48 protein-coding genes (1 of these 48 running past the window's edge) are annotated in these 57,671 nt (G+C 70.2%); 30 read left to right on the forward strand and 18 right to left on the reverse strand.

The features are described from left to right. The 4 genes from HHX37_RS34535 to HHX37_RS34550 form a co-directional block, all read right to left on the reverse strand. On the reverse strand, positions 1-541 hold a 541-nt coding region (locus tag HHX37_RS34535; RefSeq protein WP_182888090.1), incomplete at its 3' end, for a substrate-binding domain-containing protein. A 94-nt stretch (positions 542-635) separates the two neighbouring features. Next, positions 636-1,646, reverse strand: a complete 1,011-nt coding sequence (locus HHX37_RS34540; RefSeq protein ID WP_182888091.1) for an ABC transporter permease — start codon at positions 1,644-1,646, stop codon at positions 636-638. Further along, positions 1,639-3,210 carry a sugar ABC transporter ATP-binding protein gene (locus tag HHX37_RS34545; protein WP_182888092.1) on the reverse strand — a complete coding sequence of 524 codons (1,572 nt, stop codon included), beginning with the start codon at positions 3,208-3,210 and terminating at the stop codon, positions 1,639-1,641. Before HHX37_RS34545 ends, HHX37_RS34540 begins: the two co-directional genes overlap by 8 nt. 17 nt (positions 3,211-3,227) lie before the next feature. Further along, complete coding sequence (locus HHX37_RS34550) at positions 3,228-4,415, reverse strand: ROK family transcriptional regulator (protein ID WP_111701052.1); 1,188 nt, start codon at positions 4,413-4,415, stop codon at positions 3,228-3,230. Positions 4,416-4,576: 161 nt separating this feature from the next. Between HHX37_RS34550 and HHX37_RS34555 the strand changes: the two genes are divergently transcribed. The 3 genes from HHX37_RS34555 to HHX37_RS34565 all read left to right on the forward strand — a co-directional run bounded on the left by HHX37_RS34555 (position 4,577) and on the right by HHX37_RS34565 (position 8,890). Beyond that, positions 4,577-5,320, forward strand: coding sequence for a beta-phosphoglucomutase family hydrolase (locus tag HHX37_RS34555; RefSeq protein WP_182888093.1), 744 nt, complete (start codon positions 4,577-4,579; stop codon positions 5,318-5,320). Next, positions 5,317-7,677, forward strand: a complete 2,361-nt coding sequence (locus HHX37_RS34560; RefSeq protein ID WP_182888094.1) for a glycoside hydrolase family 65 protein — start codon at positions 5,317-5,319, stop codon at positions 7,675-7,677. Before HHX37_RS34555 ends, HHX37_RS34560 begins: the two co-directional genes overlap by 4 nt. Before the next feature lie 154 nt (positions 7,678-7,831). Then, positions 7,832-8,890, forward strand: coding sequence for a dihydrodipicolinate reductase (locus tag HHX37_RS34565; protein ID WP_182877728.1), 1,059 nt, complete (start codon positions 7,832-7,834; stop codon positions 8,888-8,890). A gap of 49 nt (positions 8,891-8,939) precedes the next feature. Here HHX37_RS34565 and HHX37_RS34570 read toward each other — a convergent pair whose 3' ends face one another. Continuing rightward, positions 8,940-10,001, reverse strand: a complete 1,062-nt coding sequence (locus HHX37_RS34570; protein ID WP_310740669.1) for an MBL fold metallo-hydrolase — start codon at positions 9,999-10,001, stop codon at positions 8,940-8,942. Positions 10,002-10,103: 102 nt separating this feature from the next. Further along, on the reverse strand, positions 10,104-10,688 hold the full coding sequence (locus HHX37_RS34575; protein WP_182877730.1) for a winged helix-turn-helix domain-containing protein: 585 nt from the start codon (positions 10,686-10,688) through the stop codon (positions 10,104-10,106). Between the two features lie 243 nt (positions 10,689-10,931). Between HHX37_RS34575 and HHX37_RS34580 the strand changes: the two genes are divergently transcribed. The 6 genes from HHX37_RS34580 to HHX37_RS34605 all read left to right on the forward strand — a co-directional run bounded on the left by HHX37_RS34580 (position 10,932) and on the right by HHX37_RS34605 (position 20,278). Then, on the forward strand, positions 10,932-13,472 hold the full coding sequence (locus HHX37_RS34580) for a glycoside hydrolase family 9 protein (RefSeq protein ID WP_310740670.1): 2,541 nt from the start codon (positions 10,932-10,934) through the stop codon (positions 13,470-13,472). Positions 13,473-13,612: 140 nt separating this feature from the next. Beyond that, a complete protein-coding gene (locus HHX37_RS34585) occupies positions 13,613-14,254 on the forward strand; it encodes a B3/4 domain-containing protein (RefSeq protein ID WP_182877732.1) in 642 nt (213 codons plus the stop codon). 197 nt (positions 14,255-14,451) lie between these two features. Beyond that, the gene (locus HHX37_RS34590) at positions 14,452-18,162 is read left to right on the forward strand and encodes a multifunctional oxoglutarate decarboxylase/oxoglutarate dehydrogenase thiamine pyrophosphate-binding subunit/dihydrolipoyllysine-residue succinyltransferase subunit (RefSeq protein ID WP_182877733.1); all 3,711 of its coding nucleotides are present in this window, start codon (positions 14,452-14,454) and stop codon (positions 18,160-18,162) included. Positions 18,163-18,247: 85 nt separating this feature from the next. Continuing rightward, positions 18,248-18,424: a DUF6104 family protein gene (locus HHX37_RS34595; RefSeq protein ID WP_165900678.1), complete on the forward strand. Its 177-nt coding sequence runs from the start codon at positions 18,248-18,250 to the stop codon at positions 18,422-18,424. A gap of 93 nt (positions 18,425-18,517) precedes the next feature. Continuing rightward, the gene (locus HHX37_RS34600) at positions 18,518-19,345 is read left to right on the forward strand and encodes a DUF4097 family beta strand repeat-containing protein (RefSeq protein ID WP_182877734.1); all 828 of its coding nucleotides are present in this window, start codon (positions 18,518-18,520) and stop codon (positions 19,343-19,345) included. A 141-nt stretch (positions 19,346-19,486) separates the two neighbouring features. After that, positions 19,487-20,278, forward strand: coding sequence for a PadR family transcriptional regulator (locus tag HHX37_RS34605; protein ID WP_182877735.1), 792 nt, complete (start codon positions 19,487-19,489; stop codon positions 20,276-20,278). A 39-nt stretch (positions 20,279-20,317) separates the two neighbouring features. Here the strand turns inward: HHX37_RS34605 and HHX37_RS34610 are convergent, their stop codons facing one another. Then, complete coding sequence (locus tag HHX37_RS34610; protein ID WP_182877736.1) at positions 20,318-21,280, reverse strand: zinc-binding dehydrogenase; 963 nt, start codon at positions 21,278-21,280, stop codon at positions 20,318-20,320. 317 nt (positions 21,281-21,597) lie between these two features. On the opposite strand from HHX37_RS34610, the gene HHX37_RS34615 reads away from it, so the two are divergent. Then, complete coding sequence (locus HHX37_RS34615) at positions 21,598-22,722, forward strand: trypsin-like serine peptidase (protein WP_111700789.1); 1,125 nt, start codon at positions 21,598-21,600, stop codon at positions 22,720-22,722. Positions 22,723-22,909: 187 nt separating this feature from the next. Here the strand turns inward: HHX37_RS34615 and HHX37_RS34620 are convergent, their stop codons facing one another. Further along, complete coding sequence (locus HHX37_RS34620) at positions 22,910-23,365, reverse strand: SSI family serine proteinase inhibitor (protein WP_165900679.1); 456 nt, start codon at positions 23,363-23,365, stop codon at positions 22,910-22,912. 209 nt (positions 23,366-23,574) lie between these two features. Here HHX37_RS34620 and HHX37_RS38045 point away from each other — a divergent pair, with 209 nt between their 5' ends. The 8 genes from HHX37_RS38045 to HHX37_RS34660 all read left to right on the forward strand — a co-directional run bounded on the left by HHX37_RS38045 (position 23,575) and on the right by HHX37_RS34660 (position 35,521). Next, positions 23,575-24,732: a trypsin-like serine peptidase gene (locus tag HHX37_RS38045; protein WP_182888095.1), complete on the forward strand. Its 1,158-nt coding sequence runs from the start codon at positions 23,575-23,577 to the stop codon at positions 24,730-24,732. Between the two features lie 285 nt (positions 24,733-25,017). Continuing rightward, the gene (locus HHX37_RS34630) at positions 25,018-26,202 is read left to right on the forward strand and encodes a trypsin-like serine peptidase (protein ID WP_182888096.1); all 1,185 of its coding nucleotides are present in this window, start codon (positions 25,018-25,020) and stop codon (positions 26,200-26,202) included. A 472-nt stretch (positions 26,203-26,674) separates the two neighbouring features. Continuing rightward, positions 26,675-27,895: a trypsin-like serine peptidase gene (locus tag HHX37_RS34635; RefSeq protein ID WP_182877741.1), complete on the forward strand. Its 1,221-nt coding sequence runs from the start codon at positions 26,675-26,677 to the stop codon at positions 27,893-27,895. Between the two features lie 519 nt (positions 27,896-28,414). Next, complete coding sequence (locus HHX37_RS34640; protein ID WP_111700794.1) at positions 28,415-29,674, forward strand: trypsin-like serine peptidase; 1,260 nt, start codon at positions 28,415-28,417, stop codon at positions 29,672-29,674. A gap of 467 nt (positions 29,675-30,141) precedes the next feature. Then, positions 30,142-31,224: a trypsin-like serine peptidase gene (locus tag HHX37_RS34645; RefSeq protein WP_182888097.1), complete on the forward strand. Its 1,083-nt coding sequence runs from the start codon at positions 30,142-30,144 to the stop codon at positions 31,222-31,224. A 507-nt stretch (positions 31,225-31,731) separates the two neighbouring features. Continuing rightward, entirely contained in the window at positions 31,732-32,952 is a 1,221-nt protein-coding gene (locus HHX37_RS34650; protein WP_182888098.1) for a trypsin-like serine peptidase, read from the forward strand. Between the two features lie 166 nt (positions 32,953-33,118). Next, a complete protein-coding gene (locus HHX37_RS34655; protein WP_182888099.1) occupies positions 33,119-34,231 on the forward strand; it encodes a trypsin-like serine peptidase in 1,113 nt (370 codons plus the stop codon). A 183-nt stretch (positions 34,232-34,414) separates the two neighbouring features. Next, positions 34,415-35,521 (forward strand): trypsin-like serine peptidase, encoded by a 1,107-nt coding sequence (locus HHX37_RS34660; RefSeq protein WP_182883773.1) that lies wholly within the window; start codon positions 34,415-34,417, stop codon positions 35,519-35,521. Positions 35,522-35,597: 76 nt separating this feature from the next. Here the strand turns inward: HHX37_RS34660 and HHX37_RS34665 are convergent, their stop codons facing one another. Then, positions 35,598-36,755, reverse strand: coding sequence for a hypothetical protein (locus tag HHX37_RS34665; protein ID WP_182888100.1), 1,158 nt, complete (start codon positions 36,753-36,755; stop codon positions 35,598-35,600). Positions 36,756-36,914: 159 nt separating this feature from the next. Then, a complete protein-coding gene (locus HHX37_RS34670; RefSeq protein ID WP_244302494.1) occupies positions 36,915-38,078 on the reverse strand; it encodes an NAD(P)-dependent malic enzyme in 1,164 nt (387 codons plus the stop codon). Positions 38,079-38,370: 292 nt separating this feature from the next. Here HHX37_RS34670 and HHX37_RS34675 point away from each other — a divergent pair, with 292 nt between their 5' ends. Then, positions 38,371-38,898: a CGNR zinc finger domain-containing protein gene (locus HHX37_RS34675; RefSeq protein WP_310740671.1), complete on the forward strand. Its 528-nt coding sequence runs from the start codon at positions 38,371-38,373 to the stop codon at positions 38,896-38,898. Between the two features lie 21 nt (positions 38,899-38,919). On the opposite strand, the gene HHX37_RS34680 is transcribed toward HHX37_RS34675, so the two are convergent. After that, positions 38,920-39,234, reverse strand: coding sequence for a S24 family peptidase (locus tag HHX37_RS34680; protein WP_244302491.1), 315 nt, complete (start codon positions 39,232-39,234; stop codon positions 38,920-38,922). A gap of 84 nt (positions 39,235-39,318) precedes the next feature. On the opposite strand from HHX37_RS34680, the gene sodN reads away from it, so the two are divergent. The 3 genes from sodN to HHX37_RS34695 all read left to right on the forward strand — a co-directional run bounded on the left by sodN (position 39,319) and on the right by HHX37_RS34695 (position 41,218). Beyond that, positions 39,319-39,720: a superoxide dismutase, Ni gene (sodN, locus tag HHX37_RS34685; protein ID WP_111700802.1), complete on the forward strand. Its 402-nt coding sequence runs from the start codon at positions 39,319-39,321 to the stop codon at positions 39,718-39,720. Between the two features lie 272 nt (positions 39,721-39,992). Beyond that, complete coding sequence (locus HHX37_RS34690; protein ID WP_111700803.1) at positions 39,993-40,418, forward strand: anti-sigma factor; 426 nt, start codon at positions 39,993-39,995, stop codon at positions 40,416-40,418. 17 nt (positions 40,419-40,435) lie between these two features. After that, complete coding sequence (locus HHX37_RS34695) at positions 40,436-41,218, forward strand: RNA polymerase sigma factor SigF (RefSeq protein ID WP_220499890.1); 783 nt, start codon at positions 40,436-40,438, stop codon at positions 41,216-41,218. Positions 41,219-41,341: 123 nt separating this feature from the next. Here the strand turns inward: HHX37_RS34695 and HHX37_RS34700 are convergent, their stop codons facing one another. Beyond that, a complete protein-coding gene (locus HHX37_RS34700; protein ID WP_310738392.1) occupies positions 41,342-41,740 on the reverse strand; it encodes a hypothetical protein in 399 nt (132 codons plus the stop codon). Between the two features lie 88 nt (positions 41,741-41,828). Between HHX37_RS34700 and HHX37_RS34705 the strand changes: the two genes are divergently transcribed. Continuing rightward, a complete protein-coding gene (locus HHX37_RS34705; protein WP_111700804.1) occupies positions 41,829-42,821 on the forward strand; it encodes a diacylglycerol/lipid kinase family protein in 993 nt (330 codons plus the stop codon). A 288-nt stretch (positions 42,822-43,109) separates the two neighbouring features. Further along, positions 43,110-43,364, forward strand: a complete 255-nt coding sequence (locus tag HHX37_RS34710; protein ID WP_111700805.1) for a WhiB family transcriptional regulator — start codon at positions 43,110-43,112, stop codon at positions 43,362-43,364. A gap of 255 nt (positions 43,365-43,619) precedes the next feature. Here the strand turns inward: HHX37_RS34710 and HHX37_RS34715 are convergent, their stop codons facing one another. After that, the gene (locus tag HHX37_RS34715) at positions 43,620-45,083 is read right to left on the reverse strand and encodes a PAS domain-containing sensor histidine kinase (protein WP_111700806.1); all 1,464 of its coding nucleotides are present in this window, start codon (positions 45,081-45,083) and stop codon (positions 43,620-43,622) included. A gap of 107 nt (positions 45,084-45,190) precedes the next feature. Here HHX37_RS34715 and HHX37_RS34720 point away from each other — a divergent pair, with 107 nt between their 5' ends. From HHX37_RS34720 to HHX37_RS34740, 5 genes are all read left to right on the forward strand, one after another. Continuing rightward, on the forward strand, positions 45,191-46,348 hold the full coding sequence (locus HHX37_RS34720; RefSeq protein WP_259406972.1) for an 8-amino-7-oxononanoate synthase: 1,158 nt from the start codon (positions 45,191-45,193) through the stop codon (positions 46,346-46,348). Continuing rightward, positions 46,345-47,073, forward strand: coding sequence for a GntR family transcriptional regulator (locus HHX37_RS34725; RefSeq protein ID WP_208759319.1), 729 nt, complete (start codon positions 46,345-46,347; stop codon positions 47,071-47,073). The genes HHX37_RS34720 and HHX37_RS34725 overlap by 4 nt, the downstream gene beginning before the upstream one ends. A 128-nt stretch (positions 47,074-47,201) precedes the next feature. Beyond that, positions 47,202-47,924 (forward strand): dethiobiotin synthase, encoded by a 723-nt coding sequence (gene bioD, locus HHX37_RS34730; RefSeq protein ID WP_182888103.1) that lies wholly within the window; start codon positions 47,202-47,204, stop codon positions 47,922-47,924. A 34-nt stretch (positions 47,925-47,958) separates the two neighbouring features. Next, the gene (bioB, locus tag HHX37_RS34735; RefSeq protein WP_182883777.1) at positions 47,959-48,957 is read left to right on the forward strand and encodes a biotin synthase BioB; all 999 of its coding nucleotides are present in this window, start codon (positions 47,959-47,961) and stop codon (positions 48,955-48,957) included. A gap of 116 nt (positions 48,958-49,073) precedes the next feature. Beyond that, positions 49,074-50,720, forward strand: coding sequence for an acetolactate synthase (locus HHX37_RS34740; RefSeq protein ID WP_182888104.1), 1,647 nt, complete (start codon positions 49,074-49,076; stop codon positions 50,718-50,720). 57 nt (positions 50,721-50,777) lie between these two features. On the opposite strand, the gene HHX37_RS34745 is transcribed toward HHX37_RS34740, so the two are convergent. Continuing rightward, positions 50,778-52,457 (reverse strand): serine/threonine protein kinase, encoded by a 1,680-nt coding sequence (locus tag HHX37_RS34745; protein WP_182888105.1) that lies wholly within the window; start codon positions 52,455-52,457, stop codon positions 50,778-50,780. Positions 52,458-52,957: 500 nt separating this feature from the next. On the opposite strand from HHX37_RS34745, the gene HHX37_RS34750 reads away from it, so the two are divergent. Continuing rightward, entirely contained in the window at positions 52,958-53,335 is a 378-nt protein-coding gene (locus HHX37_RS34750; protein ID WP_117408811.1) for a thioesterase family protein, read from the forward strand. Here HHX37_RS34750 and HHX37_RS34755 read toward each other — a convergent pair. The 4 genes from HHX37_RS34755 to HHX37_RS34770 form a co-directional block, all read right to left on the reverse strand. Then, entirely contained in the window at positions 53,332-53,544 is a 213-nt protein-coding gene (locus HHX37_RS34755; RefSeq protein ID WP_117408812.1) for a biotin/lipoyl-binding carrier protein, read from the reverse strand. The two genes, HHX37_RS34750 and HHX37_RS34755, sit on opposite strands and share 4 nt — an antisense overlap. A 32-nt stretch (positions 53,545-53,576) precedes the next feature. Beyond that, positions 53,577-54,911 (reverse strand): acetyl-CoA carboxylase biotin carboxylase subunit, encoded by a 1,335-nt coding sequence (locus HHX37_RS34760; RefSeq protein WP_182888106.1) that lies wholly within the window; start codon positions 54,909-54,911, stop codon positions 53,577-53,579. Positions 54,912-55,044: 133 nt separating this feature from the next. Then, positions 55,045-56,334 carry an HD-GYP domain-containing protein gene (locus HHX37_RS34765; RefSeq protein ID WP_182883781.1) on the reverse strand — a complete coding sequence of 430 codons (1,290 nt, stop codon included), beginning with the start codon at positions 56,332-56,334 and terminating at the stop codon, positions 55,045-55,047. Next, positions 56,331-57,671 carry the 3' portion of an HD-GYP domain-containing protein gene (locus HHX37_RS34770; protein WP_182877757.1) on the reverse strand. It continues 15 nt past the right edge of the window, so 1,341 of the gene's 1,356 nt are visible here — the last part of the coding sequence; its start codon lies off the right edge, out of view; it ends in the stop codon at positions 56,331-56,333. The genes HHX37_RS34765 and HHX37_RS34770 overlap by 4 nt, the downstream gene beginning before the upstream one ends.

Consider the following 57,671-nt stretch of genomic DNA (forward strand, 5'->3'; position numbering starts at 1 on the left):
CCTTGTCCTTCAGCGTCTTGCCGATGAAGTGACCCGCGGCCACGCCCATGCCGTAGTTGTCGCCGCCGATCCAGGTCCGGTACGACAGCTTGTCGGGGAACACCCGGTCCAGGTTGATCACCGGGATACCGGCGTCCATCGCCTGACGGGCGACCTGGTTGAGCTGCTCACCGTCGTTGGGCAGGATCACCAGCGCGTTGACCTTGGCCTGGATCAGCGACTCCACCGCCGAGATCTGCTGGTTGATGTCGTTGGTCGGCTCGACCGCCTTGAGCTCCACGTCGGAGTACTGCTTGGCGGCGTCCGCGGCGTTCTTGCTGATCGCGGCGATCCAGCCGTGGTCGGCCGCCGGGGCCGAGAAGCCGATGACGACCTTGTCGCCGGGGGCGTCGTTGCCGCCGCTGGCCGCCGCCGCCGGCGCCGCGGCCGGAGCGCTGGCCTGCGCGGCCGGCTCGTTGCTGGTGCAGGCGGTGATGAGGGCGCCTGCGCCGATGACGGCTCCGCCGAAGAGGAAGCCCCGGCGGCCGGGGTTCTGCGTCATTTCTTTCTCCTTGCAGTGGGGATGGACGTGCTGACAAAGGGCGTGAGAGGCCGGGACCACGGCCGTGGGGCGGTGGCCAGGCGGAGTTCGGGGGTCAGGTCGCTGATTTGAGGCTTTGCCGCTGCAGCAGCACGGCGGCGACGATGATGACGCCCTTGGCGACAAGCTGGTCGGCGGTGTTCAGCCCGTTGAGGATGAACAGGTTGGTGATCACCGTGAAGATCAGCAGACCCAGGATCGAGCCGATGATCGTGCCCCGGCCACCGGTCAGCAGCGTGCCACCGATGATCACCGCGGCGATCGCGTCCAGCTCGTACAGATCGCCGTGCGTGGAGGAACCCGTCGTGGTCCGCGCCATGATCAAAACCGCCGCGATCCCGCAGCACAGCCCCGACAGCGCGTACAGCATCAGCGTGTGCTTCCGCACGTTGATACCGGCCAGCCGCGCCGCCTCGGGGTTACCGCCGACCGCGTAGGTGCGCCGCCCGAACGTCGTGCGGTTCAGCACCAGCCACCCGATCAGCACCACCAGCGCGAACACATAGACCAGCAGCGGCAGCCCCAGCACCCGCGTCGTGGACAGATCCACGATCATCGAGTTGTCCGGCTGCACCAGCTGCGTCCGCTGGTTCGACATGCGCTGGGCCAGACCCCGCGCGGCGACCAGCATCGCGAGCGTCGCGATGAACGCCACCATCCGCCCGTAGGCGATCAGGAACCCGCTCAGCAGTCCGGCGCCGGTGCCCACCAGCAGCGCGCACACGATCATCACGACCGGCCCGTAGGCCTGGGTGGCCAGCGTGGTCGCCCACACCGACGCCAGCGCCATCACCGCACCGACCGACAGGTCGATCCCGCCACCGATGATCACAAAGGTCATCCCGACCGTGATCACTCCGATGGTCGAGGCCAGCGCCAGAATGCTCACCAGGTTGGAAGAGGTGGCGAAGTTCTCGGGACGGGTCACCAGGCCCACGATGGCCAGCAACACCAACGCCGCGACCAGGCCCAGATGCCGCACCTCACCCAACCGGCCCCATCGGCCGGCCGGCCCCGCTGACGCCGCGCGCGGACCCGCCGGCGCGGCCTGATCGACCTCAGTCATGGAACGCTCCTTCAGGAGAATCTGCTACCTGCGACCCGGCCGTCTCCCCAGCGGAGACCATCACCAGATCCAGCACCCGATGCTCATCCAGCTCCTGAGCCGGCGCCTCGTGCACGATCCGGCCCTCCCGGACCACCAGCACCCGATCCGCCAGACCCAAAACCTCGGGCACCTCGCTGGACACCAACAACACACCGATCCCGTCATCGGCCAACCGGCGCACCAGCGCATACAACTCCGCCCGCGCACCGACATCCACCCCACGCGTCGGCTCATCCAGCAACAACAACTTGCGATCCTCAGCCAGCCACCGGCCCAGCACCGCTTTCTGCTGATTACCACCCGACAACGTCCGGATCGGCCGCCGCGGGTCCGGAGGACGAATGTCCAACGCCTCCGACAACCGCTTCGCCTCAGCGAACTCGCTCTTACGATCCAGCCACCCCAGCCACCGCGGCTTGGTATACCGGCTCAAACTCGCCAGCGTGATGTTCTGCGCCACCGGATGATCCAGCAACAACGCCTGCGCCTTACGCTCTTCGGGCGCCAGACCCATGCCCATCCGCACCGCACGCGTCGTACTGCCCGGACGCACCACCTGGCCGTCCAAAACCACCCGCCCAGTGGCCCGCCGCGCCCCGTAGATCGCCTCCACGATCTCACTACGACCCGACCCCACCAGACCCGCCAGCCCGACGATCTCCCCCGCCCGGATGCTGAACGACACATCCGCAAACCGCCCCGGAAGCGTCAGGTTCTCCACCCGCAACACCTCATCGCGCCCCTCATGCGCCCCCACCTGCGGGCGCGGCGGGAACACATACTCCACGTTCCGCCCCGTCATCAACGCCACGATCTGCTGCGTCGGCGTGTCCTTGGCCGCCAGACCCACCGCGACCGTCCGCCCGTCCTTCAGCACCGTGACCCGATCCCCGATCTGCCGGATCTCCTCCAGCCGATGCGAGATATAGATCACCGCCACCCCCTGCGCGGTCAGATCCCGGATCACCCGAAACAGGTTGTCCACCTCGTCATGAGCCAGCGCCGCCGACGGCTCGTCCATGATGATCAACCGCGCCGAATGCGACAACGCCCGCGCCATACTCACGATCTGCTTGTGCGCCGGCGACAACCGGCCCACCTCCATCCGCGGCCGGATCTCCCCATGACCCAACCGCTTCAGCAACTCAGCCGCCGCCCGCTCGGCCTCCCCCCGGCGCGAGAACCCCAACCGCGCCCGCTCATGACCCAGATAGATGTTCTCGGCCACACTCAACCCGTCCACCAGGTCGAGCTCCTGATAGATCGTGGCGATGCCGAGGGCCATGGCCGCGGTGGGCGGCGCCAGCCGTACGGGGGTGCCGTCGATGAGCACCTCGCCCTCGTCCGGCGCGTGCGCGCCGGAGAGGGTCTTGATGAGCGTTGACTTCCCGGCGCCGTTCTGGCCGAGCAGGCAGTGCACCTCGCCGGCTCGCACTTCCAGATCGACGCCGTCCAGCGCACGCACGCCGGGGAACTGCTTGACGATCCCCCTCATTTTGAGCAGGGGGTGCTCGTCTCCCATGGGGTCTCCCAACGATGTCAGTTGGCGGAGTAGACGTGATCGCTGATCAGTCGGGTGGCGCCGATGACACCCGCGGTCTCTCCGAGTTCGGAAAGCACGATCGGCAGGTTGCCGGTGGCGAGCGGCAGCGAGCGGCGGTAGACGACGCTCCTGATCTCCGCGAGCAGCACGTGGCCCAGCTTGGCCACGCCACCCGCGATGATCACCAGTCCGGGGTTGAAGAAGCTGACCAGGCTGGCCAGGACCTGGCCCACCCGTCGTCCGCCGTCGCGGATCAGCCCGATCGCCCCGGGGTCGCCCTGCGCCGCCGCGGCGCCCACGTCCTCGGCCGTCAGCGTGCCCGCGGCCGCGAGCCGTTCGGCCAGGTACGGCGAGCCGCCCGAGCGGGCCACCTCGACCGCCTCCCTGGCCAGCGCCGCTCCGCCGAAGTAGGCCTCCAGGCAGCCGGAGTTGCCGCAGGAGCAGACCGGGCCGAGGTCGTCCACCCGGATGTGGCCGATGTCGCCGGCGCTGCCGGACACACCGCGGTAGATCTTGCCGTCCACCACGATGCCGCAGCCGATGCCGGTGCCGATCTTCACGAGCAGGAAGTCGCCGACACTCCGGGCGAGACCGGTGTGCAGCTCTCCCAGCGCCATGATGTTGACGTCGTTGTCCACCATCGCGGGACAGCACAGCGCCTGGCCGATCGTCTCCCGCACCGGGTAACGGTCCCAGCCGGGCATGATCGGCGGCACTACCGGGACGCCCTCGGCGAAACTCACCGGCCCGGGGACACCGATCCCCGCTCCGGTCAGATCGTCGTACAGGCCGTCCCTGCGCAGCTTGCCGAGCAGGTCGATCGCCCGGTCAAGCACCGCCGCGGGGCCCTCCCTGATGTCGCAGGGCTCGCTGAGGTGGCCGAGCACCTTCAGCTCACCGTCGGTCACCGCGACGTCGATCGAGGTGGCGCCGACGTCGATGCCGGCGAAGCGGGTGGACTGCGACAGCCGTACGCGGCCCGAACGCCGGCCGCCGCGTGAGGCGGCGAGCCCGTCCGGTTCGGCCAGACCCAGCTCGACGAGCCGGTCCAGCTCCACGTTGAGCTTCGATCGCGACAGATCCACCACGTCGCCGAGCTCGGCGCGGGAGCGCCCGCCGTCCCTCAGCAAGCGCAGAAGCGCGGCCTGATGGACGTTCTCCGGCCTGATGGTCGTCCGTTTCACCTACGCCTCCGCGTCCACGTGATTGGCTGGAAACGTACCCCTTTTCCCCACGACAAGGAAGACCTTTTACCGATCTGATGCAATCTTTCGCTGAATTCAACAAAAGTCAGGACGGAGGGCAGAGCAGGGTAGGAGAGGAAACAGGACTTCTTGGAGGGCGGATGCTGGGGTTGCCGGAGCGGGTACGCGGCTGCCTGTTCGACATGGACGGGGTGCTCACGCGTACGGCGGGGGTCCACGCGGCGGCGTGGAAGGAGATGTTCGACGCCTTCCTCCGCGACCGGGCGGTCGCCACCGGCACGCCGTTCGTCCCCTTCGACGCGACCGGCGACTACGACCGGTACGTCGACGGCAGGAAGCGCCTGGACGGCACGCGGGAGTTCCTCCGGTCCCGGGACATCACCCTGCCGGAGGGCGAGCCGGACGACCCGCCGGGCATGCCGACGCTCAACGGCCTGAGCAACCGCAAGAACGCACTGGTCCAGGCGGTCCTCGACCGGCAGGGCGTCGAGGTCTTCGAAGGCTCGGTGCGTTATCTGCGCGAGGTCGGCGAGGCCGGTCTGCGCCGGGCGGTCGTCTCCTCCAGCGCCAACACCGCCCGTGTGCTGTCCGCCGCGGGGCTCTCCGAGATGTTCGACGCGCGGATCGACGGTGCGGTGGCGGCCGAGCGCGGCCTGGCCGGGAAGCCGGCCCCCGACATGTTCCTCGCCGCCGCCGAGGCCCTGGGCATCCAGCCGGCCGCCGCGGCGGTCTTCGAGGACGCGCTGGCGGGGGTCGCCGCCGGGCGCGCGGGCGGCTTCGCCTGGGTGGTGGGCGTGGACCGCGCGAACCAGGCCCAGGCCCTGCGCGACAACGGCGCCGACGTGGTGGTGAGCGACCTCGCCGACCTGCTGGACGAGCGATGATCAGGCATCCCGCCTTCACCACCGAGCCCTGGACGGTCCGCGAGTGCCGCCTGCACACCGACGTGCTCGCCCAGACGGAGTCGGTGTTCGCACTGTCCAACGGGCACATCGGGCTGCGCGGCAACCTCGACGAGGGCGAGCCGTACGGGCTGCCCGGCACCTACCTCAACTCCTTCTACGAACTGCGCCCGCTGCCGTACGCCGAGGCGGGCTACGGCTACCCCGAGTCGGGGCAGACGGTGGTCAACGTCACCAACGGCAAGCTGATCCGGCTGCTGGTGGACGACGAGCCGTTCGACGTCCGGTACGGCACCCTGCACTCACACGAGCGGCTCCTCGATCTGCGCGCCGGGACGCTCATCCGCACGGTCCGCTGGAGCCCGCCCACGGGGGTGGAGATCCGGATGCGCTCCACCCGGCTCGTGTCGTACACCCACCGGGCCGTGGCCGCGATCCGCTACGAGGTGGAGCCGGTGGACCAGCCGGTCAACGTGGTCGTCCAGTCGGAGCTGGTGGCCAACGAGACCGTCCCCACGGCGGCCGCCGACCCCCGCGCCGCCGCCGCGCTGGAGGCGCCGCTGGTGCTGGAGGAGAACGCGACCGGCAGTGACGGCATGTGCGTCATGGTGCACTCCACCCGCGCCAGCCGGCTGCGGGTCGCCGCCGCCATGTGCCATGGGGTCGACGGCCCCGGCGGCACCCGGGTCGACAGCGACGGCGGCGGCGACGTCAGCCGCGTGACGGTCGCCACCCGCCTGAGACCCGGAGAACGGCTGCGGCTGGACAAGTTCTTCGCCTACGGCTGGTCGGCCAAGCGCTCCCGGCCCGCGATGCACGACCAGGTGGTGGCCGCGCTGGCCGCGGCCCGGCTCACCGGGTGGGACGGCCTGTGCGCCGAGCAGCGCGCCTTCCTCGACGACTACTGGGCGGGCGCGGACGTCGAGGTCGAGGGCGACGCCGAGGTGCAGCAGGCCGTACGCTTCGGGCTCTTCCACCTGCTCCAGGCGGGCGCCCGGCTGGAGCGGCGGCCCATTCCCGGCAAGGGCCTGACCGGTTCCGGCTACGACGGGCATGCGTTCTGGGACACCGAGAGCTTCGTGCTGCCCGTCGCCACCTACACCTATCCCAGGGCCGCCCGCGACGCGCTGGAGTGGCGCGCGTCGATCCTCCCGCTCGCCGAGGCGCGGGCGGAGCTGCTCGGGCTGGGCGGGGCGGCGTTCCCCTGGCGCACGATCAACGGCGAGGAGTGCTCGGGATACTGGCCCGCCGGCACCGCGGCCTTCCACGTCAACGCCGACATCGCCGACGCGGTGACGCGGTATGTCGACGCGACCGAGGACACCGCGTTCGAGGGGGACGCCGGCCTGCCGCTGCTGGTCGCGACCGCGCGCCTGTGGTGCGCGCTTGGCCACCACGACGCCGAGGGCCGCTACCGCATCGACGGGGTGACCGGCCCGGACGAGTACAGCGCGGTCTCCGACAACAACCTCTACACCAACCTCATGGCCCGCCGGAACCTGCGGGCCGCCGCCGCGACGGCCGTACGCCATCTCGACCGGGCCGGACAGCTCGGCGTCACTCTGGAGGAGATCGCGGTGTGGCGCGACGCCGCCGCCGCCATGTACCTCCCGTACGACGAGCGGCTGGGGGTCCACGCGCAGAGCGAGGGCTACACCGGGCACGCGGTGTGGGACTTCGAGAACACCCGGCCCGACCAGTACCCGCTGCTGCTCCACTTCCCCTACTTCGACCTCTACCGCAAGCAGGTGGTCAAGCAGGCCGACCTCGTACTGGCCATGCACCTGTGCGGCGAGGCGTTCACACCCGAGCAGAAGGCCCGCAACTTCGCCTACTACGAGGCGCTGACGGTGCGGGACTCCTCGCTGTCCGCGGCCACCCAGGCCGTGCTCGCCGCCGAGGTCGGTCAGCTCGGGCTCGCCTACGCCTACCTCGGGGAGGCGGCGCTCATCGACCTGCGCGACCTGCAGCACAACACCCGTGACGGCGTCCACATGGCCTCGCTGGCCGGGGCGTGGATCGCGCTGGTGGCGGGGTTCGGCGGCCTGCGCGCGGGCCAGGGGCGGCTGTGCTTCGCCCCCCGCCTGCCCTCGGAGATCACCCGGCTCACCTTCCGGGTGCGCTACCGCGGGCGCCTGCTGAGGGTCGACGTCACGTCCCAGGACACGACGTACCGGCTGCTGCACGGCTCGCCGGTCTCGCTGGCGCACCACGGTGAGACCCTGACGCTCGGCGCGCGGCCGCAGTCCCGGAGCAACCCGTCGCCGCCCTTCCCCGAACTGCGGATCACGCAGCCCCCCGGCCGCGAGCCGCCCGCCCGCCGCCCGGCGATCCCCTGAGGCGATATCACCATTCGGGCAGGCCAAGGCGGCGCGGCGTCGTACAGTGAGCGTGCTCGTGAACGTTCCTCAGTTCCTGTCCCGAACTGGGCGCGGATCGGCGACTCCCCTCTCACCGCGCGGTCACGCCCGAGCGAACCCGCTGGAGGCACGCATGTCCTCGACCGCTCCCCTGCGCGTGATCCAATGGGCGACGGGCGCGGTCGGCGGGCGTGCCCTGCGCAGCGTGATCGCCCGTCCGGAGTTCGAGCTCGCCGGGGTGCTCGTCTACGACCGGGAGAAGGTGGGCCGGGACGCTGGCGAACTGGTGGGGCTCGGGCCCGTCGGGGTCGCCTGCACCGACGACGCCGAACGGATACTCGCCACCGAGGCCGACTGCGTGCTGCACATGCCGCTGCCCGCGTCCTACTTCGGCGGCGATCCCGGGACCGACGCCGAGACGATCTGCGCGCTGCTCGCCTCGGGCAAGAACGTCGTCACCACCACCGGATTCGTCTACCCCCGCGCGTACGGCCCGGGGCTGGTGGACCGCCTGGAGGCCGCCTGCGCCCGAGGCGGGGCGTCCCTGCACGGGACGGGCATCAACCCGGGCTTCATGAGCGACCTGCTGCCTCTGGCGCTGACCGGGCTGTCGGACCGGCTCGACCACATCTACGTGCGGGAGTGCTCGGACTACCGGGGTCATCCCTCCCGGCACGTGACCGCCGACCTGATGGGCTTCGGCCGGGAGCCCGACGACTACAGCACGTCCGTCCGGCCGTTCCGCGCCTTCCAGCGCGCGCTGTTCGGCGAGAGCGTCGAGCTTGTCGCCGCCGCGCTCGGCGTGCCGCTGGACGAGGTGGAGGAGACCGACGAGTACCTGCTCGCGACCGAGGACTTCGGCATCGCGGCGGGTGAGGTGCGCAAGGGCACGATCTCCGCGTCCCGCTGGGTGTTCACCGGACTGGCGCGCGGCCGGCCGTTCATCACGGTCGAGTGCGTCTACAAGGCCGACGGCCGCCGGGTGCCGCAGTGGGGCGACCTCGGCTTCACCATGCACGTGCAGGGACGGCCCGGCATGGCGGTGACGATCGACGACATGACCCAGGGGCTGGCCGGGGCGGCGGCCCACGCGGTCAACTCGATCGCCGCCGTGTGCGCGGCCCCGCCGGGCATCCGCACGCTCCTCGACCTCCCCCTCGCCACCGGCCGGGGAGCCGTGCGGCTGGCCTGACGGACAGCGCGCGGCGCGGGAGCAGTGGGGTGTTCCCGTACGGCCTGGCTCAGCCGGCGGGGTACCAGCGGTCGGGTTCGCCGGGCACTCGGGTGACCTGGCCGCGATGCTCCAGCCAGACCAGGTGCGCGAGGGTCTCGCCGTTGGCCGTCCTGCGCATGTGCGCGGGGATCGTCTCCCACGGGCGCGACCAGCTCAGCCGGGTGGCGATGTCCCAGCACGCCGGGCCGTCGCCGTCCGCGAGGACCCGCCGTATCTCCGCGAGCCGCTCCTCGTGGTGCGCGATGACGTGGTCGGCTCGGGCGGCCAGTTCCAGGAAGCGGTACTCGTGGGCGGGCAGCACCTCTTCCACGTCGAGCCCGCCCACCAGGCGCAGCGCGTCGAGATAGTCGGCCAGCGGGTTGGGCGCCGACTGCGGGTGCACCGCGACCATCGGCGTGATCCTGGCCAGCACGTGGTCGCCGGAGAACAGCAGCCTGCGCTCCGGCTCGGCGAAGCACAGGTGGCCGGGCGAGTGGCCGGGGGTCCACACCGCCCGGAGGTCCCAGCCGGGCAGGCCGAGCCGGTCGCCGTCCTCGATGAGCCGGTCGGGCACCGCCATCGTCACGAACTGGCGCAGCATGACCGACGCGCCCGCCAGTTCCTGTGCCGTGAGGTCCGGCACGCCGCAGCGGAGCAGCAGCGCGCGCTCCTGCTCGACGAGATCGTCGATCGCCGAGTCGTCGTAGCGGCCGCGGAGGAGGCGCGCGTCGGCCGGATGGAGCCCGATCCACGCGCCCGAGACCTCCCGTACGCGCCCGGCCAGACCGTAGTGGTCGGGGTGGATGTGCGTGACCAGCACGGCCTTCACGTCCGTGATGTCGTATCCGGCCGTTCCGAGCCCCGCCACGAGCGCGTCGTACGCCTCGCCGGTGTTCCATCCCGCGTCGACGAGGACCACTCCATCGGGGATCTCCAGGGCGTAGACCAGGACGTAGCGCAACGGGTTGATCGGGATCGGGACGGGGATCGACCACAGCCCCGGGCGCACCCGCTCGACCTCCGGCAGCCCGCCGCCCCGCCACGCCGCGCGCTGCGCCTCGTTCGCCGCCGTCACGCTCCCCTTGCTCACCGGTCCACGCCCCTCTCGCAGCTTCGCTGCCTGATTGTGCCGCCCTGAACCGAATGTCGTTCTACCGGGCCCCCGGGCGCCGCACATCGCGGCGAACCACCGTCACTCGCGCCCGCCTCCCCGGGGACCGCTGCGCGGATGGGCGGCGAGCAGGACCGTGACGCCGCGCGCGTCGGGGTCGTCGCGGTCCCGCTCCTCGGCCTCCAGCAGCAGGGCCGACACCCGCTCGTACAGGGACGCGACCGTCGCCGGCGACAGCCGCACCACCAGGTCGGACATGCCGGCCGCCTCGGCCCACGCCTCGCTCCACAGGTCGCGGTCGCGCTCGAAGCTCTCCACGTCGGCGGTGAGCCGCTCCAGCTGACGCCGGCGCAGGCCGGCGGCGGCCTCCCGGCCCTCGGCGCCCGCGGCCGTCGCCACGTCGCTCCACGACGTGAACCGGTGGATCGCCCGCCAGCGCCGCTCACGCCGGTCGCGCTGCTCGGCGTCGGGCTCCACGAACCCGTACCGCGCGAGTTGCCGCAGGTGATAGCTCGTGGAGCCGGAGCTCTCCGCGAGGCGCGCGGCCAGTTCCGTGGCGGTCGCGGGACCATCGGTGCGCAGCTCCGCCAGCAGGCGCGACCGCAGCGGATGCGCGACCGCCTTCAGCGCGCGCGGGTCCCGTACGTGGTAGACCTCCTGATCCATGCCGGGGACGCTAACAACCCCCGCGCTTCGCAAAGGTTTCTTTGCGAAAATGAAAGTTTCAGCCGCGCGCTCCCCCAACCACCGGTCACGTGGGCCGGAGCACGGCCGTCGTTGACGCCCCTGGAAACCCGGCGGAAACATCGGTGCCGCTCCCCTTTGGGAGCGCTCCCACACCACCATTCCCACACCGCCTTTCCCCACCAGCCCCTCGCGGACACCCCGAGGACCACCCCGAGGACCACTGTGCTCAGAAGAATCGGCATTCTCGCCGTGGCGGCGTTAGCCACGGCCTGCCTGACCGGCGCGCCTCCCGTCACGGCGGACGAGGGCCCGGAGCAGATCCCCAACGGCACGTTCGACACCACCGCCGACCCGTGGTGGCACACCTCGAACCTGGACTTCGAACTGTCCGGCGGCCGGCTCTGCACGAACGTCCCCGGCGGGACGGTCAACCCCTGGGACGCGATCATCGGCGTCAACGACATCCCGCTGGTGAAGGACGAGACCTACGCGTTCAGCTTCTTCGCCACCGCCGACCCGTCGAAGGTCGCCAGGGCGTACGTCCAGCTGCCGACGGATCCCTACACCCAGTACGTGGCGGCGGCTCCCGAGGTCAGCGTCTCGGGCAACACCTACAGCTACACGTTCACCTCGCCGGTCGACCTGCCCAACGCCCAGGTCGTCTTCCAGATCGGCGGCAGCGCGACGCCGTGGCGCTTCTGCGTCGACAACGTCTCGCTCAAGGGCGGGGCGCCGCCGGACGTCTACAAGCCCGACACCGGTCCCCGGGTGCGGGTGAACCAGGTGGCCTACCTGCCCAAGGGCCCCAAGAACGCCACCGTGGTCACCGACGCCACCGCCGCGCTGCCCTGGCAGCTCAAGAACTCCGCCGGGACCGTGGTCGCGCACGGCACGACGACCCCGCGCGGCGTGGACGCCAGCTCGGGCCAGAACGTCCACTCGATCGACTTCGGCTCGTACGTCAAGGCGGGGACGGGCTACACGCTCACCGCCGACGGTGAGACCAGCCGGCCCTTCGACATCAAGCCGGACGCCTACGCCGACCTCAAGCTCGACGCGCTGAAGTTCTACTACACCCAGCGCAGCGGCATCGCGATCGACGACGCGCTGCGGCCCGGGTACGGCCGTCCCGCCGGTCACGTGGACGTGGCTCCGAACCAGGGCGACAAGAACGTCCCCTGCCAGCCGGGCGTGTGCGACTACCGTCTCGACGTGTCCGGCGGCTGGTACGACGCGGGCGACCACGGCAAGTACGTGGTCAACGGCGGCATCTCGGTCGCCCAGATCATGAGCGAGTTCGAGCGGACCAAGAACGCCCCGACCGCCAAGCCCATCGGCAGCCTGAACATCCCCGAGAGCGGCGACGCCGTTCCCGACGTGCTCGACGAGGCCCGCTGGGAGCAGGAGTTCCTGCTGAAGATGCAGCGGTCCGACGGCATGGTCCACCACAAGATCCACGACGAGAACTGGACCGGCCTGCCGCTGCTGCCGAACCTGGACCCGCAGAAGCGCGAACTGCACCCGGTCAGCACGGCCGCGACGCTGAACCTCGCCGCGACCGCCGCCCAGGCGGCCCGGATCTTCGCGCCGTACGACGCCGCGTTCGCCGCGAAGAACCTGGCGGCGGCGAAGAAGGCGTGGACGGCGGCCAAGGCGAACCCGAACGTGCTCGCCTCCGCCTCCGACGGCATCGGCGGGGGCACCTACGACGACGCCAAGGTCAGCGACGAGTTCTACTGGGCGGCGGCCGAGCTCTACATCACCACGGGCGACAAGGAGTTCGAGAACTACCTCCTCGCCTCGCCGCTGCACACCGCCGACATCTGGAACACGGGCGCCATGGACTGGGGCAACGTCGCGGCGCTCGGCCGGCTCGACCTGGCGACCGTGCCCAACGCCCTGCCCGGCCGCAGCGAGGTGCGCGCCTCGGTGGTGGCCGGCGCGGACAAGTACCTCGCCAAGCTGACGGCCCACCCGTACGGCCTGCCGTACGACGCGGCGTCCTACGACTGGGGATCGAACAGCATCGTCCTCAACAACATGGTGGTCATGGCCACGGCCTACGACATCACCGGCGACCTGAAGTATCGCGACGGCGTGCTGCAGGGCGTCGACTACATCCTCGGCCGCAACGCGCTCAACCAGTCGTACGTGACCGGTTACGGTGAGGTGGCGTCGAAGAACCAGCACAGCAGGTGGTACGCCCACTCGCTGGACACCTCGCTGCCGAACCCGCCGCGCGGCACGCTCGCCGGTGGCCCCAACTCCAGCATCCAGGACCCGGTGGCCCAGGCGAAGCTGAGGGGCTGCGTGGCGCAGTTCTGCTACATCGACGACATCGGCTCCTGGGCGACCAACGAGCTGACGATCAACTGGAACTCGCCGATGTCGTGGATCTCGGCGTTCATCGCCGACCAGGGCGACGGCACGGTCAAGGCGCCCGGCGCGTGCAAGGTCACCTACACCACGCACGGTTCCTGGCCGACCGGCTTCACCACCCAGATCACGATCGTGAACACCGGCACGAAGGCCGTCGACGGCTGGAAGCTGAAGTGGTCGTTCCTGGGCGGCCAGAAGATCGACCACGGCTGGAGCGCCAACTTCTCGCAGGAGGGGGCGACCGCCACCGCCGAGAACGAGACGTGGAACAAGACCATCAGGCCCGGCCAGACGGTCGTCATCGGCTACAACGGCGTGTCGTCTCCCGGCGCCAACCCCACGCCCGACCTGATCACCCTCAACGGCGCCGCCTGCTCCTCCTGACCCGGCCGATCGGCCCGACCGGCCCGATCAGCCTGATCAGAACGTCGCCGTGACCCCCGACCCCGGCCGCCGCCTCAGCAGAGGCGGCGGCCGGTTCCATTCCGGCGGGGCCGGCTCACCCGGGCACTACGCTGTGGGGCGTGATCGACGACATCTGGGTGGACGACGCCGTCACGGCGCTGCGTCCGGACTTCGCCGTCCTGGTCGTCTGCGCGTACGGCCTGCGCAACGGCCCTTCGGACGACCGTTCGCGGGAGTGGCTGGCCGACGCGGCGGCCAGGGCCGTGCCGCAGGACGACGAGAGGATCGAGGCGTGGCGCGCGGCGTACCGCGCCTTCGGGGCCAAGCCCCAGCGGACCCGCCCGTCGGTGGACGCGCTGGTCCGCCGCCTGCCGCTGCCCGAGATCAACCTGGTGGTGGACGCCTACAACGCCGTGTCCGTACGGCACGGCCTGCCGATCGGCGGCGAGGACCTGCGCCGCTACCGCGGCACCGCCCGGCTGGTCCGCGCGGCGGGCGACGAGCCGTCGGAGGAGGCGCTGGGCGAGCCCGCGATCGGCGAGGTGGTGTGGCGCGACGACGAGGGCGTCACCTGCCGGAGGTGGAACTGGCGGCAGTGCGTCAGGACGAGGATCACCGAGGAGACGGTCGACGCGCTGTTCCTCCTCGAACGGCTCGAACCGCTCTCCATTCCCGCACTGCACGCGGCCGGTGAGGACCTCGCGGGTATGCTGTCCGCTATAGCTCCGGATATCCGGATCGAGTCGCGGCTCCTCGGGTGAGCCAGTCGTGATGACCAGGTGGTGAGGGACACCTCACCACCCAGACGGGCTATCCGCGCGTGACCTGTTTGATCGATCCTGGGAGGATGGGCCGGGACCGGTGACCCGCGCGGGCGCACCTCGGTGTGTGAGGCGAGTAGCCTTGGACAGGTTCACCAAACATCAACGCCGATCTGCGGAAGAGGGCGATTTCCGCCGTGTCGTCAGAGTCGTCGCGGACAAACCCGCTGGCAAGCTTCGGGCAAAATGAGTGGCTTGTCGACGAGTTGTACCAGAAGTATCTCGAAGATCCCGAGTCTGTGGACCAGGCCTGGTGGCACTTCTTCGCTGACTACAACGGAACGGGCAAGCCCGCTCCACCCAAGGCCGCCGACGCCGCGAACGGCGCGACCACGACGGCGGCTCCCGAGGCTCCCGCCCCGGTGAGCCCGGCTCCGCAGACGACGCAGCCCCAGCCTCAGGCCACGGCGCCCGCGCCGGTCAAGCAGCCTGCCCCACAGCCGGCGAAGCAGCCCGCCAAGCAGGCCGCCACCCCGGTTCCGGCCGGTGCGGCCGAGGAGAAGCTGCGCGGCGCCGCGGCGCGCACCGCCGCCAACATGGAGGCCTCGCTGGCGGTCCCGACCGCCACCAGCGTCCGTGCGGTGCCCGCCAAGCTGCTGATCGACAACCGCATCGTCATCAACAACCACCTGTCCCGCGGACGCGGCGGCAAGATCTCCTTTACCCACCTCATCGGCTACGCGATCGTCCGGGCGCTGGAGTCCATGCCCGAGATGAACCACTCGTACGCCGAGGTGGACGGCAAGCCGGTCCTGGTGAAGCCGGAGCACGTCGGGCTCGGCCTCGCCATCGACGTGCAGAAGAGCGACGGCACCCGCCAGCTCCTGGTGCCCTCGATCAAGCGGGCCGAGACGCTCGACTTCCGCCAGTTCTGGACGGCGTACGAGGAGATCGTCCGCAAGGCCCGCTCGGGCAAGCTCGGCGTGGACGACTTCCAGAACACCACGATCTCCCTGACGAACCCCGGCACGATCGGCACGGTCCACTCGGTGCCGCGTCTCATGCCCGGCCAGGGCACGATCATCGGCGTCGGCGCGATGGAGTACCCGGCGGAGTACCAGGGCGCCTCGGCGGACACCCTGTCCCGCCTGGCCATCAGCAAGGTGATGACGATCACCTCGACCTACGACCACCGGATCATCCAGGGCGCCCAGTCGGGCGACTTCCTGCGCCGCATCCACCAGCTCCTGCTCGGCTCCGACGGCTTCTACGACGAGATCTTCGAGTCGCTGCGCATCCCGTACGAGCCGGTCCGCTGGGTCCAGGACATCTCGGCCACCCACGACGACGACGTGGCCAAGTCCGCCCGCGTGCTGGAGCTGATCCACGCCTACCGGGTCCGCGGCCACCTCATGGCCGACACCGACCCGCTGGAGTACCGCCAGCGCAAGCACCCCGACCTCGACATCCAGTCGCACGGCCTGACGCTGTGGGACCTGGAGCGCGAGTTCCCGACGGGCGGCTTCGGCGGGAAGCCGCTGATGAAGCTGCGCGACGTCCTCGGCGTGCTGCGCGACTCGTACTGCCGGACGGTCGGCATCGAGTACATGCACATCCAGAACCCCGAGGAGCGGGCCTGGATCCAGGCGCGGGTGGAGCGGCCGCACGCCAAGCCCGACCGTGAGGAGCAGCTGCACATCCTGCGCAGGCTCAACACCGCCGAGGCGTTCGAGACGTTCCTGCAGACCAAGTACGTCGGCCAGAAGCGGTTCTCGCTGGAGGGCGGCGAGTCGCTGATCCCGCTGCTCGACTCGGTGATCTGCTCCGCCGCCGGCGAGCGCCTCGACGAGGTCGTCATCGGCATGGCCCACCGCGGTCGGCTCAACGTGCTGGCCAACATCGTGGGCAAGTCGTACGCCCAGGTGTTCGGCGAGTTCGAGGGCAACATCGACCCGCGCAGCGCGCACGGCTCGGGCGACGTGAAGTACCACCTCGGCGCGAGCGGCGACTTCGTCGACCCCGACGGCAACAAGATCAGCACGTCGGTGGTGGCCAACCCCTCGCACCTGGAGGCCGTCGACCCCGTCCTGGAGGGCGTGGTCCGGGCCAAGCAGGACCTGCTGGAGCGCGGCGAGGAGGGCTTCACCGTCCTGCCCGTGCTCGTCCACGGCGACGCGGCGTTCGCCGGGCAGGGCGTGGTCGCCGAGACCCTGCACCTGTCCCAGCTGCGCGGCTACCGCACCGGCGGCACCGTGCACATCGTGGTCAACAACCAGGTCGGCTTCACCACCTCCCCCGCCTCCTCGCGGTCGAGCGTGTACGCGACCGACGTCGCCCGGATGATCCAGGCGCCGATCTTCCACGTGAACGGCGACGACCCCGAGGCCGTCGTACGCGTCGGGCGGCTCGCCTACGAGTACCGCCAGGCGTTCCGCAAGGACGTGGTCATCGACCTGATCTGCTACCGGCGGCGCGGCCACAACGAGACCGACAACCCGGCCTTCACCCAGCCGCTGATGTACGACCTGATCGACGCCAAGCGCTCGACCCGCAAGCTGTACACCGAGGCGCTGATCGGCCGCGGCGACATCACGGTCGAGGAGGCCGAGCAGGCCCTGCGCGACTACCAGGAGCAGCTGGAGCGGGCCTTCACCGAGACCCGGGAGGCGACCAGGCAGCCGCTCGAACCGGGCTCGGTCGTGGTCCCCGAGCCGGACGAGGTGTTCCAGTGGTCGCACGAGGACACCAAGACGGCGATCTCGGAGGAGGTCGTCAAGCGGGTCGTCGACACGCAGCTCAACCTGCCCGACGGCTTCACCGTCCACCCGCGTCTCGCGCCGGTCATCCAGCGTCGCGGCGCGATGATCGCCGAGGACTCGATCGACTGGGCGACCGGTGAGATGCTCGCGTTCGGCTCGCTGCTCATCGACGACCACCCGGTGCGGCTCGTCGGCCAGGACTCCCGCCGCGGCACCTTCGGCCAGCGCCACGCCGTGCTGGTCGACCGCGTCACCGGCGAGGAGCACACCCCGCTCAAGACGTTCAACCAGGGCACCACGAAGTTCTACGTGTACGACTCGCTGCTCAGCGAGTTCGCCGCGATGGGCTTCGAGTACGGCTACAGCGTGGTCCGCCCGGACGCCCTGGTCGCCTGGGAGGCGCAGTTCGGCGACTTCGCCAACGGCGCCCAGTCGATCATCGACGAGTTCATCTCGTCGGGCGAGCAGAAGTGGGGTCAGCGCTCCTCGGTCGTGCTGCTGCTGCCGCACGGCTACGAGGGCCAGGGCCCGGACCACTCCTCCGCCCGCATCGAGCGCTACCTGCAGATGTGCGCCCAGGACAACATGACGGTGGCGCAGCCGAGCACCCCGGCGAACTACTTCCACCTGCTGCGCTGGCAGGTGCTGTCGGAGCGGCGCAAGCCGCTGGTCGTGTTCACGCCCAAGTCGCTGCTGCGGCTCAAGGCGGCGGCCTCGGCCACGTCGGAGTTCACCTCCGGCGCCTTCCGCCCGGTCATCGGCGACGCGACGGTCGACCCGGCGGAGGTCCGGAAGGTCGTGGTCTGCTCCGGCAGGATCTACTACGACCTGCTCGCCCGGCGCGAGAAGGACGGCAGGAAGGACGTGGCGCTCGTCCGGCTCGAACGCATCTACCCCTTCCCGGAGAACCCGCTCAAGGCCGAGCTGTCCCGCTACGGCGCCGACGCGGAGCTGCTCTGGGCACAGGACGAGCCGGTCAACATGGGCCCGTGGCCGTACCTGGCGCTGAAGCTGACGGAACGGCCCGACCTGCTCGGCGGCCGCGCCCTCCGCAGGGTCTCGCGTACGCCGAACTCGTCGCCGGCCGTCGGCTCCCACTCCAAGCACGACGCGGAGCTGCGCGGCATGCTCGACGAGATCTTCGGCTGACCGGCGATCCCGCAGGATTGAGGAGGTCCCCCGCGACGCGTGGGGGACCTCTCCTCATGATCAGGTAATTGCACTGGAGCGAGGCATGTACTTCACCGACAAGGGGATCGAGGAGCTCGTCGAGCGGCGCGGCGAGGAGGAGGTCGGCATCACCTGGCTGGCCGAGCGGCTGCGCGAGTTCGTGGATCTCAATCCCGAGTTCGAGGTGCCCGTGGAGCGGCTGGCCACCTGGCTCGCGCGCCTGGACGACGACGAGGACTGAGAGCGCCGGACCGAACGCGATACATCTTGACTTTCCACAGACGCGATATATCGTGTTTGTGGACGGCAGGACTTCGCGTGGAAGGGCTTGGCGATGCCCCAATGGACGATCGACTCCCCCGGGCAGCTCACGTTCGGCAAGGTGACCGCGCTGAACGTGCGGATCGTGGCCGGTCGGCTGGCCGTGCTGGCCAGTGACGGCCCGCCCACCCTGGAGGTGACGGAGGTGGAGGGGGCGCCGCTGCTGGTGACCCATGACGAGGCGGACGGCCGCCTGACGGTCACGTACAAGGACCTGACATGGGACGGCATCCTCGGGTGGTTACGCCCGGGCTCACGGCGGACCACCTTGACGCTCACCGTGCCGAGCAGCTGCCCGGTGCAGGCCGGGGTCGTCTCGGCCTCCGCCCTGGTGACCGGCATGGAGGGGACCACCGGCGTGAAGAGCGTCTCGGGGGAGATCGTCCTCGACGGCGTCAGCGGCGAGGTGCAGGCCGAGACGGTGTCGGGTTCGGTGGAGAGCCGGGGCATGGCCGGCGACCTGTCGTTCGGCAGCGTCTCCGGTGAGCTGACCGTCGCCGGGGGCAGGCCGCGGCGGCTGCGCGCGAACACGGTGTCCGGCCGGATCACCGCCGACCTGGAGCTCGCGCCCACCGGCCACGTCACGATGCACAGCGTGTCCGGTCCCGTCGTCGTACGGCTCCCGCGCTCCGTGGACGCCGACGTGACCGTCCGCTCGACCTCCGGCAGGGTCGAGTCGGCGTTCCCCGGGCTGGAGTCCACCGCGATGCCCGGCGTCCGTTCGCTCGGCGGCCGGTTGGGCGGCGGCATGGCCTCGCTCTCCGCGACCACCATGTCGGGCGACGTCACCCTGCTGAGCGGCCCCCCCACCGGCCGCCGGGAAGAGGAGCAGAAGGCATGAGCGAGCGAATCAGTAGGCACAGCGTCTGGCTCAGGCCACTCCGAGCCGAAGGCGAGGAGGTGGCATGAGCGAGCGAAGCGAGCGAATCAGTAGGCACAGCGTCTGGCTCAGGCCACTCCGAGCCGAAGGCGAGGAGGTGGCATGAGTCCGGTCTTCGGGCATGGGCGGCTGCGGCTGTACCTGCTGAAGCTGCTGGAGGAGAGCCCGCGGCACGGATACGAGGTCATCCGGCTGCTGCAGGATCGCTTCCTCGGCGTCTACTCCCCCTCCCCCGGCACCATCTATCCCCGGCTGGCCCGCCTGGAGGACGAGGGCCTGGTCACCCATGAGGTCGTGGACGGCAAGAAGGTCTTCACGCTGACCGACAAGGGACGGGCCGAGCTGGCCGACCGGATGGACGAGCTGGCCGATCTGGAGCAGGAGATCACCGCCTCGGTCCAGGACATCGCCCGGGAGGTGAAGGAGGACGTGCGGCAGACGGTGCGGTCCCTGCGCGACGAGCTCACCCAGATGGCCCGGGACATCGGCGACGACGGCCGGGAGCTGGGCCGGACCCAGAAGGAGGAGTGGCAGCGGCACCGCGACCAGGCCAGGGAGGAGTGGCGCAGGCAGAAGGAGGAGTGGCGCCGCCACAAGCACGAGTGGCAGGAGGAGCGCGACCGCTGGCAGCAGGAGTGGCGCCGCGTCTGGGAGGAGACCTGGGGGTTCGGCGGGAGCCGGTACGAGGGCACCCCCCGCACCGGCCCCGACCCCGCCCTCAGCCGGATGCTGGCGGACTTCGTCACCGACCTCCACCGTTCTCTCGCCGAGTCCCCCGCAGAGACTTCCGGAGGGGCTTCCGGGGAGGGCACACCGCGTGAGGAGGCGCTGGCGGAGTGCCGGGCCGCTCTCGACGAGGCCGCGGAGCGGATCCGCCGCGCCATGCGCTCCTGACCGCGCCCACCGGGATCGGGGCCGCGGTCAGGACCGCCGTCAGAGTGTGAAGACCACCTTGCCGAAGACGTCGCCCCGGTGCACGGCCGCGAAGCCCTCCTCCGCCTCGGTGAGCGGCAGCACCCGGTCGATCACCGGCCGTACGCCCGTCTGCTCGAGGAAGACCGCGAGCCGCGCGAGCTGCTCGCGCGTCCCCATGGTCGACCCGATGATCGACTTCTGCAGGAAGTAGACCTGCACGAGTTGCGTCGCGGCGACCATCCCGCTCGTCGCGCCGCAGGTGACGATCCGGCCACCGGGGCGCAGGGAGTTGAGCGAGTGCTTCCAGGTGGCCTCGCCGACCGTCTCCATGACGGCGTCGACCCGCTCGGGCAGGCGGGCGTTCGTCTCGAAGACCTGGTCGGCGCCGAGGCCGAGGGCCCGCTCCCGCTTGTGCTCCGACCGGCTCGTCGCCCAGACCCGGTATCCGGCGGCCCGGCCGAGCACGATCAGCGCGGTCGCCACGCCGCCGCCGGCGCCCTGGACGAGGATGGTGGAGCCCGGCTCCAGCCCGGCCTTGTCGAACAGCATGCGGTACGCCGTCAGCCAGGCCGTGGGCAGGCAGGCGGCCTCCTCGAAGGAGAGCGCGGCGGGCTTGGGCACCAGGTTGCGCCGGGGCACCACGACCTTCTCGGCGAACGTGCCGTCGTACTTCTCCGACAGCAGCGAGCGGGCCGGGTCGAGGGTCTCGTCGCCGTTCACCGGCGTGCCGATCACGGCGTGGACGACGACCTCCTCGCCGTCCTCGTCCACCCCCGCGGCGTCGCAGCCGAGGACGATCGGCAACCGGTCCTGGCTGATACCCACCCCCCGGAGCGTCCACAGGTCGTGGTGGTTGAGCGAGGCGGCCCGGACCGTGACGGTGGTCCAGCCGTCCGGTACGGCTGGCTCAGGGTGCTCACCCAGCGTCAGGCCCTTCAGCGGGTCGTCCGGATCGGTCTGCGTGGCGGTGACGGCGAACATGCCAGCACACTACCGCGCGCGCCGGGTCTGTCCGTTTTGATAATCGAGGGCATTACCGGGACCAGAGCGCCGGAAATCAATCAAGACCGGTCAAGAATGGTTGTGAACCCTCCGTCCGGTAAGACGACGCACCCCGCCAAACCCCCTCTGAGCTGCGCAGACACGTGCCATAACCAGCCGCTATCGATAACAGATAGGGCAATCTGCTGATTGTTCTGGTTATAAGCACGGCGGCCGGTTGGATCCGGTCGTTAATCTTCGGAGCGTTTTCCTGCTGAATGGGACGCACCCTCATCCGTCCCAGGGAAAGGAGCTTCATGATCCCCCGAGCACGACGCCTGACCATCCCCCTCACCGGCGCGCTCGTCGCGGCCGGCGTGGTCGGCGTGATCGGCGTCACCCAGCCGGCGGCCTCGGCGCAGACCGGCCCCGGCGACGTGACCGTCAAGGCGGCGCCCCAGACGCCCGCCCAGGCGGTCTCCTTCTGGTCGCCGCAACGGCTGCGGGCGGCCAAGGACTACAGCGAGGAACTCGGCAACTCCGTCAAGGGCTTCGGCAAGGTCAGCAAGACCACCCCGGACGGCAAGCCGGGCACGGTCCCGCCGATCGGCGCGGAGAAGACCAAGGCGGGCGTGTCCCGGCAGGTCAACCTGCCGAACACGGTCGGCCGGGTGTTCTTCACGCTGCCCGGCCAGAATCCGCTCGACCCCCGGAGCTGGAAGTACTGCTCCGGCACGTCCGTTCAGGGCAGGTACCGCAACGTGGTCGCCACCTCGGCACACTGCGTCTACGACCCGGTGTCGAACCAGTTCTACGACAACTGGATCTTCATTCCCTCCTACTGGGACGGCAACCAGGTGTGGGAGGGCAAGGCGCCGTACGGCATCTATCCCGCCAAGTGGTTCCAGGCGCACGACGACTTCGTGGTCAAGGAGGACTACGACTACGACTACGCGTTCGTGAACGTGTCGTCGGGCTTCCGGCTGACCCCGAAGAAGGTCGGCTCGGCCACGCAGTACACGACCACCCCGGCCGGCCGCCTGGGCGACAACGTGGGCGGCCAGGGCTTCACCTGGAACCGCAGCACGAAGGTCAAGGTGTTCTCGTTCGGCTATCCGGCGGGCCCGCACCCGGACGGCGACCGGCCGTTCACCGGGCGGACGATGAAGTGGTGCTACGGCCAGACGACTCCCATGCCGGCCGCGTTGAAGTACAACATCCAGGAGCACATCGGGTTCAAGTGCGGCATGACCGCCGGCGCGAGCGGCGGCCCGTGGCTCCTCGACTACAGGAGCAGAACGCGCAAGGGCTACCTGAACGGCATCAACAGCGTCGCCTGGGACAGCGACGGCAACGACCGGTACGACCGGATCTCCTCGCCGTACTTCAACAGCGAGACCTACGACGTCTACGCGGCGGCCGCCAACCGGTGGACGCAGTGACGCGGGCGGCCTGACCGCACGGCCATTCGGTCAGGCGCGCACGTCCAGGTGGACGGGGGCCCGGCGGGCGACCGCCGGGCCCTTCGCATGTCTCCGTTCGCATGTCTCCGTGCGTACCGCGCCGAAGGAGGCTTACGTCCCGCCTACGCCGGATGCGGTGGAATGCCCGAAGCGTCGGACGTCCGCATCAGAACTCGGCCAGCGCACCGGTGACCGACCGCATCTCGCAGTCGTTGCCGAAGGTGTGCCGGAGCTGGAAGTACTTCCCGTCCCAGATACCGCTGGCGGTGACCGTCACAGGTGAGTAGAGCATCGTGCAGGGCCCCGTGCCGGGCCGCTTCAGCACCGCCGGATCGAGGACCGCTCTTCTCAGCCGCGCGCACGCCTCGGCCGCGTGGGGATGCGAACCCCCCACCGGGGAGCAGTTCAGGAAGGCCGAGCGGGCCGGCGGATCCGCCTGCGCGCCGTTCGCCACGGTCAGGATCGCCACGCGTACGCGGGCGGCCGGGGACGGGGGAGCCTGTGCCCCGATTTTCAGTGACGGCGGCGCGGGCAGGCCCCTCACCTGGTCAGACGCCGACGCGTGGCCGGACGGGCCGGCGACCAGGGCCGCACCGGCCAGCAGGACAAGCAGTGTTCTCATTCGATCCCCCCGTTTCCGCTGGTGCCAGCGTTCCCGTGGGGGGGTCTCCGAGCAAGCGCACACTCCGCGCCACAAGGAAATCTGACGTACCACAGACCGCATCGGTTCCGCGGGTTTCATAACGAGCTGGGCAAGAAGGTGTGCCTGAACCGTGTGGATCTGGAAAAATCACCCCTTACTATCCATATCTCCCATCTGAGGGGTCCACGGTGACCAGGAAGCTCGCACTCGCCGGTGGCGTCGCCGCCGCCGCGGGCCTGGCCGCCGTGCTCTGGAGCCAGGGACCGGCGACACCCGCGACGGCCTCGCCCCAACTCGCCGCGGCCCCGGTCTCCGTCGTGAGCGGCCTCGGCAGGAGTGTGGCCGGCGACAGCGGGGTCAGCAGGGACGGCGTCAGCAGCTTCGCCCTCGCGCCGAAGCAGGCCGACAAGGAGCGGGTGGCGGCGTACTGGAGCCCTGATCGGCTCAAGCAGGCGAGCAGTTACGTGCCGAGCACCAAGCCGTCGCCGTCGGTGAAGAGCACCACCTCCGCGCTGGAGATGGTCCCCGGGGGAGCGAGCCGGGGCGCGGCCCCGCCCCTGCGGGCGGCCGCGTCGGCCCCCGGCGACGCCCCGCCGATGGTGGGCAAGGTCTTCTTCAAGGTGGGCGACAAGCAGTACTGGTGCTCCGCCTCCGCGGTCCACTCGGCCCACCGCAACCTCGTCGCCACCGCCGGACACTGCGCGTACGCGCTGGCCCAGGACAAGCCGGTGGAGAACTGGATCTTCATCCCGTCCTACCACGACGGCGTGGCCCCCAAGGGGATCTTCGTCGGCCACACGCTCTACATGCACGAGGACTTCGCCGGGCAGGGCGACTTCGACCGCGACTACGCCTTCGTGACCGTGCACCGGGGCTTCACCTGGCAGCCGTACACGCAGCAGGGCAGGTTCCGGTATCGGGCGGTGGACGTCGGGCGCCTGGAGGACAAGGTCGGCGCCTTCCTGTTCACCTCCGCCAAGCCGCTCGCCCGGCGCGTCAGCGCCTTCGGCTATCCCGCGGGGGCCCACCCCGACGGCACCCGCCCGTACGACGGCCAGACGGTGCGGACCTGCTCCGGCACGACGGAGAAGAAGATCGTCAGCGCGCCGACCTGGCAACTGGAGCACGGAGTGCGCCTGCCCGGCTGCGCATTCACCGCAGGCGCGAGCGGCGGCCCCTGGGTCGTCGGCTACAACCCCGCCAAGCGGACCGGCCGCCTGACCGGGGTCACCAGCCTGACCTGGAACCTCAGCGGTGGCGGGCGTCTCGACGCGGTCTCCACGCCGTACTTCAACACGCTCACCCGGCGGGTGTACACACAGGCGGGCCGGCAGGGCACCGGCTGACTCCGGCCCCCGGGATCGCGAATGTGATTTGGCTCACACCACGACGTGCCTGGTAGTCGCGCTGCGTACCGGTCTTTACACGCACCGCTCTCGATCAGACCTGCGCCGATGCCGAGTTGTGATCGATCACTTGACAGTGCCTGTTGAAGATAACCGTCAAGTAACGGGCGATGTCACACGGAAAGCACCTAAAACAGGGGTTAAGAGCGCAGGTACTGTCTTTACTAGCCCTTTACACACGGGTGGGACGCATGAGGCGTCCCACACGACAGCACCTGGAGTTTCATGAACACCCGAGTCAGGCGCCTGATCCTCCCCATCGGAGGCATCGCCGCCGCCGGCCTCGTCGGGGCCACCCTGGCAGGGCCGGCTCAGGCCGCTCCCGACACGGCCTCGGACACCCTGGCCGCGAGCGGAGTCGCCGCGAAGAACATCGTCGCCTACTGGCTGACCGAGAAGGCCGCCAACCTGGTCAACGCCACCCCGTACGGGTACGAGACTCAGGTCCCCGCCAAGCACATCTCCAAGGGCGGGCCGTCCGCGGACAGCAAGCCGGGCACCGTCGCCCCCACCGGCGGCGGCACCAAGGCCAGCGGCGCTTCCAAGAACGTGAACCTGCCGCGTACCACCGGCAAGGTCTTCTTCGTCGGCGCCGACCACAGGCCGCACTGGTGCACCGCCACCTCGCTGCAGTCGAAGTACCACAACGTGGTCGCCACCGCCGGCCACTGCGTGTACGACACCGAGTCGAACAAGGCCACCATGAAGTACTGGGTCTTCGTGCCCGGTTACTACCAGGGCAAGGCTCCGTGGGGCATCTACGTCGGCAAGACGGCCTACACCCACTACGACTTCGACGTGTACGAGGACGGCGACCGCGACTACGCGTTCGTGACCGTCTACAACGGCATCAAGGCCGGCCGCGGCGGCGACCTGCGCAACGTCGCCGAGTGGAACTGGAAGCAGGTCGACAAGAAGGAGTACAACAAGTACGACCGCTTCATCCGCAAGGCCAGGGGCGGCAAGTACTACGTGGTGAAGTTCACCGACGCCGGTCGCCTGGGCGACAACGTCGGCGGCCAGGGCTTCGCCTACAACCAGAAGATCGGCAAGTACGTCTACGTGTTCGGCTACCCGAGCGGGTCGCACCCGGACGGCAACCACGCCTTCTCCGGCCAGACCCTCAAGTGGTCGTACGGCAAGACCTTCGCCGCCAAGGCCCCGGCCGTGAAGGCCGAGGAGCTCCAGGGCGTGAAGTCCTCCTTCACCGGTGAGGGCTCCTCGGGCTCCGCGTGGCTGCTCAACTACTCGAGCAGCCGTCGCCTGGGCTACCTGAACGGCGTCACCAGCGGTGTCTCCGACACCGACGGCAACGACCGGATCGACACCAGCGTCTCCCCGTACTTTGACGGCGAGACCTACGGCGTCTACAAGGCCGCCGCCAACGTCTGGTCCGGCTCCATCGCCTGATCCGCCTGATCGCCGCACGCGGCGACACCCCCCACGGAAGGCCCGGCTGTCCTCAGCCGGGCCTTCCGGCGTACCGACGGAAATTCTGCGACGGGGACGTAAACCCAGGGACAGGGAAGCGCGACGCCGCCCGATGCGAAGACCCAGGTCAGGCGGCGTCGTTACATCCCGTTCCACTCAGATGCTGTGATTTGCGTCACATCGTGACACGGCCGTCGACGTCACGCCCTTCCACAGGATTCGGTCAGAAAACTCCCAGGGAACTCCCAGGCTGCGGAAACGATCGGCAGGACGGGTCGACAGAAAGGTTTTCACTCCGTCAGTCAGGTCACGCGAAGATCTCGGCGCGCGGCGGGGCCCGAGGCCTGTCCTGTTCGCCTGTTTCGGTCCAAATCGGGGCTGTAAGGTCTGGCCATCCCTCTTCTGACGGATGGGACGCAAGAGGCGTCTCACGACAGACCAAGGAGTTCCCATGAAGCGCACTCTGGCTTTCGGTGGCCTCGTCGCCACCGCCGGCCTCCTGGCCGCGGGCCTCGCCGCCCCGGCTCAGGCCGCCAACGACGTCGCCAGCGACGCACTCGCCACCAACGGCATCGCGGCTTGGGCCACGGCCGCCTACTGGTGGAACAACGAGTACGCGAACCTGGTCAACGCGACGCCTTACAACGTCGAGACCAAGGTCGTCGCCAAGCACATCAGCAAGGGCGGTCCGGCTGCGGACAGCAAGCCCGGTGTGGTTCCGGCGATCGGCGACGAGAAGAAGTCGGCCGCGAAGTCGAAGAACGTGAACCTGCCCAAGACCACGGGCAAGGTCTTCTTCGACGGCGCCGACGGCAGGCCGCACTGGTGCTCCGCCACCTCCGTGCAGTCCGCCTACCACAACATGGTCGCGACCGCCGGACACTGTGTCTACGACACCGAGTCCAACGCGGCCACCCTGAAGAACTGGGTGTTCGTTCCGGGTTACTACCAGAGCAAGACCCCGTGGGGCATCTACGTCGGTAAGACCGCCTACACGCACTACGACTACGACGTGTACGAGGACGGCGACCGCGACTACGCGTTCGTCACCGTGTACAACGGCCTCAAGTTCAACCACGACGGGGTCATCCCGTTCACGCCGGCGAACCCGGGCTCGTGGAAGAAGGTTTCCTACGAGACCTACAGCAAGTTCCCGGTGTGGTTCCGTGGCTCGAAGTGGGTCTGCCACGTCGGCAACACCTACTACGTGTGGGCGTTCGAGGACGCGGGTCGCCTGGGCGACAACGTGGGTGGTCAGGGTCTGGCCTACAACCAGAAGATCGGCCAGCCGGTCTTCGTGTTCGGCTACCCGAGCGGCAAGCACCCCGACGGCAACCAGGCCTTCACCGGCAAGACCCTCAAGTGGACCTACGGCAAGACCTTCGCCGCGACCGCTCCGTCGGTCAAGGCCGAGGAGCTGCAGGCCGTCAAGTCCTCCTTCACCGGTGAGGGCGCGCTCGGCTCGTCCTGGCTGCTCAAGTACAACAACGGCCGTCGTCTCGGCTACCTGAACGGCGTGACCATCGGCGTCTCCGACACCGACGGCAACGACCGTTACGACACCTCCGTCTCCCCGTACTTCGACGGCGAGACCTACGGCGTCTACAGCGCGGCCAAGAACAACTGGTCCGGCTCCATCGCGGTGCCGTGGGAGAACCCGCTGAACCACTGATCCCAGCGGTTCAGGCTTGACGAAGAGCCCGGCCTCCGGCCGGGCTCTTTCGTTTTCTCCCAATACGCCACGACGGCCGCATTCTCTGCCCGGGAGAGGTAAACCAAGAGAGAGCCTCGCGCGACGTGGCCGGAAACGTGCCTTTCTCCGTTCGCGGTGTCGCGCCACCATTCGGCCACCCTAGGTGAGGCCCGGGCGCGTTAGACGGATCAGCCGCCCGACCAGTGCCATCACAGCGGTGTGATTCGCGTCACAGCCATTCCTGACGCCCCGGCACAAGGATTTCCACGACCGCCGGTGAAGACCCGGAAAGGAAGATTCTCTAGCTGCGGCAATGGCCCGCCCGGAACGATCCATCCCCCGTGGTGACGACATCACGAATTGGTCACAAGCGGGCGGAGTCGGATTAGACGTCAAAAGCTGCCATACGTCCGCAAGATCTGCGCTGTATGGTTCTGCCTATCCCTTTACTGACGCATGGGACGCATGAGGCGTTCCACGACAGAGCAAGGAGTTCCTGTGAAGCGCACTCTCGCCTTCGGTGGCCTCGTCGCCACCGCCGGGCTCCTGGCCGCGGGGCTCGCCGCCCCGGCCCAGGCCGGCAGTGACGTCGCCAGCGCCCCGCTGGCCGCCACCGGCATCCAGGCCAAGAACATCGCCGCCTTCTGGCTGGCGGAGAACGCGGCCAACCTGATCAACGCCACGCCGTACAACGTCGAGACCAAGGTCGTCGCCAAGCACATCTCCAAGGGTGGCCCGGCGGCCGACAGCAAGCCCGGCGTCGTTCCGGCGATCGGCGACGAGAAGAAGACCGCCGCCAAGTCGAAGAACGTGAACCTCCCCAAGACCACCGGCAAGGTGTTCTTCGCGGACGGGTTCAAGTGGGTCCACGGTCGGGGCAACCACTGGTACCCGCAGGCCGTGAACCCGCACTGGTGCACGGCGACCTCGATCCAGTCGGCGTACCGCAACCTGGTCGCCACCGCTGGCCACTGCGTCTACGACACGGTGTCCAACAAGGCGACGCTGAACTACTGGGTCTTCATCCCGGGTTACTACCAGGGCAAGACCCCGTGGGGCGTGTACGTCGGCAAGACGGCCTACACCCACTACGACTACGACGTGTACGAGGACGGCGACCGCGACTACGCGTTCGTCACCGTGTACAACGGCATCAAGTTCCCCCACGACGGCTTCGCCGGCATCTGGCAGCTGATCAAGGACCGCAAGTGGGACGAGCTGAAGTCGTACGCCGGCTTCCAGGAGGTGGACTTCAACACCTTCAAGGCGTACCACGACGAGGACGCTCTGCCCCACTACGCCGCCAACGGCAAGTTCTACGTGTGGAAGTTCGCTGACGCCGGTCGCCTCGGCGACAACGTGGGTGGTCAGGGTCTGGCCTACAACCAGAAGATCGGCCAGCCGGTCTTCGTGTTCGGCTACCCGAGCGGCAAGCACCCCGACGGCAACCAGGCCTTCACCGGCAAGACCCTCAAGTGGACCTACGGCAAGACCTTCGCCGCGACCGCTCCGTCGGTCAAGGCCGAGGAGCTGCAGGGCGTGAAGTCCTCCTTCACCGGTGAGGGCTCGCTGGGTTCGGCGTGGCTGCTCAAGTACAACAACGGCCGTCGTCTCGGCTACCTGAACGGCGTGACCATCGGCGTCTCCGACACCGACGGCAACGACCGTTACGACACCTCCGTCTCCCCGTACTTCGACGGCGAGACCTACGGCGTCTACAGCGCGGCCAAGAACAACTGGTCCGGCTCGATCGCCTAACTCTCCTCGAGAGCGCAAGCGGTCACCCGTCAGGGGTCCAAACCCTGACACGGTCCACCCGAAGGGCCCGGCTTCCGAGCCGGGCCCTTTCGGCGTCTCCGGGCGCCGGAGGCGGCGATCCGGGCGCCCGGAGACGGGGATCGGGGCGGGCTTAGACGGTTCGGCTGCCGATTCCGCTCCCTCCGGGCACTGTGATTTGGCTCACACAGACGAGAGCTGCACCCTTCCCCCGCCTCCTCACAGCGAGGACTCAGCCTTCCGCTCCACCTGCGCACTCGGCTCCGTTTCGGCTACCCCAAACCGGAGCCGAATCCGATAACGGAACGGTAACGCGCCGACGGCTCCTCTCCGAGGCGCCGCGAACGCTTTCTGTCGTGAAGATCTGCCCGGTATGTTCCTTGGCGATCCCTTTACTGACGCATGGGACGCATGAGGCGTCTCACGACAGAGCAAGGAGCACACCCTCAATGAAGCGCACTCTGGCTTTCGGTGGCCTCGTCGCCACCGCCGGCCTCCTCGCCGCCGGTCTCGCCGCCCCCGCCCAGGCGGCCGGCCGGACCTGGGCCAACGACAACCTGGCCTCCACGAACTCGGCCGCCCTCCAGGTCATCAAGTACTGGCGGGGCGAGCGGGCGTCGAACTTCGAGAACGCCACGCCGTACGCCGTCGAGACCAAGGTCGCCGCCAAGCACGTCTCCAAGGGCGGGCCGTCCGCGGACAGCAAGCCCGGCGTCGTGCCGGCCATCGGTGACGAGAAGAAGTCGAGCAGCACCTCGAAGAACGTGAACCTGCCCAAGACCACGGGCAAGGTGTTCTTCCGCGGCGCCGACGGCAGGCCGCACTGGTGCTCGGCCACCTCCGTGCAGTCGACCTACCACAACCTGGTCGCGACCGCGGGTCACTGCGTGTACGACACCGTGTCCAACAAGGCCACGATGGACTACTGGGTGTTCGTCCCGGGTTACTACCAGGGCAAGACCCCGTGGGGCATCTACGTCGGCAAGACGGCCTACACCCACTACGACTACGACGTGTACGAGGACGGCGACCGCGACTACGCGTTCGTCACCGTGTACAACGGCGTGCTCCCGTCGTGGGAGAAGCGCCGGCTCGTCATCAAGGACGTCGGCCGTCTCGGCGACAACGTGGGCGGGCAGGGCCTGGCCTACAACCAGAAGATCGGCAGCTCGGTCTACGTCTTCGGCTACCCGAGCGGGTCGCACCCGGACGGCAACCACGCCTTCTCCGGCAAGACCCTCAAGTGGAGCTACGGCAAGACCTTCGCCGCGACCGCTGCGGCCATCAAGGCCGAGGAGCTCCAGGGCGTGAAGTCTTCCTTCACCGGTGAGGGCGCGCTCGGCTCGTCCTGGCTGCTGCAGTACAAGAGCGCCCGTCGTCTCGGCTACCTGAACGGCGTGACCATCGGCGTCTCCGACACCGACGGCAACGACCGGTACGACACCTCCGTCTCCCCGTACTTCGACGGCGAGACCTACGGCGTCTACAACGCGGCCAAGAACAACTGGTCCGGCAAGATCACCGCGCAGTAGTCCTCACGCGAGTCCCACTCGCGCGGACGACCGCACGACCGCGGGCCGGTGGTGAACCCACCGGCCCGCACCCGTACCACCCTCGTCCGGCCGGCGGAGAACCCCTCGGCGGCGAGCGAACAGGTTCCATCCCACCCGGAGCCCCGGCCGTACTACGCCGGGGCTCGGGGCGTTCAAGGGGGCCCTTAGACGCGCCACGGGCCGATCCGGTGGCATTCGTTTCATGTGATTCGCATCACACCGCCGTTTTTGTGGACCGAAACAAACGCCCCAGGCGTCCCTTGCTCCCCACACTCGCACTTGACCGACTATCTGGGCAAATGTCTGCCTAGGTCGTAAAAAGCACTCCTTGGCGTGAAGATTACGGATTGATCTCGCCGCTCCGGCGGCCTGAGACGGCACGGGAACCGCTACCGCATCTCAAGATCGTCCCTGTATGGTCCAGCCATCCCTTCACTGACGGATGGGGCGCATGAGGCGTCTCACGCCAGACCAAGGAGTTTCCCCATGAAGCGCACTCTTGCTTTCGGTGGCCTCGTGGCCACCGCCGGCCTGCTCGCCGCCGGTCTCGTCACCCCCGCCCAGGCGGCCGGCGACGTCGCCAGTGACCCGCTGGCGTCGACCGGCATCCAGGCCAAGAACATCGCCGCCTTCTGGCTGGCGGAGAACGCGGCCAACCTGATCGCCGCCACGCCGTACAACGTCGAGACCAAGGTCGCCGCCAAGCACCTCTCCAAGGGTGGCCCCGCGGCCGACAGCAAGCCCGGCATCGTCCCGGCGATCGGCGACGAGAAGAAGACCGCCGCCAAGTCGAAGAACGTGAACCTCCCCAAGACCACCGGCAAGGTGTTCTTCGCGGACGGGTTCAAGAACGTCGGCACGCGGCAGCACCCCAAGGTCGTCGCGGTCAACCCGCACTGGTGCACCGCGACCTCGGTGCAGTCGTCGTACCACAACCTGGTCGCCACGGCCGGTCACTGCGTCTACGACACGGTGTCCAACAAGGCGACGCTGAACTACTGGGTCTTCATCCCGGGTTACTACCAGGGCAAGACCCCGTGGGGCGTGTACGTCGGCAAGACGGCCTACACCCACTACGACTACGACGTCTACGAGGACGGCGACCGCGACTACGCGTTCGTCACCGTCTACAACGGCCTCAAGGTCAACGGTGGCACGGCGGACCGCTCGGCCCCCGTGAACCGCACCGAGGTTCCGAAGGCGACCTGGGACGCCTACGCCAAGAACTACCCGTTCCTGCTGGCGGGGACCGAGGGCGGCAAGTACTACGTCTGGAAGTTCGTCGACGCGGGTCGCCTCGGCGACAACGTCGGCGGGCAGGGCCTGGCCTACAACCAGAAGATCGGCCAGCCGGTCTTCGTGTTCGGCTACCCGAGCGGCTCGCACCCGGACGGCAACCACGCCTTCTCCGGCAACACCCTCAAGTGGAGCTACGGCAAGACCTTCCCCGCGACCGCTCCGGCGATCAAGGCGGAGGAGCTCCAGGGCGTCAAGTCCTCCTTCACCGGTGAGGGCTCGCTCGGCTCGGCGTGGCTGCTCAAGTACAACAACGGCCGTCGTCTCGGCTACCTGAACGGCGTGACCATCGGCGTCTCCGACACCGACGGCAACGACCGTTACGACACCTCCGTCTCCCCGTACTTCGACGGCGAGACCTACGGCGTCTACAGCGCGGCCAAGAACAACTGGTCCGGCTCGATCGCCTGAGTGCGTACGCGCTCTGACCGATCGGCTTGACACACAGGGCCCGGCTCCGGCTGGGCCCTGTTCCTTTTTTCGCGGTTGTTTCCGACGTGAGGCCTATGCGCTGTATGTTCCTTCGCATCGCGTCGACGAGTGCCGCGCGGGAAACGTTCCACGGCAAGGAGATCGGGTGAAGCGCATCCTCGCCCCGCTGTCAGGGGCGGTGGCGACGTCCGCGTTGCTCGCCGCGGTCGTTCCCGCACCCGCGCGGGCCTACGACATCACGGTGACGAGCCCGCTGGTTCCCCAGACGGAGGTCTCCTCCGCACTCGCCTACTGGCTCGGGCAGGGCGCGCGTGCGCTCACCGTCGCGACGCCCTATCTCCTGCCTGCGACAATCGCCGCCACCCGCGCACCGCGCGGCGACGCGGAGCCCGGCGGTGACCGGGGCGTGGTGCCCGCCGTCGCCGGGGCCAGGCGGGTGCCCGGCACCGCACGGAACGTCAACCTGCCGAGAACCGCGGGCAGGGTCTTCTTCGTCGGCGCCGACCACCGCCCGCACTGGTGCGCGGGCACCTCGGTCCAGGCCGACCACCGCAACCTCGTCGCGACCGCCGGCCACTGCGTGTACGAGCCCGTACGGCGAGGCTCGGGGGCGGCCCGGACCTACCGCTACTGGGTCTTCGTGCCCGGTTTCGCCCGGGGCTCGGCCCCCCTCGGTATCTATCCCGGAAAGCAGGCCTTCGCCCACCAGGACTTCACCCGCTACGGCGACCTCGACCGCGACTACGCCTTCGTCGGCGTCCACGACGGCGTGCTGCCCCGGCGGGTCGCGCTTTCCGGCGCCGCGCGGTACGCCGCGTTCACCGGTCCGAAGTACCGCACGCGTACGGGTTACACCGGCGTGCTGCTGACCCGCGCGGGCCGCCTCGGCGACAAGGTGGGCGAGCAGGGCCTGGCCTACAACCTCCCGGTCGGCGGATCCCTCGCCGTCTTCGGCTATCCCGTCGGGCGCGCCGCCGGCGCCGCCCCCACCGGCTTGAGCCGATCGTACGGAAGACCGTTTCGCGTCTGGGACCTGACCCAAAAGGCGGACGAACTGGTGGCCGTACGCGCGCCCTTCGTGTCCGCCGACGGATCGCCGTGGCTGGCCGCCTACCGGGGCGGGCGCGGGCTCGGCTACCTCAACGGCCTGACCATCGGCACGTCCGGCCAGTCCATCGCCCTTTCGCCCTATTTCGACGGCGAGTTGTTCCACGTGTACGACGCCGCCCGGCACGAGCGCGTCACTTCTCCCGCCTGACGGCGTTTCGACCGGTGACCCGCCGCGAAACATACCGCACACAAAACGGGCTTAATTCCGGACACGTCTTCTTATCTACGACTTATGGCAACAAGCTCCTGTGCTGTAAGTTCCTTGACATCCCTTTACTGACGCATGGGGCGTAAGTGACGTCCCACGTACAGCGCGAGGAGCGACCCCCCTATGAAGAAGCACGTGCTTCTCCCGATCGGCGCGATCGCCGCCGCGGGACTCGCGGCAACGGCCCTGACCGCTCCGGCCCAGGCCGGCCGGGTCCTGTCCAGCGCCAAGCTGGCCGGCCCCGCCCAGGCCGGCCCGACCGTCAAGTTCTGGCTCGACGGAGGCGGCTCGAAGCTCAAGGCGGCCGACCCGTACGGCATGGAGCACAACACGGTTCCCAAGCACGTTTCCAAGGGAGCCCCCGCCGCCGACGGCAAGCCGGGCATCGTGCCGGCGATCGGCGACGAGAAGAAGACCACCGCGAAGTCCAAGAACGTCAACCTGCCGAAGACCGTCGGCCGGGTCTTCTTCTCCATCGGCAGTGGCCTCTACTCCTGCTCCGCGTCCTCGGTGCAGTCGGCGTACCACAACCTGGTCGCCACGGCCGGGCACTGCGTCTACGACATCGAGAGCAACCACCAGGTCGTCGACAACTGGGTGTTCATCCCGGGTTACTACGACGGCAAGGCCCCGTGGGGCGTGTACGTCGGCAAGCAGGCGTTCACGCACTACGACTTCGACGTGTACGAGGACGCCGACCGGGACTACTCGTTCGTCACCGTCTACAGCGGCATCGGCTGGGACTACCAGAAGAACGTGTACAAGGACCTCGGCCCGCTCGGCAACAACGTCGGCGGCCAGGGCCTCGCCTACAACCAGAAGGTCGGCGCGCCGGTCTTCGTGTTCGGCTACCCCGCGGCGCCGCACGGAGACGGCAACTACGTCTGGACCGGCGAGAAGCTCAAGTGGTGCTACGGCAAGCCGTACTTCCCGGTCAAGGAGGCCTCGGTCAAGGCCGAGGAGCAGGTGGGCCTCAAGTGCTCGATGACCGGCGGCTCGTCCGGCGGCCCCTGGATCCTCAAGTACAGCAGCGCCCGCCGTCTCGGCTACATCAACGGTGTGACCAGCCTCGGCGGGGACACCGACGACAACGGCCGTAGCGACATGATCAGCTCTCCGTACTTCGACGGCGAGACCTACGGCGTCTACAAGGCGGCCTACTCGCTGTGGTCCGGCTCGCTGGTCCGCAAGGACGGCACGCTCGGCATCACCGAGGCCAAGTCCGAGTGACGCCCGCCTCCGGTGGGGTCCGGTCCCTCGCGGCCGGCCCCACCGTGGGCACCCGTCCGGTCAGGGCGCGGCGGCGTCACACGCCGACCGCCGCCCTGCCCGCACGCCGGCCGCGCTCCAGCAGCGCGGCCACCCGCGGATCCGCGGCGTACGGCGCCAGTCGCCGGCGCAGGTCCGCGACGTAGGTCCGGGTGCGGGCCGACTGGATGCCCTCGGCCACGTCGAGCGCCGAGGACGCGACCTGGCACGCCTCCTCCAGTTCGCCTTCCTGGATCAGGGCCGAGGCGAGCAGCGCGAGGTTGAACATCCTCCCCCGCACATACCGCCCGTCCATCACCAGCGACCGCCTGGCCTGCCGTACGGCTCCTCCTCCGTCTCCGAGGTCGCGCAGGCAGTGGGCCGACTTCGCGGCCAGGTAGGCCTCGTCGAAGTAGCCGATCCAGCGGGGCTCGCTCTGCGGAGAGCGCCGGTCGAAGGCGATCTCGGCCTCGTGCAGCGCGTTCCCGCACCCCGCCCGGTCCCCCAGCAGCGCGAGGGCGTGCGCCTCCAGCACACGCGTCTCGGCGAGCAGGGTGAGGACCCCCGAGCGCCGGGCCGCCTCGACCCCTGCCCTGGCCAGTTCCAGCCCGTGCCGGGCGTGCCCGATGTAGACGGCCTGGTGGCTCATCCCGGCCAGGATCTCGCCGCTCAGCGCATGGTCACCCGCGCCCCGCGCCAGGCCGAGCGCCTGGATGAGGTAGCGCTGGGCGAGCCCGTGCTGTTCGAGGTCGTAGGCCATCCACCCGGCGAGCCGGGTGAGCTCGGCCGCCGCGGTCGCGAGCGACCGCCCGGTGACCTCGCCGTACGCGCCCTCGCGCAGCAGCGGCGTCACGGCGGTGTGCAGGTAGCGCACGACCGGCCCGCGCACGCTGCCGCCGCCGAACCGGTTGTCCAGTTCCCCGAAGGATCGGGTGACCTCCCGGATCGCGGCCACGTCCGAGGCCCCGACCCGGCGCGGCCCGGTCGCGGCGAGCCGCGTCGCGTCCGGTGCCGCCAGCCAGTGAGCGAGTCCCGCCGAGCCCGCTCCCAGGGCGAAGGTGGAGTCGAGCAGGAACCTGCGCCGCTCGACGTCGGCCCTCCACAGTGCTGTCACGCTTGCCACACCCTCCTCCCACGAATGGGGGAACCGCTGTCCCACGCCGAGGCCGCCGAGCCGTCGGGTCAGGCCCTTGATGCGGTCGAGGTCACGTCGCATCGCTCTTCCAACCGGGACAGGCATCAGCCGATGAGGTTACGGAGAGCTCTCTTTATAGCACCTACCGTGACGAGGTAAAGGGATTCCCAAGTGCCCGGTGGAGAAAAAAGGGCCGGACGCCACGGCGTCCGGCCCTTCGGCCCCAGGCGGGGCGTGGCGTCACTTACGCGCGACGCCGTCCTCGCGGGCCTGACGCGCGACGGCGGCGATCACCGCGGGGGCGACCCGGGCGTCGAACGGCGAGGGGATCACGTAGTTCTCCGACAGGTCGTCCCCGACCACGGCCGCGAGGGCCTCGGCCGCCGCCACCTTCATGTTCTCGGTGATGGTCCTGGCGCGGACGTCGAGAGCGCCCCGGAAGACCCCCGGGAAGGCCAGCACGTTGTTGATCTGGTTGGGGTGGTCGGACCGGCCGGTGGCGACCACGCGGGCGTACCGCGCCGCCACCGAGGGCTCGACCTCGGGGGTGGGGTTGGACAGCGCGAACACGATCGCGTCCCGCGCCATCCCGGCGACGGCCCGCTCGGAGATGGTGGAGCCGGAGAGCCCGACGAACACGTCGGCGCCGGCGAGGGCCCCCTCGGTCGAGCCGGTCAGGCCCGCCTTGTTGGTGTCCCTGGCCAGTGCCCACTTGACCTGGTTCAGGTCGTCGCGGCCGGTGTGGATGATGCCCTTGGAGTCGGCGACCGCGATGTCGCCGATCCCGGCGTTCAGCAGGATGCGCGAGACGGCGACGCCGGAGGCGCCCGCGCCGGCGACGACGGCGCGCAGGTCGCCGAGCGACCGCCCGGTGAGGCGAGCCGCGTTGCGCAGCGCGGCGAGGACCACGATCGCGGTGCCGTGCTGGTCGTCGTGGAAGACGGGGATGTCGAGAAGCGCCCGCAGGCGGTCCTCCACCTCGAAGCAGCGGGGGGCGCTGATGTCCTCCAGGTTGACGCCGCCGAACGAGGGCGCGAGCCGGACCACGGTCTCGACGATCGCGTCCACGTCCGTGCAGTCGATGCAGACGGGCACCGCGTCGACCCCGGCGAACTGCTTGAACAGCAGGGCCTTGCCCTCCATCACGGGCATCGCGGCGGCCGGCCCGATGTCGCCGAGCCCCAGCACCGCGGTGCCGTCGGAGACCACGGCCACGACGTTGGAGACCCAGGTGTAGTCGTTGACCAGGTCGGGGTTGTCGGCGATGGCGGTGCAGACGCGGGCGACACCCGGGGTGTACGCGAGCGACAGGTCCCCGGCGTCGCGGACCGGGACGGTGGAGCGGACCTCCAGCTTGCCGCCGCGGTGCAGCGCGAAAGCGGGATCCAGATCGAGAGAAGTCAAGGAATCAGGCGTAACGGTCACAGCGACCCCAGTGTCGAAAGGACGAGTTCCTTCGGTAGACGCCGTCAAGAGAACGAGAGCCCAGGCTTCGGTAGCCGCCGGAGGCCGTCGTCGTTGACGGTCGTCTCTTGAGGGGGTACGGGGGTCACCCGTCTCCTGATTGTGCCACACGAACCACCGCCCGCCCCCGTCCCGGCGACCCCAGATCGTTGCCCCTATGGGTGTTCCCCCAGGCCACGAGGCGTGTAATACTCGGCTTTGCCAGTGATCTCTTACGTACATGGGCGCCCCAGTGGACTTGACGTCTTACGCCGAGCTGGCCGTTCAGCTGGTCAACATGGGCGACGAGCTCAAAACCCCCTTCTCCCTGCGGTCGCTGCTGGAGGAGACGGGCCGTACGGAGGCGGCCTCCCGCCTCACCCGCCGGGACATCGACGCGCTCTGGGAACTGCGTGAGGAGCTCGCGGGGGTGTTCGAGGCCGCGTCGGGAGGAGACGACGTCGACGTGGTCGACCGCCTCAACGGCCTGCTGGTCCGGCATCCCGTGCATCCGCAGATCTCCGGCCACGACGGCCAGCCCTGGCACCTGCACCTGACCGAGGGCGGCCGGGTCGCCGACGCCCTGGCGGTCGGGTCGGTCATGGGCCTCGCCAGCGTGGTCACCCGGCTCGGCGTCGACCGGCTCGGCCTCTGCCAGGCGTCGCCGTGCCGCAACGTCTACATCGACACCTCCTCCAACCGGTCGCGCCGCTACTGCTCGGAGCGGTGCGCCAGCCGGGCCAACGTGGCCGCGTACCGGGCCCGCAAGCGCGGCGCCTGATCCGGTGGGCCGGCGCACCCGTCAGCCGGGCGGCGCGGGGAAGCGCAGCGCGGGCCTGGGCCAGTAGCGCAGCACGACCCTGCCCAGGACGTCGTCCTCGGGCACCGCGCCGAAGTCCCAGCTGTCGCGGCGCCCGGGGGCCGACTGGTTGTCGCTCTCCAGCCACCAGCCGTCGCCGGTCAGCCGGAAGGCCCGCTTGACGATCAGGCCGTGCGGCCGCCTGGCGACCACCACGTCACCCGGCCGCACGGCGGCGCCGAGCCGTACCAGCAGCCAGTCCCCGGGTCGCAGCGCGGGCCGCATCGAGTCGCCGGAGACACATACGGCGGTGAGCACATCCCCCTCCGCGTGGCGTTTTCGAGACGAGTAAGGTCGGTTCTGGAACGGTGCTGTCATCAGCATTCCTAAGGAAGGATTCCGATGCTCGCACGACTGCTGCGACCCCGGCACGAGGCGTCCGCTCACTGCGACCTGCCGTGCGGGGTCTACGACCCGGCGCAGGCCCGTATCGAGGCCGAGTCGGTGAAGGCGATCATTAAGAAGTACGCCGACAACGACGACCCGGTCTTCCGGACCCGCGCGCTGCTCATCAAGGAACAGCGGGCCGAGCTGGTCAAGCATCACCTCTGGGTGCTGTGGACCGACTACTTCAAGCCCCCGCACCTTGAGCAGTACCCCCAGCTCCACCAGCTCTTCTGGGACGCGACGAAGCTCGCGGGCGCGGCCGGTGCCAAGGGCACCGTCGACCCCGGGCTGGCGGACGACCTCCTGGCGAAGATCGAGGAGATTTCCAAGATCTTCTGGGAGACCAAGGCCGCCTGATCGGGCGGACCGAGGCCCCGCACGGCCATGCCGCGCGGGGCCGGGTCGCCCGGAAAGCGGCCCAGGAAAGCGGCCCAGAGCACGCGACAAGGGCATGTACGCCAGGCGCGACCAAAACTCCATAGAAGCTTCGTATTCGGTACTACGGAATTTACGAGGAGTTACCTCCAAGGAACGCCATAATCGGCGCGTCTGGCCGGGGCAGCACCGTCCAAGTGGCGGTAAGTTGCAGTCAGCGGGCAGTGAGCCGGCTCGAAGGGGCGAGGAGGAACGTGACCGAGGAAACCGAGACGCCTGCGGTGGATCTGACCGGGATTCGCGATGCTGTGAGTGTCCGGCTGCCCGCCGTGAGCGCCTATCTGTCCGTGCTGCGCACAGCCACCGCCGGGCTCGCCGCACGGCTCGACTTCACCCTCGACCAGATCGAGGACCTGCGCATCGCGGTGGACGAGGCATGCGCCATGCTGCTGCGCCACGCCGTACCCGGAACGGACCTCCTCGCGGAGTTCGAGCTCACCGGCCCGGAGATGACGGTGCGCGTCGAGGTGAACACCCTCGGCGTGAGCTCGCCCAACCGGGAGGACTTCGCCTGGATGGTGCTGACCGCACTGGCCGACGACGTGGATGCCATCTCCGACCACGCCGACCATCTGGCGATCATGCTGCGTAAGCGCCGGAGCGCGGCGAGGCCGTCGTGACGGAAAGGACGAGTGCGATGGCCTCCGGCGACTCGGCGGCGGTGCCGGACCGCGTACGCGCGCGCACGCTCTTCGCCGAGCTCTCGGAGCTGCCGCCGGACGACCCGAGGCGCCAGCGTATCCGCGACGAGCTGGTCGAGCTTCACCTGCCGCTCGTGGAGTACCTCGCCCGCCGTTTCCGGAACAGGGGCGAGTGGCTCGACGACCTGACGCAGGTCGCCACGATCGGTCTCATCAAGTCGATCGACCGCTTCGACCTCGGGCGCGGCGTGGAGTTCTCCACGTACGCCACCCCGACCATCGTCGGGGAGATCAAGCGGCACTTCCGCGACAAGGGCTGGGCGGTCCGCGTGCCGCGCCGGCTGCAGGAGCTCAAGCTCTCGCTCACCAAGGCGATAAGCGAGCTGTCCCAGCGTGAGAGCCGGGCGCCCACGGTCGCCGAGCTCGCCGTCCACCTGGGGATGACCGAGGAAGAGGTCCTGGAGGGCCTGGAGTCGGCCAACGCCTACTCCACCGTGTCGCTCGACGCGCCCGACTCGGGCGACGACGACGCTCCCGCGGTCTCCGACTCGCTCGGCATCGTGGACGAGTCGCTGGAGGGCGTGGAGTACCGCGAGTCGCTCAAGCCACTGCTGGAGCGCCTGCCGCCGCGGGAGAAGAGAATCCTCCTGCTGCGCTTCTTCGGCAACATGACGCAGTCCCAGATCGCCACCGAGCTGGGCATCTCGCAGATGCACGTGTCCCGGCTGCTCGCCCGGACCCTGGCCCAGCTCCGCGAGGGCCTGACCGCCGAGGACTGACGCCCCGGACGATCAGGGAAACCGATCACAGGAACGACTGGGACGCCGCACTCCCCCCGGCGGCGCTCGGTCACCCAGATCGGCCCACCGGGCTCGGGCCCATCCGGATCAGGCCCACCGGGATCAGGAGCCGTCCTCGCCCATCAGCGCGTGGGTCGACGCCGGGGCGAGCAACGCGACCAGGGCCACGACGGCGGCGACGACGAGCGGCACGCCGAAGCCGTACTGCGCCGACTGGATCAGCGTGATCGCGACGGGCAGCGCGAAGATCTGGGTGACGACCGCCGGTCCCCTGCTCCAGCGCAGCACGTGCCACAGGCCCCAGGCGACCCAGATCAGGGCGGCCCCGCCGAGCACGCCGAACCCGGCCACGGCGAGGCCGGTCACCAGGTCGGTGGGCTTGCCGATCAAGGTCTCGACGCCGACGTAGCCGCCCATGACGACGGCGAGCAGGCCCTCGGCGGCCAGGACGGCGGCGGCCACGGCGAGCGTGGCGGGACGGCCGGCGGAACTGCTGATCACAACGCCCAACCCTACCCGCAGGGATGGTCGCCCTCCCCGGAGAGGCGTCACCCGGCGGAAGCGGTAAACGGTTCGTTAACCTTCAGGCATGCGGGCTCTCCTCCTCGTGAATCCCAAGGCCACCTCGACGCACCGGCGCACGCGGGACGTGCTGATCCGGGCGCTCGGCGCCGCCGTGGACCTGTCGGTCGAGGAGACCGCGTACCGCGGCCACGCGACCGCGCTCGCCGCGACGGCGCGGGCCAAGGGATTCGACGCGGTGGCGGTGCTCGGCGGCGACGGAACGATCAACGAGACCGTCAACGGGCTGCTCCAGGCGCATCCGGGCGGGCACGCGACCGAACGGCCGGCCCTCATCGTCATCCCCGGGGGCAGCGCCAACGTCTTCGCCCGCGCCCTCGGGCTGCCCAACAACCCGGTCGAGGCGACCGGAGCCGTCCTGGAGGCGCTGCGCGAGGACCGGCGCCGTGTCATCGGTCTGGGACAGGCGATTTGGCACGACGAGGTTTCGGGTCCCGATCCTGGGGCAGGAGCGGGCCCTGACCAACAAAGGTCCCGATATTTCACATTTTGTGCAGGACTGGGATACGACGCGGAGGTCATCCGGGCCGTGGAGGGTCTGCGGAGCGCGGGACACCGCGCGCTGCCCGCCCTCTACGTGAGCACGGCGGTGCGGCACTTCTTCGTGACCGACCGGCGGCGTCCGGCGATCCGGCTGGCGCGTCCCGGCCTGCCGACAGAGGATGGGATTTTCATGGCGATCGTGTCGAACACGGCGCCGTGGACCTACGCCGGCGCACGTCCGATCAACCCGACACCATGGGCCGGCTTCGAGACGGGGCTCGATCTGCTCGGGCTCCGCAGGTTGAATTCACCCGCCGTGCTCTCCTTGGTCCGACAGATCATCGGAGAACACCGGGGATTGCCGCGCGGTAAACACCTCATTCAGACGCATGACGAAGAGGAGTTCACCCTCCTCGCCTCCCGGCCGGTAGCCTTCCAGCTCGATGGCGACTACCTGGGAGAACACGAGTGGGTGATCTTTCGCGCTATCCCGGACGCGTTACAAGTCCTCGTCTAACCTGTTACATGTAGTCATAGTGTGACGCATCCGACAGCCACGACGGGCAAAACCTTGTCCCAAACCTCTTGTGTGGTGTTGGTACGGCTGAAAAGCTGAATCACGACGTCGGAACGTAGGACCTTTACGGAGACCACAGCCTCCGCAAGGGCCCCCGGCGATCGCGTGGACGCTTCCCGGCCCCTAACCCTGGATCCGGGTAAACGTCCGGCCTAGTTAGTGAAAGAGTTCACAAAGTTGACGGCCAGCGGAGCCACGAAGGCTCCATCTGACGAAGGAGTGGAACGCATGGACTGGCGCCACCGCGCTGCCTGCCGTGACGTGGACCCCGAACTGTTCTTCCCGATCGGGAACACCGGTCCCGCGCTCATGCAGATCGACGAGGCCAAGCAGGTGTGCCGGCGATGCACGGTCGCCGACTCCTGCCTGAAGTGGGCCCTGGAGTCCGGCCAGGACGCCGGAGTCTGGGGCGGACTGAGCGAGGACGAGCGCCGCGCGCTCAAGCGCCGCACGGCTCGTGCCCGCGCCCGCGCCGCCGTCTGACCCCCGGCCGTCCGGCCGCCGTACGCGACCGTCCTCGGTGAATGCCCTCGCGGCGTTCACCGGACGGCGGCGCACCCTCGTCGCGGTCATCACGTCGTTCGCTGCAAGCGAGTCACGCTTCATCTGAATCACGTGGGTCGCATCACGTCGATCGCAGCATGTCGGTCGTCGCGGTCGTCATTGCGGTCGGTCATCGCGTCCACTATGGCATCCCCCACACCGCCACGGCGAAGCGGGGTGCCCCTCACGCGCGCCTCAGGCGGGCTGCACCGGGATGCTGATGCTCACCTCGGTTCCCCCGCCGTCCCTCCCGGCCACGCCCAGGCGGCCCGACAGTTCGCCGACGACCAGCGTGCGGACGATCTGGAGCCCGAGGCTTCCGGTCGCCTCCAGGTCGAAGTCCGCGGGCAGGCCCCTGCCGTCGTCGGCCACCACCACCTCCAGCCGGTCGGCGTCCCGCCTGACGACGACCTGCACGTTCCCTGAGGAATGCGCGAAGCCGTGCTCGACCGCGTTCTGGAGCAGCTCCGTCAGCACCATCGCGATCGGGGTCGCGACCGCCGCGGGAAGCACGCCGAAGCCGCCCGTCCGCTTGATCGCCACGTGCGCGACCGACACCTCCGCCGTCATCGCGATGACCCGGTCGGCGATGTCGTCGAACTCCACCATCTCCTCCGGCATCTGCGCGAGGATCTCGTGGACGATCGCGATCGAGCCGACCCGCCGCACGGCCTCGTTCAGGGCCTCCTGCCCCTCCGGGTTGTTCAGGCGGCGCGCCTGGAGCCGCAGCAACGCCGCCACGGTCTGCAGGTTGTTCTTCACCCGGTGATGGATCTCCCGGATCGTCGCGTCCTTGGTCAGCAGCTCGCGCTCACGCCGCCGCAGCTCGGTCACGTCGCGGATCAGCACCAGCGCGCCGATGCGGCCGCCCCCGACGATCAGCGGGATCGCCCGTAGCTGCACGACCGTGCCGCCGTTCTCCACCTCGGTCTCCCGGGGCGCCCGGCCGCTGGCGACGAGCATCAGATCCTCGTTGATCGGCTCGTCGGAGTAACACAGGTCGGCGGTCGTCTTCCCGAGGTCCGCGCCCACGAGGTCGGCGTGCAGGCCGAGACGGCGGTACGCCGACAGGGCGTTCGGCGAGGCGTAGGTGACCCGGCCGGCCTTGTCCAGCCGGAGCAGGCCGTCGCCCACGCGGGGCGACCTGACCAGGAGCGGCTCCTCCTCCGTGAACGGGAACCTGCCCTCCGCCACCATCTGCGCGAGGTCGGAGGCGCTCTGCAGGTACGTCAGCTCCAGGCGGGAGGGGGTGCGCGCCGACGACAGGTTGGTGGACCGCTGGATCACCCCGATGATCGGGCCCTCCCTGCCCCGCCGTACGGGGATGGTCTCCTCACGCACCGGCACGCCGCTCGACCAGTCGGGGTCGCCCTCCCGGCAGATGCGGCGCTCGGCCCACGCCACGTCGATCAGCGGCCGCTCTCCCGCCGCCACGGACATCCCCACCACGTCGTCGTGGTAGACGGTGGGACCGGTCGTGGGACGCATCTGGGCCACCGCCAGCCACCTCGTGCCGCCCTGGTCGGGAACCCAGAGGATCAGATCGGCGAACGACAGGTCGGCGAGCAGCTGCCAGTCCGAGACCAGTGAGTGAATCCAGTCGAGGTCGGCGGATTCGAGTGCGGTGTGACGAGACACCAGGTCGCTGAGAGTCGGCACGTGTGCATGATGCGCCGCCTTCCGGGCCGAAAGCGAATCGACCTTCGTCACCTGGCAGTATGCACCTCATGACAGGGCCGCATGACGGGGCCGGCAGCACAGGGCCGATGGACAGACTGCGCGCGGCCGCGGCGCGGCGGGAGGCGGCGGGCCTGCGGCGCGCCCTGCGCCCGCGCACGCCCGACCACGACGGGCTGCTCGACCTCGCCTCCAACGACTACCTCGGCCTCGCCCGGCACGAGCGGATCGTCGAGGCGGCCGTCCGCGCCACCCGCGAATGGGGGGCGGGCTCCACCGGGTCGCGCCTGGTGACGGGCTCGACCCGGCTGCACGCCGAGCTGGAGGACCGGCTCGCCGCCTTCACGGGGGCGTCCCGCGCCCTGGTGTTCTCGTCGGGGTACCTCGCCAACCTCGCCGCCGTCGCCGCCCTCGGCCGGGACGGGCTCATCGTCTCCGACGCGGGCAACCACGCCTCGATCGTGGATGCCTGCCGGCTGTCGCGGTCGCGGGTCGTGATCACGCCGCACGGCGACGCCGAGGCGGTGGCCAAGGTCCTGGCCGAGCGGGACGAGGAGCACGCCCTCGTCGTCACCGACGCCGTGTTCTCCGTCGACGGAGACGTCGCGCCGCTGCGCGCCCTGTACGAGGCCGCCGTACGGCACGGCGCGCTGCTCGTGGTCGACGAGGCCCACGCGCTCGGCGTCGTCGGCGACCACGGCAGGGGCGCGGCGCACGCGGCCGGTCTCGCCGGCCGGCCGGACGTCGTGCGGACCGTCACGCTGTCGAAGTCGCTGGGCTCCCAGGGCGGCGCGGTCCTGGGCGCCCCCGAGGTGATCGGCACGCTGGTCGACACGGGCCGGTCGTTCATCTTCGACACCGGCCTCGCGCCCGGGTGCGCGGGGGCCGCCCTGGCCGCCCTCGACCTGCTGGAGGCGTCTCCCGGTCTGCCCGCCCGCGCCCGCGAGAGGGCGCGCGAGCTGGCCGCGCTGGCCCGCGAGCTCGGCCTGGAGACGGCCGACCCCGCCGCCGCCGTGGTGCCGGTCGTGCTCGGCCCGCCCCGGCTCGCGCTCGACGCGGCGTCCCTGTGTGCGGATCACGGGGTGCGCGTGGGATGCTTCCGCCCACCGTCGGTGCCCCAGGGCCGCGCATGTCTGCGGTTGACCGCACGTGCCGATCTGCGGTCCGATGATCTCGTGGTGGTCCGGGGTGCGCTCACCGCTGTGGCCGAGATGACGAAAGGGCCGGGTCGAGGGTGGGACAGGTGACGGAGCACAGCGAGGACTCTCCGCGGGTGCCGAAGTACTACGACGTGAAGCGGAGTCTCCTGGAGCTCACCAAGAGCCTCCCCGCGGGCAGCGCGCTCCCGCCCGAGCGCGCCCTGGCCGTACGTTTCGAGACCTCGCGGACGACGGTCCGGCAGGCGCTGTCGGAGCTGGTGGTCGAGGGCAGGCTGCTGCGCATCCAGGGCAAGGGCACGTTCGTCGCGCAGCCCAAGGTCGCGCAGGTGCTCCAGCTCACCTCTTATACGGGCGACCTGCGCACGGTCGGCCTGGAGCCGGACACCAAGATCCTCGACATCAGCTACGTCACCGCCGACGAGACGCTCGGCCGGCGGCTGGCCGTCAACCCCGGCAGCCGGGTGCTGCGCATCCACCGCCTCCGCCTGGCCAACGGCGAGCCGATGTCGATCGACACCACGCACCTTTCCGCCCGCCGCTTCCCCCGGCTGCGGCGCGAGCTGGAGGTGCACGCCTCGCTGTACGAGACGCTGCACAACGCCTACAACGTGCGGCTGACCGACGCGGAGGAGGTCATCGAGACCGTGCTCGCCACGCCGTACGACGCGCAGGTGCTCGGGGTGGACGTCGGCCTGCCGATGCTGCTGCTGACCCGGCACGCCTTCGACGCCGACGGCAACCCGGTCGAGTACGCCCAGTCGCTCTACCGCGGCGACCGCTACAAGTTCGTCACCCGCCTCCGCAGGCCCTGATGGCTGCCGAGCGAGCCGAGGGGCGCGCCGCCGATCTGGACTGAGGAGAGAGGGAGTGAGGAACGAACTCCCGAGCGACGAGGGAAGATGGCGGATGTGAGCGCCCCGAGAGCGAAGCGGGAAACACAGTGAGCATTCTCGTGGTGACCGGGACGGACACCGGGGTGGGGAAGACGGTGGTGACGGCCGCGCTCGCGGCGCTGGCGGTGGCGCGGGGCGCGACGGCCACCGTGGTGAAGCCGGCGCAGACGGGGGTCGCGGCCGGGGAGCCCGGGGACCTCGACGAGGTGATCCGCCTGTCGGAGGTGACCTCGACCTTCGAGATGACGCGGTATCCCGACCCCCTCTCCCCCGCGGCCGCCGCCCGCCTCTCCGGCCTGCCGCCGCTGTCGATCGAGGCCGCGGCGGCCCGGATCGGGGAACTGGCCGAGTCGCACCGGCTGGTGCTCGTCGAGGGCGCCGGGGGACTGCTCGTCCGGTACGACGAGGAGGGCGGCACGCTCGCGGACCTCGCCCGGCGCCTGAACGCCTCGGTGCTCGTGGTGGCCCGGGCCGGGCTGGGCACCCTCAACCACACCGCTCTGACGCTTGAGGCGATGGCGGGCCGGGGCCTCGACCTCGCGGGCGTGGTGATCGGCTCCTGGCCCGCCGTCCCGGGCCTCGCGGACCGCTCGAACGTCGCCGACCTGGAGATGCTCGCCGCCCGCCCGTTGTCGGGCGCGCTGCCGGAGGGCGCGGGGTCGCTCGGCCCCGAGGCGTTCGCCCGCGTGGCGCGGGCAGGCCTGGCTCCCGCGTTCGGCGGCAGTTTCAACCCGGCCGCGTTCCGTTCGACCTTTAAGCTGCCCCTGTGACAGCAGTGCCCCAACGGACCGACGGGAGTGCCGCGTGAAGACCGACATCCTGGAGATCGCCCGCGTTCAGGTTCTCGACGAGGGCAGAGGGCTCGACGCGGCGCAGGCGCTGGAGTGCCTGACGCTTCCCGGCGACCGCCTGCCGGACCTGCTCGCCCTGGCGCACGAGGTGCGGATGAAGTGGTGTGGTCCCGAGGTCGAGGTGGAGGGGATCGTCTCGCTCAAGACCGGAGGCTGCCCGGAGGACTGCCACTTCTGCTCGCAGTCCGGGCAGTTCTCCTCTCCGGTCCGCGCGGCCTGGCTCGACATCCCCTCCCTCGTCCAGGCGGCCGTCGAGACGGCGCGGACCGGGGCGACCGAGTTCTGCATCGTGGCCGCCGTGCGCGGGCCGGACCGGCGGCTGATGGACCAGGTCCGCGAGGGCGTCCGGGCGATCCGGGAGGCCGTCGAGATCAACGTCGCCTGCTCGCTCGGGATGCTCACCCAGGCGCAGGTGGACGAACTGGCCGAGATGGGGGTGCACCGCTACAACCACAACCTGGAGACCGCCCGGTCGCACTTCCCCCGCGTCGTCACCACCCACACCTGGGAGGAGCGGTGGGAGACCTGCCTCATGGTCCGGGAGGCGGGCATGGAGCTGTGCTGCGGCGGCATCGTGGGCATGGGTGAGACGCCGGAGCAGCGGGCCGAGTTCGCCGCCCAGCTCGGCGAGCTGGCGCCGGACGAGGTGCCGCTCAACTTCCTCAACCCCCGGCCGGGCACGCCGTTCGCCGATCACCCGCTGGTCGACGGCGCCGAGGCGCTGAAGACGATCGCCACGTTCCGCCTCGCCCTGCCGCGCACCATCCTGCGGTACGCCGGAGGCCGTGAGCTGACCCTCGGCGACCTCGGTACGAGGGAGGGCATGCTGGGCGGCGTCAACGCCGTCATCGTCGGAAACTACCTCACGACACTGGGCCGGGCGCCCGAACGTGACCTGGAGCTGCTCGCCGATCTCAAGATGCCCATCAAGGCGCTCTCCCAGACCCTCTGACTGGCTTATCCCGGGCGGCAACGGGCATCAGCGGAGGTGACCGACGTTCTCCTGTGGCGGGAGGGCATTGGCCGTCCGTCTGTTGGCAAAAGTGACCGACTGGTAGGTTTCACCCTATGGAGTCCCCCAAACACGCAGGCGACATCGCCGTCGCCGTCTCCCAGGCCTACGGCGTGGACACCATGTTCACGCTCTCCGGCGGGCACGTCTTCCCCCTTTACGACGGGGCCGTCCATCAGAACATGCGCATCCTCGACGTGCGCCATGAGCAGAGCGCGGTGTTCGCCGCCGAGGCGACGGCCCGGCTGACGCGCAGGCCCGGCCTCGCGGTGCTCACCGCCGGCCCCGGCGTCACCAACGGCGTCTCGGGGGTCGCGACCGCCCACTTCAACGGCTCCCCTGTCGTCGTCCTCGGCGGGCGCGCCCCGCGCTCGCGCTGGGGCTCCGGGGCGTTGCAGGAGATGGACCATCCCCCGCTGTTCGAGCCCATCACCAAGCTCGCCTTCACCGGCTCGGGCGCGGACTCCATCGGGCAGGACGTGGAGATGGCCTTCCGGACCGCGCTCGCCCCGCACCGCGGTCCGGTGTTCCTGGACGTCCACATGGACGACCTGTTCTCGCCGTCGGCCGAGTACGACTCGGAGACGCTGACCCCGTCGCCGCTGGAGCCCGACCCCGAGGCGCTCGCCGGCATCGCGCGGCTGATCGCCGAGGCCGAGCGCCCGCTTCTCGTGCTGGGCTCGGACGTGTGGATGGACCGCGCGGAGGAGGCGGCGCGGGACTTCGCCGAGGAGTGGCGCCTGCCGGTCGTGCCCAACGGGCAGGGGCGGGGCATCCTGCCCGCCGGGCACGAACTGCTCGTCACCCGTGCCCGCGGCCTCGCGTTCAGCCAGGCCGACCTGGTCGTCGTCGTCGGCACCCCGCTCGACTTCCGCCTCGCGTACGGCTGGTTCGGCGGCAAGGAGGGCGCGCCGCTGGCCCGGGTCGTGCACATCGTCGACGCGCCCTCCCAGCTCGCGACCCACACCGGCCTGTCGGGCTCGGCGTCCGGCGACCTGTCCCTCCTCTTCTGGGGCCTCGGCGCCGCGTGCGGCACGGCCGGGGTGAACCCGAAGGCGTACGCGCCCTGGGTGACCCGGCTGGGCGAGACGGCGGCGGCGGCGATCGCCGAGGACGCGCCGCTGCTGGAGTCCGACTCCGACCCGATCCATCCCATGCGCATCTACGGCGAGCTGAACAAGGTGCTCGCCGACGACGCGGTGGTGATCGGCGACGGCGGCGACTTCGTCTCCTACGCCGGCAAGTACGTCGAGCCGCGCCGCCCGGGCAGCTGGCTCGATCCCGGGCCGTACGGCTGCCTCGGCACCGGGCTCGGCTACTCCATCGCGGCCCGGCTGGCCCGGCCGTCGTCGCAGGTCGTGCTGCTGCTCGGCGACGGCGCCGCGGGCTTCTCGCTGATGGACGTGGACACGCTGGTCAGGCACCGGCTGCCGGTCGTGATGATCTGCGGCAACAACGGCATGTGGGGGCTGGAGAAGCACCCCATGCAGATGCTGTACGGCTACGACGTGGCGGCCGAGCTCCAGCCGCAGTGCCGCTACGACCAGGTCGTCACCGCGCTCGGCGGCGGCGGGGAGCTGGTCACGTCGCCGGACGAGATCGGCCCGGCGCTGCGCCGCGCCTTCGACTCCGGCGTGCCGTACATGGTGAACATCGCGACCGATCCGGCCGTCGCCTACCCGCGCACCACCTCGGGCGTCTGACGAGGGCGCCTGACGGGCATGAGCGCCCCGCCCGCTCCGGCGGGCGGGGCGTGACCGTCAGGGGGCCGGCGTGCGGGCCGGGGACGGGCTCGGCGTGGCGCTGGGCGAGGCGGACGCGCAGGGCTTCAGCTGCACGACGAACTTGACCACGGAGCCCTCGGGCTTCCTCGTCCCGGCGGCCGGGCTCTGGCTGACGACGAGCCCCCGGCACTTGCCCTCACCCGTCGTGGTGCCGGCGGGCTTGAGACCCATCTTGTTGATCCGCGCCAGCGCGACGCTCTCGGTCACCTTCACGACGGACGGGACCTCGACGAGATCCTCGGCCGGGCTCGGCGAGGGAGAGGGCGAGGGTGAGGCGGACGGGCTCGGCGACGGAGTGGGCGTCGGGCTCGGCTTCGGCCTGGGCGAACTGGGCCGCACCGACGGCACGGCCGCCGTCGGGGTCGGCGTCCTGCGGGGGCGGGAACGGGACGGCGACGGGCTGGGCGTGGGGGTCTCCACGGTGAGGGGCCCCGTGTTCGAGGGTTCGGGCGTGCCGGACCCGGCCGAGGCCATGTTGATCCCCAGGACGGCCAGGGCCCCGACGACGGCCACTCCCGCCACTCCGGCCGCGAGCGGCAGCCCGCGGCCCCGCCTGGACCGCTGGGCGGCGTCTCTCGCCGCCGCGCGCCGCGACACCCGCGTGCCCTGCTGCGGCGTCGCCACGGTCGCCGGCGGCACGGCGGGGGCGTCGTCCCACGACTCGCGGGTGACGCGGTAGGTGTGGCCGGTGGAGGGGACCGGTTCGGGCCCGCCCGGGTAGGGACCGGCCTGGGTCGCCGCGACCGGCGGAGGGGGGACGGCCATCGCCTGGGAGACCGCGCCGGGTATCTGGGCCCCGGGTATCTGAGCACCGGGTACCTGGGCACCGGGCTGCACCGCCTGCCGGGCCGCCTGGCTCATCGTGGCGGCCGACGGCCAGCGGAGCGCCGGGTCCTTGGACATGGCCCGCTCGACGACGGCCCGCACGGCGGGCGGCACGTCCGGCGGCAGCGGCGGCGGCTCCTCGCGGATGTGCTTGAGCGCGATCGTCACCGGCGAGTCGCCGTCGAAGGGGCGCCGGCCCGCCAGGCACTCGTACGCCACCACACCCAGGGCGTAGATGTCGACGGCGGGCGTGACCGGAGCACCCTCGGCCTGCTCGGGTGCGCAGTAGGCCGCGGTGCCGAGCACCATGCCCGCGTCGGTGAGGCGGCTGCCCGAGTCGGCGCGGGCGATGCCGAAGTCGGTGAGCACCAGCGTGCCGTCCGGGCGGACGAGCAGGTTGCCGGGCTTGATGTCCCGGTGCACGATCCCCCGCTCGTGCACGGCCTGCAGCGCGGAGGCGGCCTGCGCGATGAGCTCCATCGCCGGTTCGGGACCGATGCGGCCGATCCGGGTCAGCAGGCGGTCGAGCGGCTCGCCGTCCACGAACCGCATCACGAGGTACGCGGTCGAGCCGTCGCCGGGGACGTCGGTCACGCCGTAGTCGTAGACGTCGACGACTCCGGGGTGGTTGACGGTCGCCATCGCCCGCGCCTCGCCCTGGAAGCGAACGGCGAATCCGGGGTCGTCGAGGCGACCGGGGAGCAGCACCTTGACCGCGACCGTGCGCGCGAGGACCGTGTCCTCACCACGCCACACCTCGCCCATGCCCCCGGCGCCGAGCCGGGCGTCCAACCGGTAGCGCCCGGCCAGGGTCATCCCTTGGGCCACCATTTGCGCCCCGTACCCCCTAAGTCACTCGACCCCCGAAGGTGTCCAACAAAGCAGGCTCGCGTCGCGGGAAGATAACGACAGGATCACGGAACCCTGTAAGGCGAGGGATCCGGGCTCGGGGGCCGGATGTCGAGCTTACCTGTTATCCGCCGCTGGCACCGTGCACCGAGCACCGCGCCGACCAGCTCCTCGGCGTCACCTGGACGACCAGCCGCCGGCGGCACTGCGGGCAGTAGCGCGGTGGCTCCATCGTCCTCGCGGCCAGGCAGGCCGCGTGATCACCGTCCTCGGCCGGACGGCCGCAGTGATCGCAGAAGAGGTCCACGGTGCATCACCCTAGCCGGTGACCGCCTGCTCTTCCCCCTTCTTGAGACACCACTGTTTCTTGAGACACCGCTGTCCAAGACGCCGCTTCCTGCGACGCCCCTCTCTAAGACGTCTCCGCGCCGCGAAAAGTTGCGGCCGCTTCCAATCGGAAGCCGAACCAATAGGCTCACGGCATGAGTCTCGCTCCAGGTCTGCGCGCCGAGGTCCTCATCATGGTGGAGCGTGGGGACACGGCCATCCGGGTCGGCAGCGGTGACGTGCCGGTGCTGGGGACGCCCCGGCTGCTCTCGTTCGCCGAGGGCGCCACGGTCAAGGCCGTCCACCAGCACCTGGAGCCCGGGCAGACCTCGGTGGGGACCAGGGTGCTGATCGAGCACCGCCTGCCCAGCCCCGTCGGGATGCACGTCTGGATCGCCGCCGAACTCACGGAGGTGGACGGCAGGCGGCTCGTCTTCTCCGTCAGCGCCGTCGACAAGACCGGCGCCCAGGTGGCCACCGGCACGATCGAACGGGTCGTCGTCGACCGCGAGCGCTTCCTCGCCCGTCTCTAGTCGATCACGGCGATGAGGTCGCCCTCCTGGACGACGTCGCCCTCCTTGACCTGGAGCTTGGTGACGGTCCCCGCGTCCTCGGTGAGGACCGGGATCTCCATCTTCATCGACTCCAGGATCACCAGCGTGTCGCCCTCGTCGACGACGTCGCCCTCGCTCACGACGATCTTCCAGACGTTCGCCACCATCTCGGCGTGCACCTCGGCCACCCGGACACTCCCCTCAACATGGATTCAGCAGATCAGGATTTTCTCATCCGGGAGACCAGACCGGTGTCGTAGTCCCCGCTCACGAACTCGGGATGATCGAGCAGTTCGGCGCAGAAGGGCAGGTTGTGCTTGGGACCCTCGACGCGGAACGCCGCGACGGCCGCCCGTCCGCGTTCCAGCGCCTCCTCGCGGGTGGCGCCGACGACGCAGAGCTTGGCCATCAGCGGGTCGTAGAACGGCGTGACCGTGTTGCCCGCCGTGTATCCCGAGTCGACGCGCACCCCCTCGCCCTCCGGCTCCTCCCACACACCGATCTTGCCAGGGCCGGGAAGGAACCGGCGGGGGTCCTCGGCGTACACCCGGAACTCGATCGCGTGGCCGCTGCTCCGCGGCTCCACGGAGTAGACCTCCCCGGCGGCGATCCGGATCTGGTGCTCCACCAGGTCGAGGCCGGTGACCAGCTCGGTGACGGGGTGCTCCACCTGGAGGCGGGTGTTCATCTCCAGGAAGACGAAGTCCTGGGCGTCGGCGTCCACCAGGCACTCGACCGTGCCCGCGCCGCGGTAGGCCACCGCCTCCCCCGCCCGTACGGCGGCCGCGAGCATCCGCTCACGCAGCTCCGGGGTGACGCCGGGAGACGGGCTCTCCTCCACGACCTTCTGGTGCCGCCGCTGGACCGAGCAGTCCCGCTCGCCCAGCGCGACCACCGTGCCGTCGGCGAGGCCGAGGATCTGCACCTCGACGTGCCTGGCCCGTTCGACGTACCGCTCCAGCAGGATGGCCGGCTCGCCGCCGAACCGGGCGGCCGCCCGGCAGGCCTGCTCGAACGCCTTCGCCAGCGAGTCGTCGTCACGGGCGACGCCCATGCCGATTCCGCCGCCCCCGCCGGACGCCTTGACCATGACGGGGTAGCCGATCTCCTTGGCGGCCCGCTCGGCCTGCGCGAGGTCGGACACCGGTTCCCTGGTCCCGGCGGCGACCGGGACGCCCGCCGCCTCCATCAGGTTCCGGGCGTTGATCTTGTCGCCCATCCGTTCGACGGCCTCGGGGTCCGGGCCGATCCAGACGAGCCCGGCGTCGATCACCGCACGGGCGAACGCGGCGTTCTCCGCGAGGAACCCGTAACCGGGGTGGACCGCCCGCGCTCCCGTCGTACGGGCGGCCTGGAGGACCTTGTCGATGTCGAGGTAGCTCTGGGCCGGGTTCGCCGGGCCGAGGAGCACGGCGTCGTCCGCCTCGCGGACGAACGGCAGGTCGGCGTCCGCCTCGGAGTGGACCGCGACCGCGCGCAGCCCCATCCCCCGGACCGTACGGATGATCCGCCGGGCGATTTCACCGCGATTGGCGATCAAAACTGAGTCGAGCACGTTGCCAACTCTAGGGGGATCACCCGCCAGGGCCCTCCGCCCGTTCCGACTGAACCCGGCGGGCGAATCTGTAGGGTCGCGACAACGATGATGTCATCGGCGTGGCGCCGGCGGTGCCGCAGTGTTACGTCTGCTACAACCGGGTGACGAGCACGAGCCGGTCGACGACACGCGCCAGAGCCTCCACCACACCCGGATCGTAGGCCGAACCACCGTCGAGCCGCAGCCGCTCCAGCGCCGCCGCCGCCCTGTCCCGGTCGGTCGACGCGCCCACCAGGTCGTCGTACGCGTTCGCGGCCCTGATGATCCGGCTGGCCATCGGGGGCGACTCGCCGAGCGTGTCGCACTGCCGCCGGACGATCTCCGCCACGCCGTGCAGCACGCCGGTCTTCCTGATCACCTCGGCGCCCAGGCCGGCGATCCGCCGGGCCTGGTCGGCGTCGGCCAGCACCGTGGCCCCGCCGGGGATCGGATCGCGCAGCGAGAGCTGGCCGATGTCGTGCATGAGCGCGGCGTACTCCAGCTCCAGCAGCTGGGGCTCCGACATGCCGAGCTCCCGCCCGACGCCGACGGACAGCCGGCTGACGCGGCGCGAGTGGCCCGGCTCCACGTATCCGCCGACCTCGGTGACCCGGCTCAGCGCGCGCACCGTCTGCAGGTAGGTCGCGCGGATGCCGGCGTACTTGCGGAAGGCCACCTGCGTGACGAGCAGCGGCGCGGCGAACGCGGGCAGGGCGGTCATGTCCATGCTGTGCGAGGCGAGCGCGAGCAGGATGCCCGACGCCGCGACGGCGGCGCCGAGCGGCGCGGCCATCCTGATCTCGTCGCGTACGGCGACGCCGAACGCGGTCCTGACCTGGTTGGCCCGGAGCATGGCCGCGATCACCACGTCGGCCGCGAGCATGACCGTGACCAGCACGGCCATCACCCCGAGCGCCGGCCACCAGTTGCCGTGGCCGGCGCCGGTGTCCCGGGCGGTCGCCTCCAGCGAGCCGGTCAGCGGCCGGTAGGCGAACGCGAGCAGCGACCCGGCGAGCAGTCTCCGGGCCATCGCGTCGAGCCGCGGCGGCCGGCCGACCGCCAGATGCGGCAGCCCTCCGGCGATCATGCCGACCGACATCACTGCCACGACCTCCAGGGCCGAGTGGCCCGCGGGCCGCCCGCCCACGTCGAGCAGCAGGGCGTACCCGAGGGAGGCCGCGGTGGAGACTGGCGCGACCTCGCGGTTGCCCGGCATGGTGAGCCGGGCCAGCTCTCCGGCCGCGATGAGCGCGCCGAACCCGATGGCGACCCGCGGGTCGGTCAGTCCCCGCGCCGCCGTGTGGGCGATGCCCGCGACGGTCAGCATCCCGGCCGCGCAGATCAGCAGGAGCTGACCCGAGTCGAGTCCCAGGTGCGCGGTGGCCGGCCGGCGTGTCCTCACCGCTCGGACACCACCTGGATCGGGGTGGTCGGGTCGTCGTGGTCCTTGGCCGTGGTCTCCACGGCGGCGTCGTCCGGCGGGACGGGCGCCGGCTGGGCCGGCTGCCACCCGTGCCGGTCGAGCGCCCTGACGAACCGGACCACCATGTCGGGGTCGAACTGCGTCCCCGCGTTCTTGCGCAGCTCCGCCACCGCGACCTCGATCGGTTTGGCCTTCCGGTACGAACGGTCGGAGGTCATGGAGTCGAAGGCGTCGGCCACCGCGATGATCCGGGCGAACTCCGGGATCTCGGACCCGGCGAGCCCCATCGGGTAGCCCTTGCCGTCGTGCCGTTCGTGGTGGTGCATGATCCCGGCGAACGCCTCGTCGAGGAAGTCGATGCCCCGCACGATCTCCAGCCCCCGCATGGGATGCAGCTGGATCGCGGCGTACTCCTCCTCGGTGAGCCGGCCCTCCTTCTGCAGCACCTTGGTCGGCACGCCGAGCTTGCCGACGTCGTGCAGCATGCCGGCGTACCGGATCGCGCGGAGCCGCTCGGTGCCCATGCCGATCTCCTCGGCGATCATCGACGAGGCGGCGGAGACCCGCGTGCAGTGCCCGCGCGTGTAGTAGTCCTTGGTCTCCACCGCCTGGCACAGCGCCGCGATGGTCGCGTCGTACGCGCGCTGCTCGGCGTGGTAGTGCCCGAGCGCCCACCGGGCGACGAACAGCGGCAGCAGCACGAGCACGGCGGAGATCGACTGCACGGTCGACCACAGGGCCGCGATCAGCAGGCCGAAGGTGGCGAAGCCGACGTAGGAGCTGAGGAACTGCACCATCACGCGGAGCGAGACCTGGTCGCGGTGCACCACGGCGGCGAGCCGCAGGATGACCGCGGTCAGCGCGAAGTTCATGGCCACGAAGGCCGCCGTCGCGGCGGCGTACGGCACCAGGACGCCCGGGAAGTCGGCCGGTTCCGGCAGCCCGGGCACCCCGCCCGCGCTCTCGTAGGCCCACCCGGCGGCGTATCCGCACAGCGCGTACTGCGCGCCGTTGAACAGCCGCTTGACCAGCGGCAGGCCGGGGCGCGCGCTCACCACCGCGGCCAGTCCGACCAGGGCGGCCCCCTCCGGGCCGACGAGCACCACGGCGGCCAGGGCGGCGGAGAAGCTCACCGACACCGCGACGTTCGGCACGCTGAGCAGCGTCGGCACCGACTCGCACAGCAGGAACAGCAGTGCGAGGACGAGGAGCGTGGACCAGTCCTCCGGCGTGAGCCCGTGACGGGCGAGCAGGCCACGCGCGATCACGACGCCGGCGGTCCCGACGAGCGCGGCGAAATAGACCCTGGCGGGCCA

Source organism: Microbispora sp. H10885 (assembly GCF_014161415.1).
Taxonomy (GTDB): domain Bacteria; phylum Actinomycetota; class Actinomycetes; order Streptosporangiales; family Streptosporangiaceae; genus Microbispora; species Microbispora triticiradicis.

Excerpts from the sequence above, each read along its gene's own strand:
- HHX37_RS34540 (WP_182888091.1), bottom strand. The coding sequence starts at position 1,646 with ATGACTGAGGTCGATCAGGCCGCGCCGGCGGGTCCGCGCGCGGCGTCA.
- HHX37_RS34545 (WP_182888092.1), bottom strand. The coding sequence starts at position 3,210 with ATGGGAGACGAGCACCCCCTGCTCAAAATGAGGGGGATCGTCAAGCAG.
- HHX37_RS34555 (WP_182888093.1), top strand. The coding sequence starts at position 4,577 with ATGCTGGGGTTGCCGGAGCGGGTACGCGGCTGCCTGTTCGACATGGAC.
- HHX37_RS34560 (WP_182888094.1), top strand. The coding sequence starts at position 5,317 with ATGATCAGGCATCCCGCCTTCACCACCGAGCCCTGGACGGTCCGCGAG.
- HHX37_RS34565 (WP_182877728.1), top strand. The coding sequence starts at position 7,832 with ATGTCCTCGACCGCTCCCCTGCGCGTGATCCAATGGGCGACGGGCGCG.
- HHX37_RS34575 (WP_182877730.1), bottom strand. The coding sequence starts at position 10,688 with ATGGATCAGGAGGTCTACCACGTACGGGACCCGCGCGCGCTGAAGGCG.
- HHX37_RS34595 (WP_165900678.1), top strand. The coding sequence starts at position 18,248 with ATGTACTTCACCGACAAGGGGATCGAGGAGCTCGTCGAGCGGCGCGGC.
- HHX37_RS34600 (WP_182877734.1), top strand. The coding sequence starts at position 18,518 with ATGCCCCAATGGACGATCGACTCCCCCGGGCAGCTCACGTTCGGCAAG.
- HHX37_RS34605 (WP_182877735.1), top strand. The coding sequence starts at position 19,487 with ATGAGTCCGGTCTTCGGGCATGGGCGGCTGCGGCTGTACCTGCTGAAG.
- HHX37_RS34610 (WP_182877736.1), bottom strand. The coding sequence starts at position 21,280 with ATGTTCGCCGTCACCGCCACGCAGACCGATCCGGACGACCCGCTGAAG.
- HHX37_RS34615 (WP_111700789.1), top strand. The coding sequence starts at position 21,598 with ATGATCCCCCGAGCACGACGCCTGACCATCCCCCTCACCGGCGCGCTC.
- HHX37_RS34620 (WP_165900679.1), bottom strand. The coding sequence starts at position 23,365 with ATGAGAACACTGCTTGTCCTGCTGGCCGGTGCGGCCCTGGTCGCCGGC.
- HHX37_RS34630 (WP_182888096.1), top strand. The coding sequence starts at position 25,018 with ATGAACACCCGAGTCAGGCGCCTGATCCTCCCCATCGGAGGCATCGCC.
- HHX37_RS34635 (WP_182877741.1), top strand. The coding sequence starts at position 26,675 with ATGAAGCGCACTCTGGCTTTCGGTGGCCTCGTCGCCACCGCCGGCCTC.
- HHX37_RS34645 (WP_182888097.1), top strand. The coding sequence starts at position 30,142 with ATGAAGCGCACTCTGGCTTTCGGTGGCCTCGTCGCCACCGCCGGCCTC.
- HHX37_RS34650 (WP_182888098.1), top strand. The coding sequence starts at position 31,732 with ATGAAGCGCACTCTTGCTTTCGGTGGCCTCGTGGCCACCGCCGGCCTG.
- HHX37_RS34660 (WP_182883773.1), top strand. The coding sequence starts at position 34,415 with ATGAAGAAGCACGTGCTTCTCCCGATCGGCGCGATCGCCGCCGCGGGA.
- HHX37_RS34665 (WP_182888100.1), bottom strand. The coding sequence starts at position 36,755 with ATGCGACGTGACCTCGACCGCATCAAGGGCCTGACCCGACGGCTCGGC.
- sodN (WP_111700802.1), top strand. The coding sequence starts at position 39,319 with ATGCTCGCACGACTGCTGCGACCCCGGCACGAGGCGTCCGCTCACTGC.
- HHX37_RS34695 (WP_220499890.1), top strand. The coding sequence starts at position 40,436 with ATGGCCTCCGGCGACTCGGCGGCGGTGCCGGACCGCGTACGCGCGCGC.
- HHX37_RS34705 (WP_111700804.1), top strand. The coding sequence starts at position 41,829 with ATGCGGGCTCTCCTCCTCGTGAATCCCAAGGCCACCTCGACGCACCGG.
- HHX37_RS34710 (WP_111700805.1), top strand. The coding sequence starts at position 43,110 with ATGGACTGGCGCCACCGCGCTGCCTGCCGTGACGTGGACCCCGAACTG.
- HHX37_RS34720 (WP_259406972.1), top strand. The coding sequence starts at position 45,191 with ATGGACAGACTGCGCGCGGCCGCGGCGCGGCGGGAGGCGGCGGGCCTG.
- HHX37_RS34740 (WP_182888104.1), top strand. The coding sequence starts at position 49,074 with ATGGAGTCCCCCAAACACGCAGGCGACATCGCCGTCGCCGTCTCCCAG.
- HHX37_RS34745 (WP_182888105.1), bottom strand. The coding sequence starts at position 52,457 with ATGGTGGCCCAAGGGATGACCCTGGCCGGGCGCTACCGGTTGGACGCC.
- HHX37_RS34750 (WP_117408811.1), top strand. The coding sequence starts at position 52,958 with ATGAGTCTCGCTCCAGGTCTGCGCGCCGAGGTCCTCATCATGGTGGAG.